Consider the following 57,671-nt stretch of genomic DNA (forward strand, 5'->3'; position numbering starts at 1 on the left):
TATTAATTCCTGTAAGCCAAGCTCGATTTTTTAAGTACTCATTTCAGCACTAAAACCTAATAATAATTAATAAAAAAGGTCGCTCTGCGACCTTTTTATACTTATGAATTATCTAAACAACACATCTTCACGGTTAAACCATTTCACACAAAATGCCAGTAGTGCCCCAGCGATGAGTGCTGTTGCTAGGAATATCAATCCAACCAGCGTGTAATCAACGGTGCCTTTAACAATTTCTTTAATCGCTAAGGCGACGTTAGTTACCGGAATAAACGCCGTTTTCGAGGTCAGTTCCATGTTAGGCATTATTGAAATAATAATCGGGAAAAACACGACCATACTTAATGGCGTCATGTAATTTTGCGCTTCTTTAAACGAGCGTGCATAGATTGATATTGCCAGAGCTAATGCAGAAAAGGTTGCAGCTATAGGCAATAATAAGACAAAAATCATCAGTAAGTCTGTGATAGCCAATGTACTAAAAGCGGCTTTGATAAATTCAAGATCAGCAAAAGCCAGCGCTAAGGCTATCCAACACCCCATACTAATAACGGTTATCGTGGTTGATGCAATTGACGTAGTGAGTAGAGTAATGAATTTACCCAATACTAGCTCGGTACGAGTAATAGGTGTAAGTAATAAAGTTTCTAAGGTACCTCGTTCTTTTTCACCGGCCCCTAAATCAATAGCTGGATACGTTGCGCCTACCAGTACTAACGGAATAAGTAGATAAGGTAAAAACCCACCCACTTTTTCACCTAGGTTTTCGCGCTTATCGGCAGTGTCTACTTTAACTACATTAACTGGCTTTAAAATAGATTCTTGTGCGCTTTTATCTATACCAAAGCTCAATAATTTACTTTCTTGTAAAGTATCGCTGTACTCTTTAGCAAGCTCTTTGACACGCTCAAATAAGAAGTTAATTGATTTTGAATCATTAAATACAACTTGCCATTCGCTTTGCTGTTGCTCATTTAATGTTTGCACTGCATCACTTGGCAGGTATATTCCCATATCGATATCGCCGGCGTTTACACCAGCTTTTAGCTCCTCAACACTGTTGAAGGTTTTATCACCTTTATATATTTCAAAGCTTTTGTGATAAAACACTTTATCAGTAAATTCTGGTGCATAGTCGCCATTGATAATCACATAGGTATTTACTTTTTGTTCAGCATCAAGCGCAGCTTGCGAGGATATAAACGCAACCACAGCAAATAACAACGGGAAAACCACAATAGGAAATACCACCACGAACAATAAAGTTTTTTTATCGCGTAGTAGCTCTGTTAATTCCTTTTTAAATACTTCAAACATCATGTTTCTCCGTTAATATGTTCATAAACGCTTGGTTTAATTCTTCGCTGTTACCCGCTTGTTTAAATTCAGCAAGCGTGCCATCAAAACAACTAACGCCTTCATTAATTACCGCAACGCGGTCACATAAAAGCGCAACTTCATCTAAATGATGCGTAGAAAAAATAACAGGAGTACCTTGTGCCTTTAAGCCTTTAATAAAGTTAATCACCGTTTGGGTGGTCATAATATCGAGGCCGGTAGTTGGCTCATCGAGAATAACAACGTCTGGGTGATGTACCACAGCACGCGCAATGTTGGCTTTTTGCTTCATGCCGGTTGATAGGTTCTCAGCGCGTTTATCAATAAATTTATGCATATCGAGTAAGGTAAATAATTCTTCACAGCGTGCCTTAATAGCCTGCTTGCTCATGCCATGTAGCTTTGCAAAATATTCGATATTTTCTTTTACCGTTAAACGGCCATATAAACCAGTAGAGCCGGATAAAAAACCAATACACTTGCGCCCAATGAGTGGCTTTTTAATTATGTCGTTTCCTGCAATAGTAATACTGCCATCATCAGGTTTTAAAGCGGTAGAGATCATTCTTAATGTCGTGGTTTTGCCCGCGCCATTCGGTCCTAATAGCCCTAGTACTTCGCCTTTTGCACAGCTAAAGCTGACATTTTTAACCGAGTGAAAATAATCTTTATCTTCACGGGGGTCTATATCATCTATTTTATTTTTTTTATGATCTTTAGTGAGCTTAAATTTCTTTTTAAGCGCGGTAACTTCTATCATTTTCGTGTCCTTCGTTTCGGTCTAAAATAGTCCGTGTTATCGTAAAATGATGGATTGTTATTCTCATCACACCAACCAGGAACACCTAATAAAGGTAAAGGTGAAAGCTGTTTGTTATCGGCTAAACAATCATCAGTTTTAATCATCTCATAAAGGCGCTGATCTAGGTACTGGTATTGAGTTACTAAATCTTTACAAAATATTTCATCCGGTACATTTACAAATAAGGCTTTGCCAGTCAGTCCAATATAAGGTTTGGTTAACATTTCATAATTAGCATGGCCAAACATGAAAGGCGCAATGGTTTTACCCCACTGTACTTTGTGCTCTACAAATGCAGTTTTCCATTGATGATCTCTTAACCACTCTTTCCACTGTGATTCGCTGACAGCTAGCACAACCCCACACTCGTCAAACAAGGTCAGTGCGTTACGGTGTTTACTTCGTTGTTTTAATCCATGCAACGCTATTTCATGAACATGACGCTGATTAATAAGGGCTTTTGTTTTTGGAAATAAGCACCAAATAAAACCACCAAACAGATCATGCCAGTTTTGTTGTCGGGTGGGCACGTCCCCTGTTTCAAAAATGACTTGTTCATAATAGCGCTCAGCAAAATCAACCTTGGCATCATCGACAAAACGAATTGGCAGATTATTAGCATTGATGGCGTTTAAATACGGGGTAAAGTACGCAGGCTCAGGCCAGTCTGTTTGCTGATCTATTTTAAACAGCTGACGAAGGTGCTCAAATGCACCTCCATTTATACTCGTTACTTGAAATTGTTCTGGGGGAGTAAAACGCTTCATTGTTACCTTTACTGTACATTTTTATCAGCAACAGTTTACCGCATAAACTGGTTCTAATTAACAGAAGTTCATATACTAATGCCACTTAGAACAAAAAAGAGCCAATATGAAACGTTATTTTTCTTTGACCCTAATAACAACGGCAATTTTAGCCGGCTGTGCAACAACAAGTATTACATCTGATGATGTCGCTAAAGGCTACAACAGCATTCAAGCGGATGAAATTGCTAAGCATGTAAAAGTGTTAGCTTCTGATGAATTTGGTGGACGTGCTCCTTCATCTGAAGGTGAAAAGCTTACGCTTGATTACTTAACAAAAGAATTTACTGCTTTAGGCTTTGAGCCGGGTAATGGCGACAGCTTTTTCCAAGAAGTGCCGCTTGTATCGTTAGAAGCAGACTCTGATATGGTGCTTAATATTGGCGGTAAAGACTACCAATACAAAAAAGACATGGTTATGGGTAGTAGCCGTATTAGTGCGCAAGAAGGAATTGAAAACTCGGAGCTTGTATTTGTGGGCTACGGTGTTAACGCACCTGAATATAACTGGAATGATTACGAAGGCCTAGATGTTAAAGGTAAAACCGTTGTTATGCTGGTAAACGATCCGGGTTTTGCAACTAAAGATCCTGCTTTATTCACCGGCGATGCAATGACCTATTACGGGCGTTGGACTTACAAATACGAAGAAGCAAGCCGTCAAGGTGCTGCAGGCGCTATTATTATTCATGAAACTGCTCCAGCGTCTTACCCTTGGTCTGTGGTTGAGAACTCATGGAGTGGCGAGCAATTTGGTTTCGTAAAAGAAAACAATAATATGGACCGTGTTGCTGTTGAAGGTTGGGTTACTGTTGATGTAGCAAAAGAACTTTTTTCTAAAGCAGGCCTTGATTTTGAAACCGCCAAAGCAAACGCTGCCAAAGGTGCTTACCATGTTGATATGGGCGATTTAACAGCCACTGTGAATGTAAAGAACACCATCAAAAAATCGGTATCTTATAACTTTATTGCCACTCTTCCTGGTAGTAAAACACCCGATGAGCATATTATTTACTCTGCGCATTGGGATCATTTAGGAACGGATAAAAGCCGTAAAGGCGATCAAATTTATAACGGCGCACACGATAACGCAACAGGTACAGCCGGTATGATAGAAGTTGCCGAAGCCTTTACCAAACTAGGTAAACGCCCTGACCGTTCAATGACCTTTTTAGCGGTAACCGCTGAAGAGCAAGGTTTATTAGGCTCGAAATATTATGCCGCGAATCCAGTTATTCCAGCTAATAAAACCGTTGCAAATATTAATATGGACAGCTTAAACCTATTAGGTAAAGTAAAAGATATTAGTGTGGTGGGTATTGGTAAATCACAAATGGATGAGCTATTAGCAACTGCGGCCAAAGAGCAAGGCAGAACAGTATCGGGCGACCCTAAACCATCTTCAGGTGGCTACTACCGCTCAGATCACTTTGCCTTTGCTAATATGGGTGTTCCTGCCATGTATGCCGGTGGCGGTACACAAGCGTTTGACGATGAAACTGCAAATTACCGTAAGCGTATGAGCTTAGTACTGCGTGGTTGTTACCATCAACCTTGTGATAGATACCGCGATGAGTGGGATTTATCAGGTGCGGTTCAAGATTTACAATTATTTTATAAAGTAGGTTTTGATATTTCACAACAAACTCAGTGGCCTACGTGGAATGAAAACTCAGAGTTTCAACGTAAAAAGTAACTACTGCGGCAACACTTAAATGATATTGGTTATCATTTAACAAAATAGTACAGTGCGATCTCATTCTTTAATTAGGTCGTACTGTATGTTTTTAACATCCCATTTAGGAGTTATTTCGCCAGCTGCAAAACGTGTTTTTCATCAAAATAAACGCCTAATTTTACCTCTGTTAATTTTAGTCTGTTTAGCCCTGCCCGATTTACGCACCATAACAATTACTGCACTCAGTGATGCTTTTTTTCAAGTGAGTGTGTTTGTTGCTGCGACCTTATTTATTTACTACTACGCGATTGATCATTTACCCCAACTAGAGCTTCGTTACCTAAATGCTAAGTCACCGGTATTAGAGGTCAGCTTTGCTGCTTTTTTAGGCATGTTACCAGGCTGTGGTGGCGCGATTATTGTGGTGACTCAATTTACAAAAGGCCAAGCTAGCTTTGGCGCAATTGTGGCTGTATTAACGGCGACTATGGGTGATGCCGCGTTTTTATTATTAGCGACTCGCCCTACCGAGGGTTTAACCATCATGGCAATAGGGTTTGTGGTTGGTTCTGTAACGGGTTTAATCGTCAACACACTTCATAAAACAGGCTACTTATGCCCAACTGATCAAAAGCACACACCACAGATTACCCTTTTACCGACGAAGATAATTACGCTCAGTAAGCCTATTTGGTACATCGCTATTATTCCGGGGTTACTCATTGCCTTTTTACTCGCTTTTAATATTGATTTGAGCCAATTTGGGCAGTACACCACATTCACTGTTACTCATTTTGGCGCATTAATGGCGTTGTTTGTCGTATTTATGTGGGCGTTATCTTCAAAAGGTGAAAGCTATAAAGAAGTAACCTCAGAAGATGATATATGCAGTCCACCTTCAAAACTCACAAAAGTACTGCAAGATACTCATTTTGTAACCGCGTGGGTGGTTGCCTCCTTTATATTATTTGAACTACTGGTAACAGTGTTTGGCCTTGACTTAAAAACATGGTTTTTAAATTATGCTTATATGGCCCCGCTCATAGCGGTATTAATTGGTTTTTTACCTGGCTGTGGCCCGCAAATAATTGTTACCACTTTATATATTCAAGGGGTTATTCCGTTTAGCGCATTAGCGGCCAATGCCATTTCCAACGATGGCGATGCGCTTTTCCCAGCCATTGCCATGACACCTAAAGCGGCTATTATTGCTACAATTTATACCGCCATACCGGCATTAATGGTTGGTTATGGCCTGTATTTTCTGAGCTAAATCAGTCTAGCTTTTATTTATTTAGTTATAAAAAAACCAGCTAGTTGCTGGTTTTTTAATTTATAAATGAATATAAAGACTTAGCGCATAGCCATCATCATTTTAGCTGGCTGCTCTAAGTATTCTTTCCATAAATTATTAAAGCGCGCGATAGTGCCGCCATCAATTACACGGTGATCCCCTGACCAACTTACTTGCATAATTGCACGCGATACCACTTGCCCTTGCTCGTCAAAGCGCGGAAGGTGCTGTAATTTACCTAAGGCAACAATCGCCACTTCTGGCTTATTAATAATTGGTGTAGCTATAGTGCCACCAATTGCACCAATATTAGAAATACTAATAGTACCGCCTTTTAAATCATCTGGTGCTACGCGGCCTTCTCGAGCTGAGTCAGTTAATTGCGTTAAATTATTAGCCACCTCTACAATACTCTTAGTTTGGCAGGCTTTAATATTTGGTACTAATAAGCCCACTTTAGAGTCCACTGCAACCCCAATATTGTGATCATCATAGTAGGTAATTTCACTGCAATCATCATTTACTTTTGAGTTAAGTACCGGGAATTCAGTCATTGCCAAAGATAATGCCTTAATAAAAAACGGCATCATCGTAAGTTTAACGCCCTGTGCTTTATATTGCTCTTTAAGATCAGTTCGAAGTGCAATTAAATCAGTTAGATCAATTTCGTCACTGTAAGTAAAGTGCGGAATCGTTGAAACTGAAGCCACCATTTGTTTTGCCATGGCCGCTTTAATGCCTTTAATTACTTCTGTTCGCGTTCCACCCGCGCTAGTTGCGTGTTCAGTACTACGAGTGTTTTTACTCTGAGTCGTTTGTGGCTTGTTAAGCTCAGAGGTATCCATGCCAGATGGCACTTCATTTTTTATAAACGCCTCAATATCTTGTTTATAAATACGGCCATTTTTACCACTACCTGGTACGCAGGTTAAATCAACGTCAAGCTCACGCGCTTTACGCCTAACCGCCGGTGATGCAACCGCTTTTTCGTTAACTATTGCAGTTTGCGTTTGCTTAGCAGGTGCGTCTGACGTTGCGTTACTTTGTGCTTTTACAACTGCTTGGTTAACATCAACGTCTTCTTTTGCGACTTGCCCTGCAACCGTCATTTGAAATAATGGGCTATGCACCTTTGCAATTTCACCTTTTTGATAATACAGCTTTTGCACTGTACCGGTGTATTTAGCCGGTATTTGTACTAATGCTTTATCGGTCATTACATCACAAACGGCTTGGTCTTCTTCTATTTCATCGCCCTCTGCCACTAACCATTCAACAATTTCACACTCAACAATACCTTCACCAATGTCGGGTAAAATAAAGTCTTCTAAGTGTTCACGAGTACTTGTTGGTGAAGAAGCTGTTTGAGTCTCTTCACTAGGCGCTTCACCGGCAACATCCATTGCAAATAACGGCGCATGTACTTTAGCAATATCGCCTTTTTTACAATGCAGCTTAGTGATCACCCCATCGTGTACCGCTGGAATTTGCACTAAGGCTTTATCTGTCATCACATCACAAATAGGCTGATCTTCTTTTACAGTGTCGCCTTCTTGTACCAGCCATTCGACTACTTCGCATTCAACTATGCCTTCACCAATGTCGGGTAATATAAAATCTTTAGCCATGGAAACCCCTAAAAGTTCACTGATTGTTTAATTGCGGCCATTACTTTTAATGCATCTGGAACATATTCTTTTTCGAGCGCCAGCGGGTATGGCGTATCTAAACCACACACACGTAAAATAGGCGACTCTAAATGCAGAAAACACTCTTGAGCGATGGTTGCGGCTATTTCTGCGCCAAAACCGTTAGTAATAGGTGCTTCATGACTAACAATAAGACGGCCTGTTTTAGTCACTGATTTAGCAATCGTTTCAACATCCCATGGTAAAATACTGCGAAGGTCAATCACTTCACAGCTAATGCCCTGTTCACTGGCTTGCTTTGCCGCTGCTTCTATAATTTCCATTTGTGCACCCCACGCTAATAAAGTAACGTCAGTACCCTCTTGAACCACTTCAGCTTTACCAAGTTCAATGCTGTAATCTTCTTCAGGCACTTCACCAGTTGAAGCGCGGTATAAACGTTTGGGCTCAAAAAATAGCACTGGGTTGTCGTCTTTAATACACCCACGCAGTAAGCCTTTAGCTTGGTACGGGTTACGCGGCACGACAATTTTTAACCCTGGCGTGTGAGCAAAGTACGCTTCTGGCGATTGCGAGTGATACAAACCACCAGCAATACCGCCACCGTAAGGTGTACGAATCGTTAGATTACCCACATTAAACTCATTACCACTACGATAACGAAACTTAGCCGATTCATTCACTATTTGGTCAAACGCAGGAAAGATGTAATCAGCAAATTGAATCTCTGCCAATGCAGGTGCACCAAAGGCTGCCAAACCATTTGCAAAGCCTAAAATACCTTGCTCTGTGAGCGGGGTATTGAATACGCGATGCTTACCGTACTTTTCTTGTAACCCTGATGTCGCTCTAAAAACACCGCCAAAATAACCCACGTCTTCACCAAAAATACACGCTTGAGGATGTTCATTCATGGTGATATCTAAAGCAGAATTAATTGCATGTAGCATGTTCATTTTAGCCATTACTTAATTCTCCCTGCTGTTGTTGGGTAAGCGTCTGGATGTGCTTTTATATGCGTTTTAAGTTCATCATATTGACGTTGTAAAGATGGAATTGGCGTATCGTAAACATCTGAAATTAGCTCTTCTAACGCCGGCTTATCAATTACTTCAGCGCGTTTTAGTGCCGCTAAAATATCATCACGAATTGTTTCTTTCGCTTTGATATCTTCTGCGTCATCTAACCAATTTTGTTTTACTAACCACTTTCTAAAGCGCTCAATTGGGCATGTTTTATAGTTTGCTTCTTCATCTTTTGAACGGTAACCGCTTGGATCATCTGATGTTGAATGCGCACCTAAACGATACGCTATCGATTCAATTAATACCGGTTCACCTTGTGTTGCAGCAATTTCGCGGGCTTTTTTAGTAGCCGCGTAGACGGCGAGCGCATCACTGCCATCAACACGAATGGTTTTAATACCATAACCCACACCACGCGATGCAATCCCATCGCCTTTAAATTGCTCATCGGCTGGGGTTGAAATAGCATAACCATTGTTACGTGCAAAAAAGATAACCGGTGCTTTATGTACTGCAGCCATATTTAAGCCTGCATGAAAGTCACCTTCTGAGGCAGCCCCTTCACCAAAATAACAAATAGTAACGTTATCAATAGTACTTGCTAGTTCACCTGTTTTAGCATCAATGTGTTTTACTTTTTGACCATATGCGTAACCCGTAGCCTGTGGAATTTGTGTTCCCAAAGGTGATGAAATGGTCATGTAGTTAAGTGCTTTAGAGCCATAATGGATCGGCATTTGACGGCCTTTACCTAAATCTAATTCATTAGAAAACATTTGGTTCATAAATTGATCAAGGGTAAAACCACGATAGTGTAAGGCTGCTTGTTCACGATATTGCGCCATGATCATGTCATCTTGATCAAGGGCTGCAGCAGAGGCTGTTACCGCCGCTTCTTCCCCTAAACACTGCATGTAAAAGCTAACACGCCCTTGGCGTTGAGCACCCTGCATACGTTCATCCAATAAACGAATAAAACGCATGGTTTCGTATAATTTAATAGCGGTGTGTTTAGAAATATCAGGTGCAGGAGCACTAGGATGAATGTCGCCGTCCTCAGTTAAAATACTCAGGGTTGGAATATTAAGTGCGTGGCCGTCAATAAACTCAAGCTCATGATTAATATTCAGCGATACGTTATTGGGATTACTCATAACCTACCTTCTTTTGTTGTCGGTATCACAGCGCCCCTTTGGATTATTATTATGGGTGATAGTTGCTGAATAAACTTTGCAACATCTGCACTGTATTTAATTAAAGCTGCCAACACTTTACGTTAACGTAAAGTGTTATTCAACAAAACTGTGACCAAAGAAAAGTAAATAATGAGCAAAAAACTGGCAAGTTAACTATACATAAAATTAACCACTTATTAATCAGTTGGTTAAACTTTCATAACAAGTGGTCTGATGTGTTGATTTAGCTAAAGCGGCTATCCACTTGCATAGGGACTACCGTGAGTAATGCACGTTGCCCAATGGCAACCTGTGCGTTAGGAAAAATAATTGCTTCCCCTTCTACGTCGGCATATATGGCATTATCGCCATCGGTGGCTAAAAGCTCACCCTTTGCAAACCCTGTAAAATTCTCGGCATCGTCAGAAAACGGAAAACTAAAGTTTTGCTCTGTGCGGTTAATAGTACGATGAACAGAAAACAACTCAAAGTCGCTTGCATTAAATTCTGGGTATTTTACTTCTTTTTGGCTAATTAATGCAGTTAGAGTTTGTTTTGTTTTTGCAAAGCGTGACATGTCGTTTTCACCAAAGGGTTTCACTTGCCCAAGCTCTACAGTAAATGAGTCAGCCCCATGCACAAACGACGAATAGTAGCTAAACGTGGTAGCAGGCGACTTCATCATCAATACTGTATTTACACCACAGCTTAATAAGAACTGCAGTTGCGACTTTTTCCAAGGCTTGCCATGTAAGAATGGGTAAACAGCAAATTTTTCGTTTTTAGAACCGCGAATAGCGGTATGTAAATCATAATGACAGCGATACGTACCCTGCTCTGAACGCGCATAAAAATCGCTAACATATTGCTCAAGTTTATCAGCACGAACACGTTCGTCGTTCATCGCTATGCCATCAACAGTGTGGTGGCCGTTAAACAAGCGGTTTAAGTTCTCTTCTACAAATCGTTTACCAATATTAATTGACTGAGGATTACCAAAAATAAATAAAACACGTTGTTGTAATTCAAGTTGCTCACTAATAATGTGTTTAATGAGTTCATCGCAAATTTCAATGGGGGCTGTCTCATTGCCATGAATGGCACTGGATAGCACCACATTTTTTGACGTTATACAATCAGGTTCAAACTCAATCACTCCGGTATCGTGTATGGTAACCTGAGTATTGTTATTAAGCGTAAATTGACCTGCCTCTAAATGCCATTCATGGTTTCGCGAAAGCGTTAAAAAATCACCATCTTGTTTTAATTGATTAATATATTCTGCAGTGGCTGACATAACGATAAAAGCCCTTTTATTTTAAATTATAGATACAAAAACGGCTGATAAAATCAGCCGTTTTTAGTTGTAATTGCATATTAGCTAATCACTGAATCAACCAGTTTTTTAGCTTCTTTTTCTAATAAGGCTAAGTGCTCTTCGCCTTTAAATGATTCTAAGTAAATTTTATAAATATCTTCCGTACCTGACGGACGCGCCGCAAACCAGCCGCTTTCAGTTACCACTTTTAGCCCACCAATAGCTGCATTATTACCTGGCGCATGAGTTAGCTTTTGTAAAATAGGCTCACCCGCTAAGGTATCTGCTTTTACGTCATCAGCACTGAGTGCTTTTAATCGCGACTTTTGCTCAGGCGTTGCTGGCGCATCTAGGCGTTTATAAAGTGGCGCACCAAATTCTTGCTCTAGTTCTTTATACAGCGCAGACGGTGTTTTACCTGTAACTGCAAGAATTTCAGCGGCGAGTAAGCCCATGATAAAGCCATCTTTATCTGTACACCAAACCGTGCCATCAAAACGTAAGAAAGCCGCACCAGCGCTTTCTTCACCACCAAAGGCCAATTTGCCTTTGTTTAAACCCTCAACAAACCATTTAAAGCCAACGGGTACTTCTTTTACTTTACGCTTGTTGCGCTCAGTTACCTTGTCAATCATTGAGCTAGAAACAAGGGTTTTACCGATTTCAACACTGGCATCCCAATCACGATGCGTTAGTAAATAGTCAATCGCTACGGCTAAAAAGTGATTAGGATTCATTAACCCATCTGGTGTTACTATACCGTGACGGTCATAATCAGGGTCATTACCAATCGATAAATCAAAATCATCTTTAAGGGCAATTAAATTAGCCATTGAATAAGGTGATGAGCAATCCATACGAATTTTGCCATCTTTATCAAGCGGCATAAATGCAAAACGTGGATCAACACTGTCATTAACGACCGTTAAATCTAAATTATATTTTTGCGCAATCACTGGCCAAAAGTTAATGCCTGAGCCACCTAATGGATCAATACCAATCTTGATGCCTGCATCGCTAATCGCTTTTAAATTAATAATGTTTTTTAAATCATCAATATAAGGCGTCATTAAATCTTCGTAGCGAATAAAACCAGAACGTGAAGCTTTAGCAAAAGGAAACAGTTCTACTTCAACTAAGTCTTCTAATAATAATTGATTGGCTCTGTCTTCAATCCATTTTGTAACGTCTGTATCTGCAGGACCGCCATTGGGCGGGTTATATTTAAAACCGCCATCTTCTGGTGGATTATGAGATGGAGTCACTACAATGCCATCGGCAAGCTCGTTAGGATGATTTTTATTATAACTAACAATAGCATGGCTAATAACTGGCGTTGGAGTAAAGTCACCATTTTCTTGGGTGATCACTTGCACTTCATTAGCAACCAACACTTCTATTGCTGAGTTAAAGGCCGCCTCGCTCAGTGCGTGGGTATCTTTACCTAAAAATAACGGACCAAATATATCGTTCTGTTTTCTGTAATCACAAATAGCTTGGGTAATTGATAATATGTGCGATTCGTTAAATTTTACATCGTAGGCACAGCCTCGATGCCCTGAGGTGCCAAATGCAACACAATGCTCGGGGTTTTGCTCTAAGTCAGGCTCATTTAAATAATACGCAGACACTAACTTTGGTACATTCACTAAAGCCGATTGTGGTGCAGTTTTACCTGCGCCGGAATGAATTGCCATGGTCTTTCCTTAAAGATAATCACGAATTTTTTCAGCTTGCTCATTGCTATAGCCTAAGCTAAGTGCAACTTCATGCAGCATCATTTTTTTACGAGTAGTATTTGAATTTGTCATCACCCAATATTCACTGTCGGTGATGTTTTTAGGGTTCATACTACTGCCGCTATTCACTAAGTCTTCTTTACTGGTCGCGAAGTAAACACGATCTCGACCTTTAATATCTAGCACCGCAGAGAAGTCTGTTTTGTGCGTTCGGTAAAATGCACTTAATATAAATAAGAAACGACCAACAACACCTTTTTGCATTGCCAGCTCTTCTTTATTTAAAATGTTAAATACGTTCGCATTCTTTTTATTTACCGGCGGTTTTGCCACTTGGGTTGGCTGTTCAACGTCTGCTATAGGTTGTTCTAGTGATGAATTAGACACACTAACGGTTTCATTTTTATGATCAGTGTCTAATTTAGTGGTGTTAATTTTTTCGCCGTTGAGATTTAATAAACGACGTAAAATAGTGGATGCACTCTCACCAATACTCTGTGTATTGCTTGCAATGTACTGATATAACTCGTCGTCTATGTCGATTTGTTTCATGTTCTTCCTGTCATTACGGGTCACATTTTTCTTTCGATATGATTATACCCAAATCACCTCAAGATGCGAGTTTCAGTTGGAATTAAAAGCGATTTAGGCAAGGCATTGATTGCAAACAATAGTCGTTCTATTGCTAAAACCAATAACGCAGTATAAATCGCTTTTAAACCAACCCTCTGGGCGTTTCACAGGAACTTACTCTCATCGTTGTTAATTTTTAAAAGGGATCACCATTGTTGCAAACTAACGCCTTGATATTAAGCCCCGGTGAAACGCTGAATTCTGTATCTTGTGATGGTTTGGGTATATACCCAATCCAGTTAGAAATGCGAGTTACAACCCACGCGCCCCTAAACATAATAGTAATTAATAATGACCAAATAATCAGGAAGCTAGGTATTTTTGAGTCCAACATACAAATAATATCTGTATTTTTTGCTTTTTAGGGTAATGCTCGGCAAACTATGCGCAAAATTGAAGGAGACGTCTATGCAATTAAATTACAAACAAATTGGTCAAGGTCCAAATGTTATTTTGATCCATGGACTGTTTGGCTCTTTAGAAAACCTTAATGTGATTGCAAAGCCATTAAGCGAGCATTTTTGTGTAACCAACGTTGATTTACGTAATCATGGCCTTTCGCCCCACAGCGATGAAATGGATTATACTGCAATGGCTAATGACGTTGTTGAATTAATGACGGCATTAAACATACAAAAAGCGCATCTGGTTGGGCACTCTATGGGCGGCAAAGTGGCGATGCAAATAGCACTGAGCCATACTGATTTAGTCGATAAACTAGTGGTTCTTGATATTGCGCCTGTGAGCTACCCTGCGCGCCATACCCAAATACTTGAGGCTTTAAATGCAGTAAAAAATGCAGATATTAGTGATAGAAAGCAAGCTGATTTAGTAATGCAACCGTATATAGAGGAGATAGGTGTACGTCAGTTTTTATTAAAAAGCTTATATAAAAATGATGATGGGCACTTTGTTTGGCGCTTTAATTTACCTGTGCTCGATGATAAATATTCAACTATTACAGCAAACATTAATGCAAATAATTCTTGTTTGTGCGAAACTCTGTTTATTAAAGGTAATGACTCTGACTACATTTTAACCGAGCATCGCGAAGCGATTAATGCGCTGTTTACAAACGTCAGTGCAAAAATCATTCATGGTGCGGGTCATTGGTTACATGCCCAAAAACCACAGGCTGTAAACAAAGCAATCAATGATTTTTTAACTGCAGTTTAATGTTATTTTTATGGCGTGTTTTTGATTTATCACACTAAATAATTAAAGATTTATGTGCTATAGTACGCGCCGTTTAATTTAAAGGTTATACGTCGATGGTCAGTCAGTTTATTAACGAATTTGATACCTTAGGGTTGTATTTTGGCTTAGCAGGTATTTTTATTTTTATCGGCTTGGCAATTAAAGACGTACTGAAAAGCGGCAATGTGCCTAAATTTGGTCGTTATATTGTGTGGCTGGTACTCTTTTTAGGTTGCTCTGGCTTTATTGCCAAAGGACTTATTCAGGTATTTTGGCAAGGTGCGGGTGTAGGTTAAGCATGGCCAAGTCAGAAACAGATAGAACAACGCTTGATTTATTTGAATACGAGAAACGTCCAGGTAGACCTAAAACTAATCCCCTTCCTCGGGATATGCAGTTAAAGGTTAATAAACGTAATCAAATAAAAAGAGATAAGGCACGTGGTTTAAAGCGTGTTGAATTTAAAGTTTCGTCACAGCTGTATCAGGCACTGAGTGATATGGCAGATGCACAAAATATTAGCCGCAGTGCGTTGATCGAAACAATTTTACAAGAAAGATTGGCTATTGATAGATAAAAGGTTTAAATCCATGGCAAGTGTAGGCATTTTTTTCGGAAGTGACACAGGTAACACAGAACACGTAGCAAAAATGATCCAAAAAGAATTGGGTAAAAAGCTCGTTGCTGTGCATGACATTGCAAAAAGCTCTAAAGAAGAGATTGCTGAGTTTGATCTGATCTTATTCGGTATTCCAACTTGGTATTATGGTGAAGCACAATGTGATTGGGATGATTTCTTTCCTGAGCTTGAAGAAGTAAGCTTTGAAGGTAAACTAGTGGCTATTTTTGGCTGTGGCGACCAAGAAGACTATGCAGAATACTTCTTAGATGCTATGGGCATGATCAACGATATCGTAACAGAACGTGGCGCTATTGTTGTTGGCCATTGGCCAACAGACAGTTATGATTTTGAAGCATCAAAAGGCATGGCTGATGACAAACATTTTGTTGGTTTAGGTATTGATGAAGACCGTCAGCCAGAATTGACTGAGCAGCGTGTTAAGCAGTGGTGTGCTCAGGTATATGATGAAATGTGCTTAAGTGAGTTAGCAGATTAATCCCCCCCTTTTAAATGCTAACTGTTTAAAATATTATCAAACAGTTAGCATTTTTCGCGTTAATATTGATATAGATCAATTGTTCTTTGCACTTCCTGCTAAGGCACGTTATCCTAACTGTTATTGTGACGAGTACATCTTGCAAGATGTCTAGTATAACTAAATAAAATTGAGACAGATTTAATGACTGATCATAACTTGGAACTTAAAAAAGCCGGGCTAAAGGTAACTTTACCGCGTATTAAAATTTTAGAGATTCTTCAATCTCCAGATAACCAACACATAAGCGCTGAAGATGTTTACAAGGTTTTATTAGATCTAGGCGAAGAAATTGGTCTTGCGACTGTTTACCGTGTTTTAAACCAATTTGATGATGCAGGAATTGTAAGCCGTCACCACTTTGAAGGCGGTAAGTCAGTATTTGAACTTTCTGGCAGCACTCACCATGACCACTTAGTGTGTTTAAAATGTGGCAAGGTTGTTGAGTTTGAAGATGATTTAATTGAACGTCGTCAACTTGAAATAGCTGAAGAAAACGGTATTAAGCTGACCAATCACTCTCTTTACCTATATGGCGAATGTGAAGATAAAGACGCGTGTAAAGCGTTTGCGCAAAGCAATAGTTAAAAGCCTATTTAGTTTAATAAAAAAAAACCTGCGATTAAGCAGGTTTTTTTATAACTAAAAAATAGAGCAGTATTATTTGTGCTCTATTTTAGCCCACGAATCACGTAAGCCTACCGTTTGGTTAAATACCACGTTTTCTGATTTAGTATCACGTGAGAAATAACCGGTACGCTCAAACTGAAAACCTTGTGCAGGTACAGAATTAGCCAATGAAGGTTCAAGTTTAGCATTAGAAATAACCACTAATGAGTCTGGGTTTAACGTGCTTTCAAAGTCCTCTGCGGCTGCAGGGTTAGGCACACTGAATAAACGGTCATATAAACGTACTTCAGCTGTCACTGACTCAGGCGCAGATACCCAATGAATAACCCCTTTTACTTTACGACCATCGCTTGGATTTTTACCCAATGTTTCAGGATCGTAAGTACAGTAAATAGTTGTAATTTCACCATTGTCGTCTTTTTCAACACGCTCTGCCTTAATCACATAAGCACCACGTAAGCGTACTTCTTTATCAAGCACTAAACGTTTAAACTTATTGTTCGCTTCTTCACGGAAATCTTCGCGTTCGATAAAAATTTCACGCGTGAAAGGCACTTCACGGCGACCCATTTCTTCTTTATTTGGGTGATTAGCCACAGAAAGCGTTTCTACTTTATCGGCATCATAATTCTCAATCACAATTTTCACTGGATCAAGAACAGCCATAGCACGCGGAGCATTTTCGTTTAAGTCATCACGGATACACGCTTCAAGCATACCCATTTCAACCATATTTTCTTGCTTGGTAATACCGATACGCTGACAAAATTCACGAACAGATGCTGGTGTATAACCACGACGACGCAGACCCGCAATGGTTGGCATACGCGGATCATCCCACCCTTCTACGTGCTTATTAACCACTAAGTCATTAAGCTTACGCTTTGACATAATTGTGTATTCAAGGTTTAAACGTGAAAACTCAATTTGTTGCGGGTGACATTCAAGGCTGATGTTATCCAATACCCAGTCATATAAACGACGGTTATCTTGGAACTCTAGCGTACATAATGAATGAGTAATGCCTTCAAGTGCATCAGAAATACAATGCGTGAAGTCGTACATTGGGTAAATGCACCACTTATCCGCTGTTTGATGATGATTAGCAAAACGTATACGGTATATAATTGGATCGCGCAGCACCATAAATGAGCTGGCCATATCTATTTTAGCGCGAAGGACACATTCACCTTCTTTAAATTCACCGTTACGCATTTTTTCAAATAATGCGAGGTTTTCTTCAGGTGATGTTTCGCGGTATGGGCTGTTATTACCAGGCTCTTTTAATGTACCACGGTATTCGCGAGCTTGATCTGCAGTTAAGAAACAAACATACGCTAAGCCTTTATTAATAAGCTCTACCGCATAACCATAAAGTAGATCAAAATAGTTTGACGAATACTTAATCTCACCATCCCAATTAAACCCTAACCACTGTACGTCTTCTTTAATTGAATTAACGTAGTTAATATCTTCTTTTTCTGGGTTTGTATCGTCAAAACGAAGGTTACATAAACCGTTATAGTCTTTGGCGATACCAAAATTTAGGCAAATTGATTTTGCATGGCCAATATGTAAAAAGCCATTAGGTTCAGGTGGAAAACGGGTATGCGTTGTGGCATGTTTTCCACTTGCTAAATCTTCATCAATTCGGGTTCTAATAAAGTTATTTGGGCGATTCTCGATTTCCGCCATAGGATTATAAACCTCTGTATATTGCGTGATAACAAAACTACTGCATTATTACAAAAACCAACCTTAACATACAGTAATAGATGCGGGTTTATGCAGTTATTACCAAAGTTTGTTAGATAAGGGATAGTTTATGAGCAAAATTTGTTTTAGCGCAATATTAAAGTCATTAAAGCGATTTATAGTAAACGAATAACCCCAACTTAAAGGAACGAAGATGGCCTCATTAAATCAACACCGCATATATATTCCAAGTAATGCACGTGCAAATCATTACTTATTAGCCGAAATTACACCTAATGAAGATTTTTATAAAAACTTCAGTAATATTAATGCTTGCTATGAACGAATTGCGCGTCAGTTATTTGCATCATGTGATGAATATGAACTGCATAATGTCCATTTACTCGCAAATGATAAACTCCCCGTGGTGAGATTTCATGATGAGTCTTACCAACTTGAAACCGATAAGCAAATGTTGTTTTTTTATAACCCTCGTTACCATGAAGCGCATAAACTTCATCACACAGAAAATCAGCAAAGTAAAAAAATACGCCTATTGTTTTTAGCTACTGGTGAAGATATACGTGCCCACTCTGCGCAATTTCATACCAATGTACAAAAAGTATTGAGTCATTTACAAGATCAGTTATTCTTAGACCAGCCAAGCTTTAAGCTGCGCGATCATCAACATTTAACCTATGATTTATTCGCTAAAGAAAAAGGTAATAAAGAAAGCTATGGATATAAACTAAGAAGTTTATACCCTCGTTATCAATCCAGACAATGCGCAATACCTAGTAGCCATGCTGAAATGACTTACGTCACCTTCTCTATTCCCGTGTCACGTAATATTAAAACGCAATTTCAAACACAAATTAATAGCCATACTTATAAACCGTTTTATAACCACTTTTTGCAGTTATTTACTCAACTTTGTGAAGATAACAAACTCACCCATGCAGCGATGGTTGCCAATGGGGCAATGCCAATAATTCGTAATAGTGAAGTAGATAGAAATGAGGGAAATGGTGAGTTACAAAAAATTAGTTTTGATATAGAAGATTCAGCGCCACAAATGAAAGTATTTTTTGATGAAAATAAACTCGTAGAGACGCTGCATTTTGTGATTGTTGCCGCCGCGCATAATAAACATGAGATTGGCTATGGTCGCTTTATGAATCAAGTAGAGAAAACCGTTCATGCATTCTGTGATGAATTAGCTATTAATAAGCAGCGCCAAGATTTATCTCTGCGATTTTTTCAACATATTAGTTACCCGTTTTAAGATTAAGGGCAATACGCTCTAGCCATACATAAAAAAGGCTCGCAATTGCGAGCCTTTTTTAAAGAATAACCGCTGATTACCAGCCTGTTTTTTCTTTAAGTGCTTTACCGATATCAGCCAGTGAACGTACAGTTTTTACGCCCGCAGCTTCTAATGCAGCAAATTTCTCATCAGCAGTACCTTTACCGCCTGCGATGATTGCGCCAGCGTGACCCATACGCTTACCTTCTGGTGCAGTAACACCAGCAATGTAAGAAACAACAGGTTTAGTTACGTTAGCTTTGATGTACTCTGCAGCTTCTTCTTCTGCAGTACCACCAATTTCACCAATCATTACGATTGCTTCAGTTTGGTCGTCTTTTTCGAACATTTCTAAAACGTCGATAAAGTTAGTACCTGGGATTGGGTCGCCACCAATACCAACACACGTAGACTGACCAAAACCAGCATCTGTAGTTTGTTTAACTGCTTCGTACGTTAAAGTACCAGAGCGTGAAACAATACCTACTTTACCAGGCTTGTGGATGTGACCAGGCATGATACCAATCTTAGTCTCACCAGGAGTGATAACACCTGGACAGTTAGGACCGATCATACGTGTACCTGTTTGATCTAGTTTAACTTTAACGTCAACCATATCAAGTGTAGGAATACCTTCAGTAATACAAACAATTAGCTCGATGCCCGCATCGATTGCTTCTAAGATTGCATCTTTACAAAAAGGTGCTGGTACGTAGATAACTGATGCAGTTGCGCCAGTTGCTTCTACAGCATCACGTACAGTGTTAAATACTGGAAGACCAAGGTGCGTTTGACCGCCTTTACCTGGGCTTACACCACCAACCATTTGTGTACCGTACTCAAGCGCTTGCTCTGAGTGGAAAGTACCTTGACCACCAGTGAAACCTTGACAGATAACTTTTGTATCTTTATTGATTAATACAGACATTATTTGCCCTCCGCAGCAGCAACAACTTTTTCAGCCGCGTCTGTTAATGATTCAGCAGCGATGATGTTTAGATCAGACTTAGCAAGTACTTCACGACCTAGTTCAGCATTAGTACCTTCTAAACGTACAACTACTGGTACGTTTACGCCAACTTCTTTAACTGCACCAATGATGCCTTCTGCAATCATGTCACAACGAACGATACCGCCGAAGATGTTAACTAAAACAGCTTTAACGTTGTCATCTGAAAGGATAATTTTGAATGCTTCAGATACACGCTCTTTAGTCGCGCCGCCACCAACATCTAGGAAGTTAGCTGGCTTGCCACCGTGTAGGTTTACGATGTCCATAGTACCCATTGCTAGGCCTGCACCGTTAACCATACAACCTACGTTACCATCAAGGGCTACGTAGTTAAGCTCGAAGCTTGCTGCGTGAGCTTCACGCGCATCTTCTTGAGATGGATCGTGCATTTCACGGATTTTAGGTTGACGGTAAAGTGCATTACCATCGATACCGATTTTACCATCTAGACAGTGAAGGTTACCTTCATCTGTGATTACTAGCGGGTTGATTTCAAGTAATGCGAAATCGAAATCGTTGAACATATTACCAAGACCCATGAAGATCTTAACAAACTGTTTCATTTGCGTTGGGTTAAGACCCAATTTAAAACCAAGCTCACGTGCTTGGTAAGCTTGAGGACCTACTAATGGATCGATCTCAGCTTTGTGGATAAGTTCTGGTGTTTCTTCAGCAACAGTTTCAATTTCAACGCCGCCTTCAGTAGACGCCATGAACACAACTTTACGAGAAGCACGGTCAACAACAGCACCTAGGTACAGTTCGTTAGCGATGTCAGTACAGCTTTCTACTAAAATTTTAGCAACTGGCTGGCCTTTCTCGTCTGTTTGGTAAGTAACTAGGTTTTTACCTAACCAGTTAGCTGCAAACGCTTTAACTTCGTCGATAGTTTTAACTAGCTTTACACCGCCAGCTTTACCACGTCCACCTGCGTGAACCTGAGTTTTAACAACCCACATATCGCCGCCAATCTTTTCAGCAGCTGCTGCAGCTTCTTCAGGTGTATCGCAAGCGAAACCTTGAGAAACTGGTAAACCATATTCGGCAAAAAGTTGTTTTGCCTGATACTCATGCAAATTCATGATGCTTTATCCAATTTTTTATATTAAAAGAGTTGAATATTTATGCAAATAAACAACTATCCCAAATTGCGTGCCTAGTATAGATCTCATGGCGCTACATGAAAACCCCAGTATGACCATAGGCACAAAAAAAAAGCTGTGATTTTAACTCACAGCTTATATTTCATACTACTTAATTAAACATCCAGCAGTAAACGTGTTGGATCTTCAAGTAACTCTTTAATTGTTACTAAGAAACCAACTGATTCTTTACCATCGATTTGGCGGTGATCGTAAGATAACGCTAGGTACATCATAGGTAAGATTTCAACTTTACCATTTACAGCCATTGGACGATCTTGGATTTTGTGCATACCCAAAATTGAAGACTGCGGTAAGTTAATAATTGGAGTAGATAGTAACGAACCGAATACACCACCGTTGGTGATAGTGAAGTTACCGCCGGTCATATCGTCAAGCGTTAGCTTACCATCACGACCTTTAAGCGCTAGCTCACGAATACCCTTTTCGATTTCTGCAACAGATAGCTTGTCACAGTCTTTAAGTACAGGTGTTACTAAGCCACGAGGTGTAGAAACAGCAATGCTGATGTCGAAATAGTTGTGGTAAACAATATCATCGCCGTCAATTGATGCATTTACATCTGGGAAACGCTTTAACGCTTCAGTCACTGCTTTCACGTAGAAAGACATGAAACCTAAACGGATACCGTGGCGCTTTTCAAATACTTCTTGGTACTGCTTACGAAGATCCATGATAGGCTTCATGTTAACTTCGTTAAATGTAGTTAACATTGCAGTAGAGTTTTTCGCTTCAAGAAGACGATTCGCAATTGTTTTACGTAAACGTGTCATAGGCACACGTTTTTGCGTGCGGTCACCCATAGGTGATGCTGGCGCTGCTTCAGCTTTTGCTGCTGGCGCAGGTGATTTCAAGAATTGATCAACATCTTCTTTAGTCACACGACCATTTTTACCTGAACCTTTGATTTTTGATGCATCAAGGCCTTTCTCAGCAATTAAACGACGAACTGATGGCGTTAACACATCTGAACCCTCGCTTGAGCTTTCTTCTTTGGCTGCTGGTGCATCCGCTTTTGCGTCAGATTTAGCGGGTGCAGCGCCTGCTTTTACTTTACCAATTACTTGCTCACCAAGAACAGTATCGCCTTCGTTATGAATGATTTCACCCATAACGCCGTCTTCTTGGGCAACCACTTCAAGTACAACTTTATCTGTTTCAATATCAACCAAGTTTTGGTCGCGTGTTACCGCGTCACCTGGTTGAACATGCCAAGTAGCAATTGTTGCATCTGCAACTGATTCTGGAAGTACAGGTACTTTAATATCCACTTCTTTACCTTCTGATGCTGGTGCTGATTGCGCCGCCGGCGCGTCTTCTGATTTTTCTGATGCTGAGCTATCTTCTTTTGGCTCTTTACTTGGTGATGCTTCTTGCGCATCACCAATTAAACCGATCACTTGGTCACCAAGTACCGTAGCACCTTCTTCTTGTGAAATTTCAGTGATTACACCGTCATTTTGTGCAACCACTTCTAAAACCACTTTGTCTGTTTCAATATCTACTAAGTTTTGGTCACGGCTTACTCTGTCGCCAACACTTACATGCCATGTAGCAACGGAAGCATCTGCAACCGACTCAGGAAGAACAGGAACTTTAATTTCTGTGCTCATTGCTTATCCTTTCTTTTCTATAGTAAGCGCGTCGGCAACGAGCGCTTGTTGTTCTTTAGTATGTACTGACATATATCCACATGCAGGAGATGCTGATGCCTTACGGCCTGCATATTTCAATTTTGCACCTTGTGGAATTGCATCAACAAAGTGATGTTGTGAACAGTACCAAGCGCCTTGGTTTTGCGGCTCTTCCTGACACCACACAAAATCAGTAACGTGTTGGTAACGTTCAATAATTGCTTTCATTTCGTCATGTGGGAACGGGTAAAGCTGCTCAACACGAACAATTGCAATATTGTCTTGCTCAAGTTTACGACGTTCTTGTAATAATTCGTAGTAAACTTTGCCGCTACAAAATACAACACGTTCTACTTTCTTAGCATCAATCTCATCAATTTCATCAATGATATTGTGGAACACACCTTCAGATAACTCTTCAAGTGTCGATGTTGCTAATGGATGACGTAATAACGATTTCGGTGTCATTACAATCAATGGACGACGCAGTGGTCTAACTGATTGACGACGTAACATTGCGTACACTTGCGCCGGTGTTGATGGCACACATACTTGCATGTTGTGATCAGCACAAAGCTGTAAAAAGCGTTCTAGACGAGCTGAGCTGTGCTCTGGACCCTGACCTTCATAGCCATGAGGTAACAAACACGTTAAGCCACATAAGCGACCCCACTTTTGCTCACCTGAACTTAAGAACTGGTCAAATACCACCTGTGCACCATTAGCGAAATCACCAAATTGTGCTTCCCACAATACTAATGAGGTCGGCTCTGCAGTTGCATAACCATATTCAAATGCTAATACCGCTTCTTCAGACAGTACTGAGTCGAACACTTCAAACGTACCTTGATCTTCACTAAGGTTCTGTAATGGTAAATACGTTGCACCATCTTTTTGACTATGAACAACCGCATGACGGTGGAAGAAGGTACCACGACCTGAATCTTGTCCAGTTAGACGAATATCAGTGCCTTCAGCTGCAATAGTTGCATACGCTAAAGTTTCTGCCATACCCCAATCAAGTGGTTTTTCGCCAGCAGCCATTGCTTTACGATCATCGTATATTTTTTTAACACGAGATTGTGCTTTGTACTCTTCTGGGTAACTTGCAACTATGTTACCAAGTTCTTTAAGCTTTTCTACCGAAACGCTAGCATCGTAATCAACACTCCATTCATGGCCTACATACTTAGCCCAATCTGAAGAGTGTGATGTTTCTGGCTGTATTTCTTCAACAACACAGTTGCCATCGTCTAAACCATTACGGTAATCATCAGCAAGCGCTTTCACTTCATCTTCTGTGAAAGAACCTTCAGAAATCAGCTGATCCGCGTAGATTAAACGAGGTACTGGGTGTTTTTTAATTTTTTGGTACATAATTGGCTGTGTAGCGTTAGGCTCATCAGCTTCGTTATGACCATGGCGACGGTAACAAACAAGGTCAATCACAACGTCACGTTTAAACTGATTTCTAAAATCAAGCGCGAGTTGCGTTACAAAAGCAACCGCTTCAGGATCGTCAGAGTTTACGTGGAAAATTGGCGATTGAACCATTTTTGCGATATCAGTACAGTAATCAGTTGAGCGTACATCGTCTTTTTTACTTGTTGTAAAACCAACTTGGTTATTAACAACAATACGGATACTACCGCCACAACTAAATGCATTAGTTTGCGATAAGTTAAACGTTTCTTGAACAACACCCTGACCTGCAATTGCTGAGTCGCCGTGGATAGTGATTGGAAGTGCTTTGCTGCCTGTTTTGTCATTAAGACGATCAAGACGTGCACGCACAGAGCCCATAACCACCGGATTTACGATTTCTAAATGCGACGGGTTAAACGCAAGTGCCATGTGCACGTTGCCACCTTTAGTCGCGAAATCTGATGAATAACCCATGTGGTATTTAACATCACCTGAGCTTAACGTTTCTTTGTGCTTGCCAGCAAACTCATCAAAAAGTTCTGATGGATTTTTGCCTAGCACATTAACGAGAACATTTAAGCGACCACGGTGGGCCATACCAATAACGGCTTCTTTTTGGCCACTTTCACCGGCACGGTGAATAAGCTCTTTTAACATAGGCACTAACGCATCGCCACCTTCAAGTGAGAAACGCTTAGCACCCGGGAACTTAGCCCCTAAATATTTTTCAAGACCATCAGCCGCTGTTAATCCCTTGAGGATTCGTAGCTTTTCATTTTTATCAAATTTTGGCCTAGACTGAACAGACTCTAAACGCTGTTGTAACCAACGCTTTTCTTCTGTTGATGTGATGTGCATATACTCGGCGCCAATAGAACCACAGTAAGTGGTTTTTAGTGCTTGGTATAACTCACCTAAAGGCATAGTATCGCGGCCAACGGCAAACGATCCTACGTTAAATTCGCGGTCAAAGTCAGCATCCGATAAGTCGTGGTACTCTAGCTCTAAATCTCGTACACGTTCTCGTTGCCAAATACCTAGTGGATCTAGGTTTGCATTTTGGTGTCCACGAAAACGGAAAGCATTAATAAGTTGCAGTACTTTAACCTGTTTAAGGTCGCCACCACTGCCCTCTGCTACCACTACTTCTCTATGCTTGTTTTTAGCAAGCGCCGCAAATTGTGAACGAACTTCTGAATGTTTTACTTCAACATCCACACCATCTACTTTTGGTAACTGTTCGAACACTTCTCGCCATTCTTCTGGCACCGAAGTCGCATCGTCTAAATACGCTTCATAAAGCTCTTCAACATAAGCAACGTTACCGCCGTTTAAATGTGAAGATTCTAGCCATGCCTTCATCACACCTTCGTGCATTTATAAGCCCTTTTTTTTAGCGCAGAAATTAATAGTTATATAACAAGATGGCTAATAAATTATTAGCCATCTTTCGTCTACTAGAAATTAAACCGAGCGGTTTAATAACATAGATTTTATTTGTCCAATTGCTTTGGTCGGATTAAGACCCTTAGGACAAACGCTAACACAGTTCATGATACTGTGGCAACGGAACACACTGAATGCATCGTCTAAGTCAGCTAAACGCTCTTCTGTTGCTGTGTCTCGGCTATCAGCTAAGAAACGGTAAGCATGAAGAAGGCCTGCTGGACCTATAAACTTATCTGGATTCCACCAGAAAGAAGGACACGATGTAGAACAACATGCACATAAAATACACTCGTAAAGCCCATCTAATTTATCACGTTCTTCGATAGATTGAAGACGTTCACCTGCAGCAGGCTCATCATTAATTAGATACGGTTTTACTTTTTCGTATTGAGTGTAGAACTGACTCATGTCAATAACAAGGTCTCGAACAACAGGAAGTCCAGGTAATGGACGTACTACGATTTTACCTTTGCCATTTTTTTGCAGCGTAGATAAAGGAGTAATACATGCTAAACCGTTCTTACCATTCATGTTTACGCCGTCTGAACCACACACGCCTTCACGGCATGAACGACGAAACGATAGTGTAGGATCTTGCTCTTTTAATAGTAAAAGTGCATCCAATACCATCATGTCTTGGCCTTCCTCAGTTTGCAAAGTGTAATCTTGCATACGAGGTGCGTTATCAACATCCGGATTGTAACGATAAACTGAAAATTGTACTTGTGCCATCGTCTCGCTCCTAGTAGGTACGTGCTTTAGGTGGGAAAGCTTCACGTGTTTTAGGCTCGTAGTTTACTTTACGCTTGCTCATTTCATCCGTTACCGGATTAAATACTGAGTGACATAACCAGTTTTCGTCATCACGATCTGGGAAGTCAAAGCGAGAGTGTGCGCCACGGCTTTCAGTACGGAAGTTTGCAGCTACTGCAGTTGAGTAAGCTGTTTCCATTAAGTTGTCTAGTTCTAAACATTCAATACGCATGGTGTTAAAGTCTGATGATTTGTCATCAAGACGCGCGTGCTGTAAACGTTCACGGATTTCTTTAAGTTCAGTAAGACCTGTAGCCATTGAGTCACCTTCACGGAATACCGAGAAGTTAAGCTGCATACATTGTTGTAGGTCTTTCTTGATTTGAACTGGGTCTTCGCCTTGACCAGCTGTTGAGTTTTCCCAACGGTTAAAGCGCGCAAGAGACGCTTCTAAGTCAGACTCTGAAGCCGCTTTAGAAATTTCAACGTCATTTAGGTATTTACCTAAGAAGTTACCTGCTGCACGGCCAAATACAACTAAATCAAGTAATGAGTTACCACCTAAGCGGTTAGCACCATGTACAGATACACAGGCAATCTCACCAACAGCAAATAAACCTTGTACTACTTTTTCGTTGCCAGCAGCATCGATATTAAGTACTTGACCATTTACGTTTGTTGGCACACCACCCATCATGTAGTGACATGTTGGGATAACTGGAATCGGTTCTTTTGCAGGGTCAACGTGAGCAAATGTTTTAGCAAGATCACATACACCTGGAAGACGTAAGTTAAGCGTTTCTTCGCCTAAGTGGTCAAGTTTCAACTTAAGGTGAGGACCCCAAGGACCATCACAACCACGACCTTCACGAATTTCTGTCATCATTGAACGAGCAACAACGTCACGAGACGCTAAATCTTTAGCATTTGGTGCGTAACGTTCCATGAAGCGTTCGCCATCTTTATTTAAAAGATAACCACCTTCACCACGACAACCTTCAGTTACTAGCGTACCAGCGCCAGCTATACCTGTCGGGTGGAACTGCCACATTTCCATGTCTTGCATAGAAATACCAGCACGTGCAGCCATACCAACACCGTCACCGGTATTAATGTGAGCATTGGTTGTTGATGCGAAAATACGACCTGCACCACCTGTCGCTAACACAACTGCTTTTGATTTGAAGAAGGTGATTTCACCTGTTTCAATTTCAATCGCTGTACAGCCTACTACATCGCCATTATCGTTTTTAACTAAATCAAGTGCATACCATTCTGAGAATACATTGGTTTTGTTTTTAACGTTTTGTTGATAAAGAAGGTGTAATAATGCATGACCCGTACGGTCAGCTGCTGCTGCAGTACGCGCAGCCTGTTCACCACCAAAGTTTTTCGATTGACCACCGAAAGGACGTTGGTAAACACGGCCATTTTCAAAACGCGAAAATGGTAAGCCCATGTTTTCTAATTCAGTAATAGCTTCTGGGCCAGTTTGACACATGTATTCGATAGCGTCTTGGTCACCGATAAAATCGGAACCTTTCACGGTATCATACATATGCCATTCCCAGTTATCTTCATGCGAGTTACCTAACGCGACTGTAATACCGCCTTGAGCAGATACAGTGTGTGAGCGTGTCGGGAAAACTTTAGAGATTAGCGCACATGTTTTGCCAGATTCAGTAATAGCAAGGGCAGCGCGCATACCTGCACCACCGGCACCAATTACTACGGCGTCAAATTCACGAACAGAATATTTCACTTAAACACCCCATAAAACGATTAAACCCACAGCTACGTAAGCAACAGCCATTAGGTTTAGTACAAAGCCTAAAAAAGCACGCAATTTAGCGTTCTTTACATAGTCGGTAAGAACCTGCCAAAGGCCGATACGGGTATGAACCATAATGCAAACTAGGGTGATTAACGTTGCCCCTTTCATTGCTAGGTTTGAGAATAGGCCTGTCCAGGCTTCATATGTGACTTCTGGCATTGCTAAAAAATAGCCAATAATAAAGATTGCATACGCGCTGATTATTAATGCCGTTGTGCGTAAAGATACAAAATCTTGTACGCCATCACGTTTAAGAGTTGCTTGATTTAAGACCATATCCACACCCCTGCCAATACAGCAAACACAACGCCAAGTGCCATCGCAATTTTAGCGCTAGTATTGCCTGATTCAAGTTCTTCCCAATGCCCCATATCCATAATAATGTGACGGATACCACCGATAAGGTGATAACCCAATACAGAAAGGGTGCCCCAAGCTATAAATTTGGCAATGAATCCGTTAAACAGACTCTTGACGAATTCAAAACCTTCAGCTGAAGAAAGAGACTCTGACCAAGCCCAAATGACAAACGTTAAAGCAAAAAATAATGCAACACCGGTGACGCGGTGAAAAATTGAAGCTTTAGCCGTTGCCGGCATAGATATAGTTGTTAGATCTAGATTTACAGGTCTTTGCTTTTTCACAGTTACTTGCCCATCTTGCCCGCAGTGGGGCTCATCTACTTGTTTTTCTAAAACCCACCAAATGTTTCTGGTGGAACTATCAAAATAAACGTATTGATACTAATAAAGTTCACTTTTTATGAAAATTATTATGTAAAAAAAAGTTTACCCAAATACAAATTGGTTAAAAACCTCCGTCAGTATATATAGCCGGAGACTCTTTTACAATTCTTGTTTACTTTGAGTCGTTTGCGAATTAGCCAATGGTATAATATTCAATCTATACCGAATATTTATTATACATATGTGCATAATACTTATAAAAATTGACTTTATACCCCTCTTTCACGTTAAAATGTAAAGATGTGCTTAGAATAGATTTTAGAATATAAAAATCAGAATAGTTATCTTAATAGGAGATACATAGATGGCAGATAAGAAAGCCACGGTCCATATTGATGGGCTAGATCCAATCGAACTTCCAATTTATCAAGGTACTGCTGGCCAAGATGTAATTGACGTACGTACACTCGGCTCACATGGTCACTTTACTTATGACCCAGGTTTCATGTCGACTGGTTCTTGTGAATCTACCATCACTTACATCGATGGTGGCAAGGGTGTTTTATTACACCGTGGTTACCCAATCGAACAGTTAGCAGAAAGCTCTAACTACGTTGAGTTATGCTACTTACTATTAAATGGTGAGTTACCAACTAAAGAGCAATACGATGATTTCGCTACAAAAATCACTCGTAGCACTATGCTAGATGAAAAAATCGCAAACTTCTTCCAAGGTTTCCGTTTTGACGCTCACCCTATGGCGATGCTATGTGGTGTGGTTGGTGCTTTATCTTCTTTCTACCATGAAGATCTGGATATCACTGATGCAGTTCAACGTAAAACAAGCGCTATTAAATTAGTTGCTAAGTTACCAACAATTGCAGCAATGGCGTACAAAACAAACATCGGTCAACCATTTGTATACCCACGCAATGACTTAAGCTATGCAGAAAACTTCTTACACATGATGTTCTCTGTACCTGCTGAAGAATACAAAGTAAACCCTGTCACAGCTAAAGCAATGGATAAAATCTTCATGCTTCATGCTGACCATGAGCAAAACGCATCAACCTCTACAGTACGTTTAGCAGGTTCTTCTGGTGCTAACCCTTATGCATGTATTGCTGCGGGTATTGCATCACTTTGGGGCCCTGCTCACGGCGGTGCTAACGAAGCATGTTTAAACATGTTAGAAGAAATTGGCTCAGTTGATCGCATTGACGAATACGTAGCAAAAGCAAAAGATAAAGCGGACCCGTTCCGTCTTATGGGCTTTGGACACCGTGTTTACAAAAACTTCGATCCTCGTGCAACAGTAATGCGTCAAACATGTCATGAAGTGTTAGCAGAGCTAAACATTCAAGATCCATTACTTGATATCGCAATGAAACTAGAGCAAATTGCACTTGAAGACCCGTACTTTGTTGAGAAGAAACTTTACCCTAATGTAGATTTCTACTCAGGTATTATCTTAAAAGCAATCGGCATCCCTACCAGCATGTTCACTGTAATCTTTGCAATGGCACGTACTGTAGGTTGGATCTCACACTGGGACGAGATGCTTTCTCAACCTGGTCATAAGATCAGCCGTCCACGTCAGCTTTACACAGGTGAAACACACCGTGATTATAAAGCAACTGACAAGCGCTAAGCATTAAGTTAGTTTAAAAGGCCGCCTCTGCGGCCTTTTTTATTACCTGCTACTTGAGAATTATCTTAAACAGATTACAATTCCTGCCCACTTGATTAACTTTATGAGCCTATGTCTGTGTCCTCGTTTGATCCTAAAAAAATCCGTAATGACTTTCCTACTCTAAATCAGACAATCAATGGCTACCCTTTGGTTTATTTAGACTCAGCAGCAACAACACAAAAACCACAATGCGTGATTGACGCTACCACAGAGTTTTACACCTTACAGAATGCAAATGTTCACCGCGGACGTCATACGCTGAGTGAACAAGCTACAGCGGCTTATGAGCAAGTACGTCAACGCGTTGCCGATTATTTTCAAGTAACCAGTAGCGAAATTGTCTGGACCAAAGGTGCCACTGAAGCGATTAACTTAGTTGCTCATGGCTTAAGAAATACATTAACAGCTGCTGACACTATTTTAATTAGCCCAATCGAACACCACGCTAATATCGTGCCGTGGCAAGAACTGGCAGCGCAAACCGGGGCAACATTAAAAACTTTACCACTTAACGCAGATGCTACGTTTGATATAGCACAGTGTTGTGAAGTGATTAAGCGCACCAACCCTGCACTACTGGCTATTACTCACGCTTCTAATGCGCTAGGCAATATTACTGATTTAGTCCCCTTAATAGCCTCAGCTAAGGCGGTAGGCGCGCTAACCTTAGTCGATGGCGCACAAGGGGCGCTGCATTTAAGACCGAATTTAAAAAAGCTCGATTGTGATTTTTACGTGTTTTCTGCTCATAAAATGGTGGGGCCAACAGGGCTAGGCGGTTTATATGGCCGTTATACAGCCCTTAATGCACTATCGCCTTATCAAACAGGCGGTGAAATGATTGAAAAAGTAACCTTAACGCACAGTACTTATCGTAATGCACCGGCTAAATTTGAAGCAGGAACGCCAAATATAGCCGGTGTTTTAGGTTTTGGCGCTGCACTTGAGTATTTAATGGCGCTTGATCTGCAAACATTACAGCATTATGAACAGCAGTTGTTTATTTATGCAGCGAACGCATTGAGCAAAATAGACGGTATTATTATCTACAGCGACCTCAAATCGAATATTGGCACACTTTGCTTTAATTATAAAAATGAACATCCTTATGATCTGTCAACTTTACTTGACGGCTATGGTATTGCTGTACGAAGTGGTCATCATTGTACCCAACCTTTAATGAGTCATTTAAACCTAAATGGTTCACTGAGAGCGAGTTTTGCTTTTTATAATACGACTAAAGATGTAGACCAATTTATTGCCGCACTCAAAGAATGCATTGCTTTATTAGACTAATTTGGATAAATAATGACACACACATATCAACTCGTAACTAAAAGTATTCAAAGCAGTAGTAGCTGGCAACAAAAGTACCGTGAAATTATGTTACTCGGTAAAACGCTGCCACCTTTAGCCGATATATTAAAAACAGATGATGCGTTAGTGCCAGGCTGTGAGAGTAAAGTATGGATGTTTGTCGAGTTTGACTTAACCGAGAATGCACTGGTTGTAATTGGTGACTCTGATACTCGCATAGTAAAAGGCTTATTGGCGTTAATTTTAGCCCTGTATAACGGTTTAACACCCGAAGAAGTGTTAGCAGTAAATGCTTATGATGAATTTGAAAAGCTTGGCTTAATCAGTCATTTGAGTGCGTCTAGGGGTAATGGAGTAAAAGCCATGGTTGAAACAATACAAACCATGGCCAAACAAAAAGCGCTTTAAGCGCTTTTTAAATACTATTAAACCAAAACACTTTATCTAAGTATTTAGACGCGCACGCTTGTCTAAGTATTTTCGAACCGCTTTAGCGGCAACAAAAAAACCAAAACTACCGGTGATCATCGTCACTGAGCCAAAGCCATTATTACAATCCATGTTCATACTGCCATCAGCATTTTGCTTCGCATGACACACACTGCCGTCACTACCTGGGTAAACAAGCTGTTCAGTGGAATATACACAGTCAATATTAAATTTACGTTTTGGGTTTGAACTGAAATTATATTGTTTACGCAAAATGTAACGCACTTTTGCAAGTAATGGATCTTGAGTGGTTTTTGCCACATCGCCAAAGGTAATTTGACTCGGATCGGTTTGACCACCTGCACCGCCAGTTGTAATTATAGGCATTTTATTACGTTTACAGTGAGCTATTAACGCCGCTTTTTCTTTAACCGCATCAATACAATCTATTACATAATCAAAACCTTGAATATGTTCTTGAATATTATCAAGGCTAATAAAGTCATCAATCACATTCACCACACACTCAGGGTTGATAAGCTTGCAGCGAGTTTTCATCGAATCAACTTTAGCTTCCCCTATTGTGCCTGTTAAGGCATGAATTTGACGATTTACATTAGTTGCACAAATATCATCTAAATCAATTAAGGTGATTTTACCTACGCCGGTACGCGCTAGTGCTTCAGCAGTCCAACTGCCTACACCACCAATACCCACAACACAAAAATGTGCTTGCTGTAACCACTCAAATTGCTGTTGACCATACAGTCGTTTAATACCACCAAAGCGTATATCAGTTACTTGTTCACTCATTTACCAATCCAGTTTCCACGGCGTTTGCCAAGAATTAAAATCTTGATGTTTTATCAATTGCGCATACTCTTCACCAGATTCTGGCAACAGGGTATGTTGTATTTTTTGCCCTTTCCATAAAAAATCCAGCGCAAATGCATGTAAATAGGTACGCTCTGCAGGGCTGCCTGCATAACTCGCATCACCCATTATGGGGGCACCCAAACTCTTTAAAGCAACTCTGAGCTGATGGGTTTTACCCGAATAGGGTTTTAATAGGTAAGCTCTAAAACCACTTTTAAAACTAAATGAATAAAACCGCGTAATTGCGGGATTTATTTGCGAGTTTAATAGTTTAAAAGTACCCCGACGTGACTTCGCCATGTCTCCTTTAACCCAACCTTGCTTTTTTTTAGGCTTAGAATCACTTACAGCTAAATAAAATTTATTAATAGTATGCTCAGTAAACATCTGGGTAAACTTTGCCGCAGCGTCTTTATGCCGCGCTAATATGATCAGCCCTGAAGTCACTTTGTCTAGACGGTGAACCGCAAACAATTTTTCGTTTAGTTGTTGCTCAGCAAGAAACACAAAACCAGGGCTTTCTTCTGAATGAAAATTAAGCCCTGCAGGTTTAGTTATAATATAAAAATCATCGTGCGTGTATTGCACTTTTAACACAGGCGTATCTGCTTTATTCACGCGCTTTACTTTGAATATGCGCAACGACTTTAGCTAAATCCTCTGGTGTATCAACCCCAGCATGAGGGGTAACCACCGCTTGCTCTATTTTAATCGCATAGCCATGGTAAAGCACCCTTAGCTGCTCTAGTGATTCTAAAACTTCTAATGGTGATACCGATAATTGAATATATTGCTTTATAAAGCCAGCGCGATACGCGTAAATACCCACATGGCGTTGAAAAGGCGCTAAATTAAGTGGTTGCTGCTCTGCCATCATGGCACTTCTATCAAATGGAATGCTGGCTCTTGAAAAATATAAGGCATTTTTATTAATATCGCTGACCACTTTAACCGCATTAGGGTTAAAGACCTCATCACGCTCTTCAATGGCAACACTGAGGGTTGCCATTGGCGCGGTTGATTGCGCTAATAATGTAGCCACTTGTGACACGTTATCAGGGGATAATAATGGTTCATCGCCCTGCACATTAACCACGATAGTATCTTCTGATAAATTTAGTAAATCAACGACTTCTGCTAACCGTTCAGTCCCTGATTGATGATCTTCTCGAGTCATCAATACATCATTGGTAAAGTGTTTAGCCGCATCAAATACTTTTTGATGATCGGTGGCAATAACCACTTTACTCGCTCCCGACAAACACGCTTTTTCATAGACATGTTGGATCATTGGCTTGCCACAAATATCAGCAAGTGGTTTACCTGGCAAACGAGTAGAAGCGTAACGCGCAGGAATAACAACTACGAATTCCACTTTTCTACCTCTTCAAGAGACAATTCTCGGGCTTCATTTTCAAGTAATACCGGAATATCATCGCGTACCGGGTAAGCAAGCTTTGCAGCTGTACTGATCAGCTCTTGGTTTTCTTTATCAAAGCGCAACTTACCTTTACACACGGGGCAAGCAATAATTTCGAGTAACTTCGTATCAAAGGCCATGATGGATCCCTTTTTCTTTTAATAGTAAATTTAATGTGTTTATTACCGCCGCTGTTGGTTGAGCATCAACAGGCAGGTAATACCAATTAGGTTTTGCAAAATCACGGCATTTAACCGCATCTTTTTCTGTCATTAATACACAGTCATCGCCAAATTGAGCGAAATCATCAGCGCTATAAGCATAATGATCGCGAAAATGATGTGTAGACAGTAATTTAATACCTTGTGCTTGCAGTGAAGCCTCAAAACGACCTGGGTTACCAATAGCACTCACCGCATGCGCAGCCTTTAAAGGCGTCGCTATATCCGTGTTATCGGCAACGCGTTTAATAACCGATGGCTGCAAGCGATAACTAAACTCATCCTCAGAGCCATTTTCAATTACTACGTCTACGCTCTTTAATCGAGAGACGGTTTCGCGCAGTGGCCCTGCGGGCATTAGCAAACCATTACCAAATTTTCTTTCGCTATCAACAATACAACATTCTATGCTGCGTGCCATTTTGTAATGCTGCATGCCATCATCAGAAATGATCACATCAAGCTTAAAGTTTGCGTTGAGCTTTTCTATATTGTGTTGCCTATTAGGGCCAACCACTAATGGGCACTGTAAACGATTAAATAAAAGTACCGGCTCATCCCCAGCCTCTAAAGTAGTCGTTTGTGCAGTAACCAATAACGGGTAATGAGTTGCTTGCCCGCCGTAACCTCGACTAATTAAACCAACAGATAAACCTTTAGCAGTTAAATAATCATAAAGCCACAATACAAACGGCGTTTTACCATTACCGCCAACGCTTATATTACCAACCACAATAACCGGTGTTTTGCTGATAAACGATTTAAAAATGCCGAACTTATAGCAATATCTACGTAGCAAAGAAATACAGCCAAAAATAGCGGACAGTGGTAATAGCAATAACGTAATTAAGCTAAAAGGTTTATACCAGCTTTGCTCTATTTTACTCACCCTTGCTCACCAAACTGCATTTTGCATAACGCAGAATAAGTGCCATCGTTAGCAAGTAAGTCTGTATGGGTACCACTTTCAATAACTTGACCACTGTCTATTACATAAATGCGGTCACTATTTTCAATAGTCGATAACCTATGCGCAATTACAATAGACGTTTTGTCTTTCATTAATGTATCGAGGGCATGTTGAATGAGTTTTTCTGATTCAGTATCCAGCGCCGAGGTCGCTTCATCTAAAATTAAAATTGGTGCATCTTTTAATATTGCGCGAGCAATCGCGATACGTTGACGCTGACCACCTGAAAGCATCACCCCATTCTCACCAACCATAGTGTTAAGTTGTTCCGGTAAATCTTCAACAAACTCCCAGACATGAGCTTGTTTAGCCACAGCATGAAGCTCTTCCATCGATACATCGCGTTGGAGGCCATAACAAATATTATTTGCAATCGTGTCATTAAAAAGTACCACTTGCTGCGATACTAAAGCAAATTGACGACGTAAATCGGTGAGCTTATATTCATTTAAAGCAATACCATCCAGTAATATTTCACTGGGCGCTTCTAAATCATAATAGCGAGGTAGTAAGTTTGATATGGTGGATTTACCCGAGCCTGAGCGACCAACAAGCGCAATGCTCTCGCCCGCTTTAATAGTCATAGACAAATTATTTAATACCGGCTCGTCTTTGGTTGGGTATTTAAAGGTGACATTTTTTACCTCAATATGACCTTTAACTTTATCAACCGATAAGGTGCCCGTGTCTTTTTCTATTTCTTCATCTAGCACTAAAAATACACTCTGCGCAGCTGAAATACCGCGTTGTAAATCGCTGTTCACATTGGCAAGCTGTTTTAACGGGCGTAGTAACATCATCATCGAAGAAATGAGCACTACAAAATCCCCAGAGCTAATACTGTCTATCATTGAGGGCATAGACACCACCCATAAAATAACGGCCATTGCACTGGCGGCTAAAATTTGAATGATAGAGACACTTAACGCCTTAGTCGCATCCATTTTGATACGTTGCTGGCGATTATGATTATTAATTTTAGAAAATTGATCGATTTCTTGAGTTTGACCACCAAAGCCGTGGATCACTTTGTGACCACTGAGCATTTGCTCTGAGCTGCGGGTAACTTGCCCCATCGCAGACTGAATATTTTTAGATATATGACGAAAACGTTTAGATACCACCGCCACTATAATAGCCACTAATGGAATAATAACTAAAAAGATTAACGATAATTGCCAGCTGGTATAAAACATAACTGCAAGTAAAAACACCACAAAAGCGCCTTCACGAACTACAATAAGCAATGCTTTGGTAATCGCTTGCTGTACTTGCTCTGTATCAAAGGTAATTTTTGAAATAAGGTCGCCAGTCGAGTTTTTATCATGAAACGATACTGGCAAATGTAATATATGCTCAAATAGTTCTTGGCGAAGCGCACGCACTACCTGCGAACCAACATAGCTTAAACAGTACGATGACATAAAATTAAATACGCCACGCCCGATCACCAACGCAATAACCACAAATGGCGCATAAGTAAGTACCTGACTATTACGCTCATTTAAACCTTCATCGATAAACGGCTTCATCAGTTGGATGAATAATGCATCCATACCTGAATAACCTATCATTCCAATAATTGCGACGATGGCAACCGACTTATAGGCACCAACGTAAGAAACAAGCCGTTTATAAATTTGTGTAGTACTTTGATCCATAACACTCTCTAAAACCACTGACAGCCTCTATTGTATCCTTAGCAACAGCAAAACAAAACGTCAATCTTTGATAAACCAATAACTTTCCTGCGCCCTCGCTGTAGTAAGCTCAAGGTGCTTAGCATAAAAATCAACCCTAACTTGTCCTACATCACCGGTGCTATATTGTTTGGCGTTTATTTTATTGTAACGCTCAACTACCGCTTTACTTGGAAATTGCCACTGACCTTGATAGGCACTTGAATGAATCACAATCGTTGGGTTTACTGCCTTAATAAACTCGTTACTCGAGGAGCTGTCACTGCCGTGGTGTGGGCTTATCAAAACGGTACTTTGTAAATCATCTTCCTTTATAATTAATTGCGACTCTCGCGTCTTTGATATGTCACCGGTAAGTAGCACACTATAGTTTGCAGCTGAGATTTTAACGATACAGGAATTATCATTACTATTATTAAATTCCTCTTTAGCAAAGGTTTGAATACTCAACCCATTAAAATCGAGTGTTGTTGCTATACAGTCGTTATATACACCATTTGGATGAAAATAATCAAAACTCCATGCATAACCGGCCGCTTTAAAATGCGCAACACCTCCGGCATGATCGTTATCTTGATGACTGACAATCGCGGTACTTACCGTTAGATTATGGGCGTCAATATAGGGTAGTAATACACTAGGCACACGACTAAAGCGATTAAAGTAACTCGGGCCAAAATCATAAATAAACGCATGTTTGTCTTTTTTTATCAATACCATTAGGCCATGGCCTACATCAAATACGTTCAACTGCCAAAGACTAGATTGCGTAAAATAATAATTAGACAGTAAAGTCAAAAGCGGAATACACGCCAGTACGCGAAGCTCAATAAAATAAAGTAAAGGAACGACACTATAAAGCAGCACCACAGTGGTTATACTTACCTGACCAACATTAAGCCAACGTATGTGCTGCGGTATTGCCAGCAACATTTGATAAATATAGGTCAGTGGAAAATCATACAACACAATAAACGCATGCCAGTCGGTTAATAACCCCAGCAACACACTTAAAAATAAAGCAGGCATTAATACAAAAGATAAAATGGGAATAGCGACAAGATTTAAAAGTAAACCTGCTAAACTCACGCCATTAAAAAAGTATAATGACAGCGGTAATAAGCCAATAAATAACCCCAGTTGAATAACAAAAAGAGTGCGAATATTGGCTAACAATGAATGACCTCGCAGCGGAAACTGTTTTAAAACCATAAAAATAATACATACCGCTAAAAAGGAAAAATACAGGCCAGGATTAAGCAAACTAAATGGATTAACTGCTAGAATAATAACCAACGCATATAAAATACTTCGCCATCTAAGCGCTTGCTTCGCTAAGTAATAAAGTAACAAATAACAACCCAACATAATTAAGGCGCGGGTTGCCGAAATAATAAAATCACTCAAGTAAACATAAATAAAAGCGGCAACAAAGCCAGCAGCGCTATAAAACATAGCAATATTTAATGATTGATTTAGTTCAGGCTTAATCAACTTAAGAAAACAGCGCACTGCAAAATAACAAAAGCCGAAAACCAAAGAGATATGCAATCCAGAAATAGCCAGTAAATGACTTAACCCAAGACTTTGCATTAATTGTTTATGCTCAAAGGTCATTAACGACTTGTCTCCGGTTAAGAGCACATAATATAGCCAATTAAGTTCAGCACTACTTACGAGCTTTTTGACATAAGTCCTATAAGCCGCGATATGATTATTGTGTGGGCGGTTGTAAATCGCTAACTGCTTATTTAATACTGTGCCTTTAAACGCTATTTTTTGTGTAAAGGCATAGAGTTGACTGTCGAACACAGTAAAATTTTTAATCCCCCTAAAATTTTTTAACCTAACTTGAGCAGTAAAAGCATCACCTGGCTGAATAGGTTGTGTTGAATTAATACTTAATAAGGCATTAGGTGCTCTAAACTGACTATATTCGCTATCTTCCAAACGGGTTATTTTCACTTTTACGTATTGTGGAGGGGTTGAAGAAATGACCTCTTCGACAACAACATTGACAGAATATGCGTATTTTTCGTGCTGATTAGGTAATTCAAATGAATAAAACAAGATAAAATGTGCTGCTACACAGCAAATACCGAAAATAAAGCCTAACAATACAGTTAAAAACGGCTTAAAATACGTGCTCACAATGAGGATTGAAATTGTGATAACTGTAAATTCAAGGGTTTGGTAATAAAATACGGTAACAACAACTCCGATAACAAACCCAAGACTCATCCACACAGAAGTAAATGGTTGCTTTAAATGGCTAAAAAAACGATCCAACGGTTTTTACCCGATCCAAATAAAATTAGACATCACAAATCGCTAAGAATATTTGGCCGTCTTTTACATGATGCTAACCTTTGGCATTTAAATAGACGTTCGGCACGAGGTGCTTTTGCTGTTGGGCTCTTTTTTGCTTTCATCCCTGTTCCTTTTCAAATGGTGCTCGCGGCTGCCGCAGCGATAATTTTGAGAGTTAATTTACCCATTTCTGTTGCGCTAGTATGGATCACTAATCCACTGACTATGCCGCCAATTTTTTACGGCTCCTACCTTGTTGGTACATTAGTACTTAATCAACCAGAACAACACTTTGCGTTCGAAGCCAGTTGGGCATGGTTTATAGAAAGCTTAACGACAATTGGCCCTGCATTCTTAGTCGGTTCTTTGGTATGCGCCTCTATCGCCAGTGTTATTGGCTACTTTGGAATAGATCTAATTTGGCGCCGCTCTGTAAGGCGGGCATGGGGAATGAGAAATAATTAGCCTCTCTTCCTTTAAATGCTTACATTACTATAGACAAAAAAAACCCAACTTAACAAGTTGGGTTTTTTAGTCGTTCTGTTTAACGATTTAAGCTCATTTAAAATCTAAATACACGTCTTAAACCAACAAGTGGTAGTAATAATAAACCAAACCAAGAAAAACTCGCTGAACTGCGTTCGTAAAATTCAGCATCTGGGGCTTTACAATTCTCGACTTCACCATTAGGGATAGGCGAAAGTTTTACCGCAACGGCTACACTTTCATACTCAATATTACCATTTACATCGGTAACAACTCCGCCCAATGAATTTCGTTTTTCAACTGTTTTAGTCGCAACACCAAATACTTCGTTGTTTTCATTAATCGATTTAGCTTCTACCATTTTATAGCTGAAACTGGTTTCACCATCACTGTCATAACAAGGCAGCAATTTATTTAGGTTAGTGATCTTGTCATCGCCAATTTTATAAATGAAGGCTTCTGAACGGCGGGTGTTCTCAGATTCACCAATTTCACCTTCACCAACAATGTAACCTTGATTATTAATGTCATTTGCATATGAGCTTGAGCTTATAAAGTAATCTTCAGGAAACACGGTCGTGTTTGTATTTATATCATGGTAAAAAAGTTTGTTTCTTAGCGTGCCTTCTATTCGCTTGGTCGCATAACCTACAACAATATCGTTATCGTTGATAGCAAATGCTTTACCACTTTGCCAGTCATCTCTTTGTTCAATAAAATCAACCACTTCACCATCTTTAAAGTAAACTGGCATCGTTAAAATTGTGGAATCTCTATCAAAGTAACGGGTATTAGAAAAACCGGCCGCAACGCCATTTTTATTAACCGCTAATGCATTACTAATAAATGGGTTACTGTCTTCATCTTCTTTTGGTGTCAGCGCTAAACCTAACAATTCTGTTGAGGTTACATTATAGGCACTGTCTAGTGTCCACTTAACCGCTGTTTTATTAAATAAACCACGTGTGTTACGACTATTAATTGATTCAATACACGTCATTACAGGTTCATCAAGACCATCACAATTATCAGCAATTAAGGTTTGTCTCTCTGTAGGGATACTCACTGATACATTACCAACAACAACGTAACCCGTGTCAGTTGCAACAATATCAGACGCTTTACTCGTCCCACCATGTTCAGTAAATTCTGGAACAAGCGGCACTTCTACACCGCCTTCAGAAATTAAAATACCACGTTCTATAAACTCTCGGGTAAACCAAGTTTCTTCTTCAGTTTCACCATCTGGTGTAAAAGTGATTTTATCAAACGGTGCACTGCCCCAACCTACGGTCGTACCGTCCTGTGCAACAGCATTATAAAAGTTGCTAGTCGAGCGCGTTAATCCATCATAATCAACCGAAGCCACATCAAACAAAGATTGCTCTGTAATTACACCACTGTTGTAATTTGTAGCAACAATTGAGCTAATTTTTTGATATTCAAAGTTAGCAGATAAGTTTGACAAAAAACGAACCATAAAAGTATGCGCATCAGCATTGGTATAAATAGCGTCGTTATTTTCGATGTCATCAAGTGTAAACGTAATTTCTTTGTCACTTAGTTCAAATGAATTTACTTCATTAGTATAAGCGTTCTTAATTAAACTATCGGTAAAATCAATATAACTAATATCAATTGGGATATTGTATAAGCCATTAGCAAGCCCAATGACATGTCCGTTTTCACTCACATCGGTAACATAAGTATGTTTTGCGTTTTCAAAGTTACCTAACTCCGTTAACGCATAGGTAGCACTTAATGCCGATGTACTCAGTGTTGCTAAAACACTGGCCGCGAGTAATTTATATTTCATTTTATTCCTTACTACTGATTCTTTAATTCTTCAAGTTCTTCCCAACGCTCAAAAGCGGCTTCAAGGTCAGACTCGAGTTGGGCTAAATGGTTCAATTCCTTAGCTGTTACATCACTGTCTTGCTTGAAAAAGTCTTCGTGACTTACTCGTTCTTGTTGTTTTTCAAGCTCAGCTTCAAGTTGTTCCATTTTATTAGGTAGTTGCTCTAGTTCAAGTTTTAATTTGTAAGAGAGTTTATTTGCTTTGTTATTACTTTTAACGGGTGCCGGCTCAGATTTTTCAACCTTTTTCACTGGCTGCTGTTGCTGCTGCTTTTCTTGCTCTGCTAAATAGTTGGTATAGGCTTCATAATCGCTGTAACCGCCAACTATATCTGTTACCTTGCCGTTACCCTCAAAGGCCCATACACTCGAACACGTATTATCAATAAACTCTCGGTCATGGCTAACTATCAGCACAGTACCTTGGTATTGATTGATGATATCTTCTAGTAACTCTAACGTTTCTATGTCTAAGTCGTTGGTAGGCTCATCAAGAACCAATATATTTGATGGCTTTAAGAATAACTTAGCCAGAAGTAATCTATTTTTTTCACCACCTGAGAGCGCTTTTACGGGGGTACGAGCACGTGCTGGCGGGAACAAAAAGTCTTGTAAATAACCTAATACATGACGAGAACGCCCGCCCATCATGACCTCTTGCTTACCCTCAGCTACGTTGTCCTGAACGGTCGCTTCTTCATCAAGCTTTTCACGGTACTGATCAAAATAAGCAAACTCTAAATTAACACCTTGCTTTATTTCGCCACTGTCTGCTTTTAAATCACCAAATAGAAGCTTTAATAAGGTCGTTTTACCAATGCCATTAGGGCCGACTAATCCAATACGATCACCACGCATAACCAAAGTAGAGAAGTCATCAGCAATGATTTTATCTTTAAATGCATGGTTTAAGTGTTTCGCTTCAAACACTAATTTACCTGAACGATCAGCCGTTTCAATATTGAAATCGGTTTTGCCTACTTGATCAACGCGTTTTTTACGCTCATTACGTAATTGTTTAAGCTCACGAACTCGCCCTTCATTACGCGTACGACGCGCTTTAACACCTTGGCGGATCCACGCTTCTTCTTCCGCTAAACGCTTATCGAACAATGCATTTTGCGTTTCTTCCACTTTTAAATCATGCGCTTTTTGTTCTAAGTAAGTGGCATAATCACCTGGATAAGAAATTAGTTTACCGCGATCTAAATCTAAAATACGTGTTGCAACGGCGCGAATAAAAGCACGGTCATGCGATATAAATACAATCCCGCCTTTAAACTCTTTTAAAAATTGCTCTAACCACATTACACTTGTCATATCTAAGTGGTTGGTAGGCTCATCGAGTAATAATAAATCAGGCTCGCTCACTAGCGCACGCGCAAGTGCAACTTTACGTAACCAACCACCAGAAAGTGATTCTAGTTTTGCATCGGGGGTTAATTCTAGTTGGGTTAAAACCAGTTGAATACGGCTATCAAAACGCCAGCCATCAGCTGCTTCTAACTTATTTGATAAGCGCTCTAATTTATTGAGTAACTGATCAGTACAATCTGTTTGCAATTGTGCACTTACATGATGAAAATCAATCAGTAAGTTAGCAATTTCCGGCATACCTTGGGCAACATAATCAAATACAGTGCCGCTTGCGCCTTTAGGCGGATCTTGTTCTAAACGCGATATTTTTAAACTACCGACTTGGTTTATTTCGCCGTCATCGAGTATTACTTGGCCATCTAATACTTTTAGAAGCGTTGATTTTCCTGCACCGTTACGCCCTACAATACACACACGTTCGCCGCTTTCTATGACCGCATCGGCATTATCTAATAATGGGTGCGTACCGTAGGCTAATTGTGCTTTTGAAATTCTAATTAAATCCATAGTTAATCTTTACTCTTATTCTGCTTGCGCTAAAAACTGCTGCGCCTGAGGTGCAGTAAACGGCCAAAACAATTGCTGGCCTTGTTGATTTTTTAAAACCGGAATACTGATTTGATACTCTAAAATTAAGGAGTCATCACTCATAATATCAATAAGTTGTAATTCATCAGCTGATGAAAGTAACGGTTTTAACAGTTGCTCAGCTTGCTCACACAAGTGGCAACCGTCTGTGTGATATAAAACCCACTTAGCCATGTTTAATTAACCAGCTATTATGAATTTTTTTATTACGTTTAAAATCGGGAGATAAGGTTTTTTCTGAAATATTTTCTGCTTTTAAGCCTAAGCCCATTAGCCCTACTTCGTCCATCACAAAGCCGCGTTTATTGTTAGAAAATATAAGCGTACCCGATGGGCTCAATATTTTTTTAACCCAAGTTAACAGCTTAATGTGATCATTTTGTACATCAAACGCATCTTTCATTCGCTTAGAGTTAGAGAATGTTGGAGGGTCTAAAAAGATCAAGTCGTATTGGCCTTGTGCATGCTCTAGCCATTTTAAACAGTCGGCTTGCTCAAACCGATAACGCGTATTGCTAATATCGTTAAGTGCAAAGTTATCTTGCCCCCATTTTAGGTAGGTTTTAGATAAATCAACGGTAGTAATCGCTTTTGCACCACCTAATGCAGCATGAACCGACGCTGTTCCCGTGTAGGCAAACAGATTTAAAAAGCGCTTATCTTTTGCATTTTCTTGAATGTAACGACGTGCAAGACGGTGATCTAAAAATAGTCCGGTGTCTAAGTAATCAAATAAGTTAACTTTAAACTTAGCACCAAACTCCTCTACCACCATGGTTCTGTTTTGCTTAGCCATGGGGGTATATTGTTCTTCACCTTTTTGCTTTTTACGTACTTTTACCGCAATGTTTTCAGGTGCAATATCCAATTGTTGCGCTGTTAAGCTAATAACATCTTGCAAGCGTTTTTCTGAGGTTTTTTCATCAATTTCTTTTGGTGCTGCGTATTCAAAAATAACCGCTGAATCACCATAAATATCAACCGCAACGTTATATTCAGGAATATCTGCATCATACACGCGATAGGCATGTACTTGATTTTGCTTAAGCCAATTTTTTAAGCCTTGCTTATTCTTTTTCAAGCGATTAGCAAAGGCCATTGAGCCTTCAAAGTTTAAAGCCGGTTTATCATCAGTGGTAAGACTCACTTGCTTGTCATCAAGTTGATACAAGTTTAATTCAACATCAAGTGGGCCATTTTTAAATTTATAACGTTTTTGCTTCACCAATTTAAGCAGTTTAAACAAGCTTTCATCCATGCCTAATAAAGCTAGTTTCCAGTGGTTGAAGTGTTTTTTAAAGCCAACACCTAAACTGCGATGTAAGTTAACCAGCTCAGCCATAGAGCCAATTCGCTCACCGTAAGGTAAATTAGAAATAACAACACCCGGCAATTTAGCAACTGCAGTCAATTTAGTTGCATCGCTTTGTTTAAACTTAATTACCGTATCAAGTTCTGCGCGCTGCGCATTGGCAATGGCTTTATCAAGGACATTTGCGTCGTAATCATGGCCAATCAACCACAATTTAGGGTCGGTAATATTTGCTAAAAGCTGCTCTTTTAGTTCTTTAAACTTTGCTACTCTAAAGCTAGGTAAACGCTCAAACGCAAAGCCTTCACGAAATAGACCTGGCGCTTCATTACGCGCCATTCCAGCGGCTTCAATTAAAATAGTACCAGCACCACAACAGGGATCAAATAAAGGCTGATTAACATTTTCAAGCCAGCCACTGCGCTTAATAATTGCTGCAGCTAAATGTTCTTTAATTGGTGCTTTACCTTGACCTTGACGGTAACCACGCTCTGATAAACGCGGGCCAGAGTAATCAATATAAAGTGAAACACCATGGCGATTTAAACGTGCAACCACTCGTACATTGGCATCTTGCTTATCAACATTTGGGCGCTGTTCATACAGATCATTAAAATAATCAACAATCGCATCTTTAATCACTAACCCTGAAAACTGGGTATTTTTAAGCGAGTCGTTTGTGCCATTAAAGTCAACAGCAAAGGTTTGCGTAGGCCCAAACCACTCTTGCCAAGGTTGTAAGCGTGCAAATTTATACAAGCTGTCTTTATCATTTACGCCTTCTTTTTCTTCAATAAGCATAAGTACACGCGTAGCAAAGCGTGTTGATAAACACACCTTTTGCGCTAGCAATGAGTCAGCCTCAAAGCGAACAGAACCCACAGTTTGTTTTGACACCGTAGCGCCAAGCTCTGTAAGTTCATCAACCAATAAATTTTCGATTCCGATAGAAGTAAGTGCGATAAATTGCAAAGTAAAAACCCTTAATAGCTAATTGCGCGGGATTATAACATAGGTTTGCGTACAAATACGCCATAAACACGGTGGGAAAACTAAATTAGATTAAGCGGTTTGACTATCGTACTGTGAGATAATAAGCGGGTGAACACGGTTGTTTAATACGCGGATCACTTCAAACTGTGAGAGTGATAAATTATCGTCAAGCGCAAAGGTTTCGCTTAAATTAATACACACAGAAGCATCAGGGCAATGCTCCACAATTAAAAACTCGCCAGTTTGAGATTCAGAGCTCAAGTTGATAACGGCTTCAGTACTAGGTGTTGTACCCGTGTAAGTTTTAAAAAACCAACTTTTAGCTAAAACGGGCTTTAATTGAAACTTAACCGCGGTGGCATTGAGCGCTATTTGACATAATTGCGCAGGATTCCATAAGTTAAACTGCTCGAGGTAATAATATACCTGCTCATAAAAAGCGGCGTCTTCTAAACTAAAGTAAGGGTTTTTAAAGGTGCAATCCGTTAATTGCCTTAGTTTATAAGGTGTGCATAGTTGCATATCGTCATTTAAATCTAGCAATAAGCGGTTTTTTTTAGCACACGCTATCCACTGCCATTGCTTTGACGCTTGTAACATATGCTCCTCCCTTCCTAGTACTTAATATGTAAATAAGACAATAAGCTTAGAGTATAGCTGCTTTTGACCATTTTTAAAACGTCTTTTTAGAACATTTATCGAACGATCAAAAGCTTAGATAAAAGATCCTTATAAGCCGTTAATGATCGACTTGACCAATTGTGGTCCTTTATAAATAAATCCAGTGTAAACTTGAATCAAATCAGCCCCTGCGTTCATCTTCTCTTTAGCCGATTGAACGTCATCAATACCGCCTACACCAATGATAGGTAATTGATTATTAGTTAAACGTTTTAGTTCAGAAACAATATGAGTTGAACGCTCTCTAACCGGAGCACCCGATAACCCCCCTGCTTCATCAGCATACTGCTGACCTTGCACTAGGCTACGCTCAAGGGTGGTATTTGTGGCAATCACACCATCAATTTTATTCGTTAATAATGATTCGCTCACTTGTTCAATTTGAATAGGATCTAAGTCTGGCGCAATTTTAACCAGCATAGGTACATTTTTATTATGCTTGGCAATTAAATCTAACTGCTCATTTTTTAAACTTTGCAATAGGTCATCTAATGCTGCGCCATATTGTAAGTCACGCAATCCTGGTGTATTCGGCGATGAAATATTGACGGTTATATAAGATGCATACTCAAACACTTTTCGCATACAGTGAATGTAATCATCTTTGCCTTGTTCATTCGGCGTATCTTTATTTTTACCAATATTAATACCTAAAATGCCATCATACTTTGCTGCTTTTACGTTATTTACTAAATTATCAACGCCTTTATTATTAAAGCCCATGCGATTAATAATTGCATTCGACTGTGGCAATCTAAACATACGAGGCTTATCGTTACCTGCTTGTGGACGCGGTGTTACTGTGCCTACTTCGACAAAACCAAACCCCATTTGGGCAAATGCATCAATACACTCGGCATTTTTATCAAGACCAGCGGCAAGCCCTACGGGATTTTTAAATTCGAGGCCTAAAAAGTTCCCAGGCTTATTTGCCACACTTTGTGACCACGCGGCACTTAACGGTGTATTAGCAAAGCGACGTAAGTTATTAAGAGCAAAATCATGGGCCCACTCCGCATCACGGGTAAACATAAAACGGCGAGCTAAATCGTAAAACATGAATATAATCCTCTTAAAGTTGTAGACAAAAAAATACCTCAGACAAGGCTGAGGTATTATATAACAAAAAACTGTTTAACGATTAATTTTAATCAGTTGCAGTTTATTACTTTGCAGAGGTATCACAGTTGTGGCCTAGTAACATAAGCTCTCTAAGTGCAACTGAGAATTTTGCAAAGTCATGACTTTGCGATGTTTTAAATTCAGTGAGCATTTGTTTCCAGCGCTGTAACAATAGATCTTGGCTATCCATCCACTGTTCAATTTGGCCATCAACATCACTACTATCACCTTCAAAGCTGTTTAACACTACTTCAGATAATGTACGTTGTTGCCAATCTAACTCTTCACGATATGAAGCACGAGCAAGTGCTTGCCAATGGTTTGAAACAGGTTGATTAGTAATTTGGTCTAAGAACCAATGTAGCCCCATTTGCGCACCAAGTTTGAAGTAAGTGTGCGATACCATATCGATTTTACGATTAGAGTTTTGCGCAATTTGTGTCAAGTCCATTACAGAGAACAAGCTTGATAACGATACAATACGCTGAGCAATCTCAACCGGAACACCGCTTTGCGTTAGTTCTTCACGTGCACTTTCTATACGATCGCTTTCTGCTTTAACAATGTATTTATTTAAGTTTTCACTTAAATCGGCAAATGTTGGTGCAAATGCTTCAATTGATTGCTCAATTGTTTGTGCTTTCGTACGGTGACGTAAGAACCAACGAGTTGCACGACGAACAGTACGACGTAACTGGTACAACATTTCTGTTTGTACGTTAGACGGTATCTTGTTATCTAAGTCACTAATTGATAACCAAGTGTCACGCATTTGGAATATTTCACTTGCGATTGAATAACATAATGCAATCTCAGCTTCGTTTGCACCTGTTTCTTCATTCATACGCACCATAAAGTTTAAGCCCATATCGTTAACAATATTATTTGCTAACTTAGTGGCAATGATCTCTTTGCGTAGTGGGTGATTATTCATAGCATCGTTAAACTTCTCACGTAATGGACGTGGGAATGATTTAACCAATAACTGACGATAGTAAGGGTTTTCGGTAATTTCGTCGGTTACTAATGACTCTTTAAGAACCATTTTCGCATAAGAGACCAACACTGAAAGCTCAGGACGTGTTAAATCTCTGCCTGCGGCAGCACGCTCTGCTAACTCCTCATCCGTCGGAATAAACTCAATCGCACGGTCTAACTTGCCCTCTTTTTCAAGCGCATGAATAAAACGAATTTTTTCTTTAAGCGTTGATGTTCCTTTCGATTGGGTAATCGATAAAGTGTGTGTTTGACGATAACAGTCTTTAAGCACTAATTCAGACACTTCGTCGGTCATTGAGTAAAGTAACTCATCACGTTGCTTACGTGTTAAATCACCTTCGGCAACTAAACCATTAAGTAAGATTTTAATGTTTACTTCGTTATCTGAACACGCAACACCGCCCACGTTATCGATAAAGTCAGTATTAACACGGCCACCTTTAGCAGCAAATTCAATACGACCTAACTGGGTTGCCCCTAAGTTACCGCCTTCGCCAAAGACTTTAGCGCCAAGGTCTTTACCATTAATGCGCAGTGCATCGTTTGCACGGTCCCCTACATCCGCATCTGTTTCTTTAGAGTGCTTAATGTATGTACCAATACCGCCATTCCACAATAAATCGAACTCCATCATAAGTGAGGCTTTGATCAATTCATTAGGCGTCATGCTGGCTTTTTTAGTGCCCAACATTTTTTTCATTTCTGGGCTTAGCGTAATCGACTTGGCTGCACGGGAGAACACACCACCGCCGCTTGAAATTAACTCTTTGTTGTAATCTTCCCATGATGAACGTGGCAAATTAAATAAACGCTCGCGCTCTGGGTAAGAAGCAGCTGCATCGGGGTTTGGATCCACAAAAATATGTAAGTGGTTAAACGCCACTTGCAAACGAATGTGCTTTGATAACAACATACCATTACCAAATACATCACCGGCCATGTCACCAATGGCAACGGCAGTAAAGTCTGTGGTTTGACAGTTAATATCCATTTCACGGAAATGACGCTTAACAGACTCCCATGCACCACGCGCAGTAATACCCATTTTCTTATGGTCGTAACCTACTGAACCACCTGATGCAAACGCATCACCCAGCCAGAAGTTATATTCGATTGCGATACCGTTCGCGATATCAGAGAAAGTCGCAGTTCCTTTGTCCGCTGCAACCACTAGGTACGCATCGTCTTCATCATGACGAGTAACATCAACAGCAGGTACAACTTCGCCGCGCTCAATATTATCTGTGATATCTAATAAGCCACGAATGAAGATTTTGTAACATTCTTGGCCTTCTTTGATAAACGCTTCGCGCTCACTAGGTAGTTGTTTACATACAAAGCCACCTTTTGAACCAACCGGTACAATTACGGTATTTTTAACCTGCTGCGCTTTTACCAAGCCCAAAACTTCAGTACGGAAGTCTTCACGACGGTCTGACCAACGAAGGCCGCCTCGCGCAACTTTACCAAAGCGTAGATGCACACCTTCAACACGCGGCGAGTAAACGAAAATCTCAAACGCAGGAACAGGCAGTGGTACTTCTGGAATTAAACTTGGTTGAATTTTAAGTGAAATGTATGACTTAAACTTACCTTCAGCATCTTTTTGGAAGTAGTTTGTACGCAGCGTTGCAACAATCATATCAACGTATAAACGGATAATACGGTCATCATCAAGATTCGCTACGTTTTCTAACTCTGCATAAATTTCTAAGCCTAGTTTTTCAAGTGTTTTAGCACTTGCAGGACTTTTAACTGAGAATTTTTTAGCAAATAAATTAACGATTTTAGCCGCGATGTGTGGGTAATTAGCAAAGGTGCTTTCGATGTACGTTTGCGAAAAAGTAACCCCAATTTGGCGCATGTATTTAGCGTACGCACGTAAAATTGATGCTTCGCGACCGGTTAACCCACCCATTAACACTAAACGGTTAAAACCATCGTTTTCTAAACGATTTGCCCACACACTGGTTAGTGCGGCACGAAAACGTGCGGAAATTTTATCAAAATCGGCCATCCCTTTGCTATCAATCAGCATTGAGAAGTCCATGATCCAATTAATGCCACCATCACTGGTTTTAACTGAGTAAGGTGTTTCACCTACAACACGTAAACCAAAGTTTTCCAGCATTGGCATCACATCTGATAAGTGAATTGGCTCATCTTTGTGAAATAAGCTTAAACGAACAATATTGCTGCTCGCCTCTTCTTGTGGACGATAAAACAACATCTCAAGTTTGTTGTCATCGTTTAGCATTTCTAGCTTTTCAATATCAACAACAGCGGCACTTGGAAGTACCTCTTCTTTGTATGAACGTGCAAAAGCGTTGCAGTATTTACGGTTTAATTCGTTACCACGTGCTTCACCAGCAGATTCTAGTAAGGCTGATTGGAGTTTATCTTCCCAGGTACGAGCGGCTTCAATTAGATTATTTTCTATGTCTTTCACGTTATATTCAATATTGTTATCGGTCACACGAACGGTGTAATGAGTACGCGCCAGTGTTGACTCTGAGAAATAGGTAGTAAATTCGACTTTAACATCAGAATTAAATGCATTCGCTAAAATAGCCTGCGTTTCGCGGCGCAGCGCCGTGTTATAACGTTCACGTGGTACATACACCATACAAGATAGGAAGCGACCGTATGCATCTTTGCGAACAAATAAACGACACATATCGCGTTCTTGAATTTGTAACACGCCCATAGCAACTTCAAGTAGCTCATGTTCGCGAGCTTGCACTAATTCGTCACGTGGGTAGGTTTCTAAGATGTTTAATACCGCTTTGTATGCATGTGTACCCTTAGCAAAATCACACATATCCATAATGCGATTAATCTTGCTTTTAAGAACCGGGACATCAGCAGCGCTGTTGTTATAAAAGTTAGATGAGAATAAACCTATAAAACGGTCTTCACCAATCACATTACCTTTGTCATCAAAACGCTTAACACCCACATAATCAATATAGGCTGGGCGATGAACTCGAGATAATGAATTGGTTTTTGTTAAAATTAATAAGTTACTACTACGTGCTTCTTGACGAGCCACTTCAGGTAACTCAGAAAGCAAACGTGTATGCTCAGCATCTGAGTTTTTCATTAACCCTAAGCTGGTATCCATTTTACCTTTTAATTGATAATCACCTTGGACTGGCGAAAGCTCATATTGGCGGTAACCCATTAATGTAAAGTTGTCTTTTACTAGCCAATCTAAGAACTCAACGGTTTCATTTATTTCGTTATCATTTTTATCTTTGTGGCTTTTAGGTAAGCTTTTGCTAACTGCGATTAGTTTTTCGCGAATAGGCTGCCAATCTTCAACCGCAACCGATACATCAACGAGTACAGATTCAAGTTCTTTTTTGAAAGACTCAATAACAGTAGCATCTGTTTGACGGTCAATTTCTATGAAGAATACTGTTTTTGTTGATGTTGATTCTTGCTCTGCTTTTAAGCTTGATAACCCTGATATTTTATCGTTTTTATCACGTTGAATTTTCAGTGGGCTATGTAGAAGTAAGTGAGAGGCAATGTTTTCTCGTGTCATGGCCATACGCACAGAGTCAACTAAAAATGGCATATCTTTAGCAATGATCTCTACAATGGTATGCGATGACTGCCAGCCATCTTTTGCCACTTCAGGGTTGAAAACGCGAATAACTGCGTCATCTGATGTATTTTTTTCTAGCGAATTCCAAAGGCTAAGTGCAGCACCATATAAGTCACTGTCGTTGCGATTTGCCAAATCCTCTTTAGACATATTGCTGTACAAGGCTTTGGCGAATTTCTCAACGAGTAACACATTATCAGCGCGAACTTTTTTCTGGATAAGCTTACAGACGTTATCTAAAATAACCGAGGCTTGGCCTTCATTTCGTGTCATTGTATGTTCCTTAATCTATCACTGCTAGTTTAGCAGAGTATTTGTACAGCCATTTATTAGCGTGGAGTCAGTTAAATTCTAACCCTTTTGAAACTAATAAACAGCCTTTTCGATGAAAACATTTTAAGCATTTCAGCTATTTGGTCATCTATTCACAAAATATAGATATAAATGGCCATTACTGGCCATTTTGGAGCAAATTTATTCACCTTATTTTTTCTGGTCAGTCCAGAGCAAGCTGCCAATTGCAGGTAAAAGTAACACTGCGCCCAACATATTTACTAAAAACATGAAGGTAAGCAGAATTCCCATATCAACTTGGAACTTCAAATCAGAAAAAATCCACGTACTTACACCAATCGCTAATGTAATACCGGTAAATAACACCGCACTACCACGTTCAACTAATGCATTACGATAAGCAATACTCAATGGTACGTTTTGTTTTAACTGCCCCATCATCGATGACAAAATATAAATACCGTAATCAACACCAATACCTACACCCAGAGCAATCACTGGTAACGTTGAAACAGTCAGACCAATCTCAAGCTGTACCATCAGTGCTTGTGCCAATGTTGATACTATGTACAAGGGTAATACCACCGCAATTGTTGCTTTTACACTCTTAAAACTAAGTAAGCATAAAATAATAACCGCACCGTAAACATACAACATCATAGGTATTTGCGCTGCTGAAACAGACTCATTCGTTGCAGCCATAACACCAACTGGCCCTGACGCTAATTTAAAGGCAAGTTTATCTGTGCCCTCTTCATCGGCAAATTGTTTTACTTTTGCAATCACGTTATCAATTGTTTGTGCTTTGTGATCGTCTAAAAATATAATCACCGGCATTACCGAGCAATCACCGTTTAATAACCCTGTACTGGTTTCTACACGTGACGTTGATTGCACTAAACTGGCAGAATTGCGCGGCAAACTTTGCCACTTTAAATTGCCCTCGTTGTAACCGGCATTGACTGATTGTGCCACTGAACTTAAGCTCACCGCTGACTGCACACCTGCTAAGTTTTCAACTTTATATTGAAAACGCGATATACGTTCCATTACATCATGCTCTGTACAGGCCGCAGGGTATGCTTCCACAATCACTTTTAAAATATCAGACGAAATGGTGTATTTGTCCGATATTAAAAAGGTATCTTGGTTGTAACGTGCATCTTGGTGCAACGATGGCGCACCCGCGTGTAAATCACCGATTCGCATTTTATCTGCTTGCCAATAACCTAATGCAAATAAAACCAAGGTGAAACCTATGATCATTTTTGCTGTTTTAGGGTCGGTTGCTTTAACTAATAAATCGCGCATTGTATCGAGTATATTCGGTTTGTTGGCATCACCCGATTGAATATGGATGCTGTTTTCAAAACGCATATACGATGCCCATACAGGCAATAAAATAAGGTTAGTAAATATAATAACAGCCACCCCTAAACTTGCTGTAATAGCCAGTTCACGAATGATGCCGATATCTATGGTTAAAAGTGTTAAAAAGCCAACCGTATCTGATAACAACGCAATCCCACCTGGTACCAGCAAAGCTCTAAAGCTAGATTGACAACACACGGCGGTCGCTTTGCCCTCAGTGACTTTTTTACCAATGGCGTTGATCATCTGCACACCGTGGCTTACACCAATTGCAAAGACTAAAAAGGGAACTAAAATTGACATAGGATCAAGGCCAAAGCCTAAACTAGACAATAAGCCTAACTGCCAAATAACGGCAATAATAGAACACACAATTGGTAAAATAGTGAGTTTCAAGCTGCCACAAAATAGCCATACCATGACGAATGTAAACGCAATCGCGATGGCAAAAAATAAAACAACCCCTTTTGCACCTTCAGCGATATCGCCAGCCATTTTTGCAAAACCGATAATATGAATACTGATATTATCAGTACTTAAAGGTTCACGAATCTCGGTTTCTAATTTTTTTGCAAACGCGAGGGTGTCTAATTTTTCTTGTGTTTGCGGATCAGTCTCTAACAGTTGGGCGGTGACCATGGCACACGAATAATCGCTTGCTATCATACGACCAACTACTTTTGCCTTTTCAATGTTTTCTTTTACGACGCCTAACCCTTGCTTGTCTGCTTTAAAGTTAGCTGGAATGATAGGGCCCCCAGCAAAGCCGTCTTCAACAACTTCAACAAAACGGGCACTGGGTGAAAAGATAGAATTTACTAAAGGACGATTTACCCCAGGAATAAAATAAAGCTGATCGTGCACTGCTTTTAATTGGGTAAAAAATTCAGGATTGAAAATATCTCCGCTGTCGTCACATACGGAAATTAAAATACTATTTGCACCACCAAACTGTTTCTCATGTTTAGTGTATACCTTCATGTATTCATGATTGAGCGGGATATTTTTATTAAATGACGCATCAAGTTGAATCTGTGTTGCTTTAAAAACCAACAAACAGGTAATTAGCACAAAACTTATGAGTACTACTGTGCGGTGCCTAAAAATCGCTTTTTCTAAGAAATCTAAAATTGCTTGCATTAAGGGGTCAACTCCTTCACTTTAATGCCATTTTCTGTCGCCATAATAAGTCTATCTTTAACAATTACACCATCAAGTATTGCTTTACCATCGGCCAATTGCTCGTATGACAGCTCATCATCTTTTAGATGAAAAATAACACCGCTATTAGCCAGTAATAGCCATTGTTTATTGTTGTAGTTGATAATGCTATTAATAGTGGCGGTTTTGTCATTTTCTAAATGCTGCCATTGTCCACTGTCGGTTTTATTTACGAAAATATTACCGCGTAGCCCCGCGACGATTTGTTGCGATGAATCAGAAGCAAAACCAAAAAACGAGCCAGGGTAAATTTCATCTATCCGTTGCCAAGTTTGGCCATCGTCATCACTTTTTGCCATTAAGCCCATCTCTCCCACTAGCATTAAACCCGTGCTAGTCGGTTCTATGCGGTTAAAATGTGGCAAAATAGACGAAGTTTCTATTTCATACCCTTCGGGATCGGTTTCTTTTAAATCGTTTAAGTACGCTCTATCTTCACTAAATAACAGTGAATCTAAAAACCGTTTTTGCCAATGTTCGCCGCCATCACTGGTTTGATAAAACATACCGTAGGCGCCCACGGCATAACCATGTAAATCGTCTTTAAAATAAATATCTAAACAGGGTTTATCAAGTGAGGGCTTTGCTTGTTGTAACTGCCAGTTTTCACCACCGTCGGTGGTATTTATAATTGTGGCGTCATGTCCACATGCCCAGCCGTGAGAATCATTAGTAAATTCAACCGCCGTTAGTAATACTTGCGTAGGCACTGATTGTGCTTGTTGCCAATTGTTACCATCAACACTTTTAATTACCGTACCGTGTTTACCCACAGCAATGAGCCCTGCTGAGGTTTGTGTGATATCGGTAAGGAGTGTTTTATCTGCATTAATCGCGCTAATCGCACTTAAAGGTGCGTCTTGTGCAAAACTCGCACCGCTTAGGATCAGGCTGGCATAAACCAAATACTTCATAAATTAAATTCGCCTTGAACTGAGGATTTGTTTGTCTGTTATAAAGAGGAAAACCTGTGCGTTAATAGACAAACGCGATGTGAAAGAAAAAAGGCACCTAGGAAACTAGGTGCCTGCTTTTATACTATCTGCCAGCGCGACGTAAAGCGCTCGATGTGAACTCATTATCATTAAATGACTGAGAAAAATCATACATCTTTTCTTGGTTATCCAAACCAATGGCTAAGTAGCGACGTGAGTTAAGGTCGTGGTAAACCTCAAGCGTACTCCACTGAGTCGGTACTTCGTAGTAGTTAAGGCCATAAGCCATTGCTACACGATACAGTTGGTCGCGATTATCGTAAATATCGGTAACATGTACTTGCCAGCTGTCTTCATCAATGTAGAACACACGTTTTTTATAAATATGGCGTGTGTCATCTTTTAAGTTTGCTTCAACAACCCACACACGGTGCTTTTCATAACGTGTATGCTCTGGGTTGATGTGGCCCGGCTTTAAAATATCATCA

47 protein-coding genes (1 of these 47 running past the window's edge) are annotated in these 57,671 nt (G+C 40.0%); 12 read left to right on the forward strand and 35 right to left on the reverse strand.

Going from position 1 to position 57,671, the window contains the following annotated elements:
• Positions 1 to 108: 108 nt before the first annotated feature.
• The 3 genes from A9479_RS01095 to A9479_RS01105 are packed head-to-tail and all read right to left on the reverse strand — an operon-like array spanning position 109 to position 2,907.
• Positions 109 to 1,317 (reverse strand): ABC transporter permease, encoded by a 1,209-nt coding sequence (locus tag A9479_RS01095; protein ID WP_064662488.1) that lies wholly within the window; start codon positions 1,315 to 1,317, stop codon positions 109 to 111.
• Positions 1,310 to 2,098 (reverse strand): ABC transporter ATP-binding protein, encoded by a 789-nt coding sequence (locus tag A9479_RS01100; protein WP_033103409.1) that lies wholly within the window; start codon positions 2,096 to 2,098, stop codon positions 1,310 to 1,312. Before A9479_RS01100 ends, A9479_RS01095 begins: the two co-directional genes overlap by 8 nt.
• Positions 2,095 to 2,907 (reverse strand): DUF3025 domain-containing protein, encoded by an 813-nt coding sequence (locus A9479_RS01105; protein WP_064662489.1) that lies wholly within the window; start codon positions 2,905 to 2,907, stop codon positions 2,095 to 2,097. Before A9479_RS01105 ends, A9479_RS01100 begins: the two co-directional genes overlap by 4 nt.
• Before the next feature lie 106 nt (positions 2,908 to 3,013).
• Here A9479_RS01105 and A9479_RS01110 point away from each other — a divergent pair, with 106 nt between their 5' ends.
• Positions 3,014 to 4,642, forward strand: coding sequence for a M28 family metallopeptidase (locus A9479_RS01110; protein WP_064662490.1), 1,629 nt, complete (start codon positions 3,014 to 3,016; stop codon positions 4,640 to 4,642).
• Between the two features lie 85 nt (positions 4,643 to 4,727).
• Positions 4,728 to 5,897, forward strand: coding sequence for a putative manganese transporter (locus A9479_RS01115; protein WP_013464997.1), 1,170 nt, complete (start codon positions 4,728 to 4,730; stop codon positions 5,895 to 5,897).
• 80 nt (positions 5,898 to 5,977) lie between these two features.
• On the opposite strand, the gene A9479_RS01120 is transcribed toward A9479_RS01115, so the two are convergent.
• The 6 genes from A9479_RS01120 to seqA form a co-directional block, all read right to left on the reverse strand.
• Positions 5,978 to 7,546, reverse strand: coding sequence for a dihydrolipoyllysine-residue acetyltransferase (locus tag A9479_RS01120; protein ID WP_058154663.1), 1,569 nt, complete (start codon positions 7,544 to 7,546; stop codon positions 5,978 to 5,980).
• Between the two features lie 8 nt (positions 7,547 to 7,554).
• Entirely contained in the window at positions 7,555 to 8,532 is a 978-nt protein-coding gene (locus A9479_RS01125; protein ID WP_064662491.1) for an alpha-ketoacid dehydrogenase subunit beta, read from the reverse strand.
• Complete coding sequence (locus A9479_RS01130) at positions 8,532 to 9,746, reverse strand: thiamine pyrophosphate-dependent dehydrogenase E1 component subunit alpha (protein ID WP_064662492.1); 1,215 nt, start codon at positions 9,744 to 9,746, stop codon at positions 8,532 to 8,534. The genes A9479_RS01125 and A9479_RS01130 overlap by 1 nt, the downstream gene beginning before the upstream one ends.
• A gap of 265 nt (positions 9,747 to 10,011) precedes the next feature.
• Positions 10,012 to 11,064, reverse strand: a complete 1,053-nt coding sequence (gene astE, locus A9479_RS01135) for a succinylglutamate desuccinylase (RefSeq protein ID WP_064662493.1) — start codon at positions 11,062 to 11,064, stop codon at positions 10,012 to 10,014.
• A gap of 80 nt (positions 11,065 to 11,144) precedes the next feature.
• Positions 11,145 to 12,782, reverse strand: coding sequence for a phosphoglucomutase (alpha-D-glucose-1,6-bisphosphate-dependent) (gene pgm, locus A9479_RS01140; RefSeq protein ID WP_013465002.1), 1,638 nt, complete (start codon positions 12,780 to 12,782; stop codon positions 11,145 to 11,147).
• A 9-nt stretch (positions 12,783 to 12,791) separates the two neighbouring features.
• Positions 12,792 to 13,376 (reverse strand): replication initiation negative regulator SeqA, encoded by a 585-nt coding sequence (gene seqA / locus A9479_RS01145; protein WP_008113782.1) that lies wholly within the window; start codon positions 13,374 to 13,376, stop codon positions 12,792 to 12,794.
• 489 nt (positions 13,377 to 13,865) lie between these two features.
• Between seqA and A9479_RS01150 the strand changes: the two genes are divergently transcribed.
• The 5 genes from A9479_RS01150 to fur all read left to right on the forward strand — a co-directional run bounded on the left by A9479_RS01150 (position 13,866) and on the right by fur (position 16,399).
• On the forward strand, positions 13,866 to 14,633 hold the full coding sequence (locus A9479_RS01150; RefSeq protein WP_064662494.1) for an alpha/beta fold hydrolase: 768 nt from the start codon (positions 13,866 to 13,868) through the stop codon (positions 14,631 to 14,633).
• A gap of 95 nt (positions 14,634 to 14,728) precedes the next feature.
• Positions 14,729 to 14,950, forward strand: a complete 222-nt coding sequence (locus A9479_RS01155) for a DUF2788 domain-containing protein (protein ID WP_008113777.1) — start codon at positions 14,729 to 14,731, stop codon at positions 14,948 to 14,950.
• 2 nt (positions 14,951 to 14,952) lie between these two features.
• On the forward strand, positions 14,953 to 15,231 hold the full coding sequence (gene ybfE / locus A9479_RS01160; protein WP_008113775.1) for a LexA regulated protein: 279 nt from the start codon (positions 14,953 to 14,955) through the stop codon (positions 15,229 to 15,231).
• Positions 15,232 to 15,244: 13 nt separating this feature from the next.
• The gene (fldA, locus tag A9479_RS01165; RefSeq protein WP_008113772.1) at positions 15,245 to 15,772 is read left to right on the forward strand and encodes a flavodoxin FldA; all 528 of its coding nucleotides are present in this window, start codon (positions 15,245 to 15,247) and stop codon (positions 15,770 to 15,772) included.
• A gap of 183 nt (positions 15,773 to 15,955) precedes the next feature.
• Positions 15,956 to 16,399: a ferric iron uptake transcriptional regulator gene (fur, locus tag A9479_RS01170; protein ID WP_013465004.1), complete on the forward strand. Its 444-nt coding sequence runs from the start codon at positions 15,956 to 15,958 to the stop codon at positions 16,397 to 16,399.
• Positions 16,400 to 16,471: 72 nt separating this feature from the next.
• Here fur and glnS read toward each other — a convergent pair whose 3' ends face one another.
• The gene (gene glnS / locus A9479_RS01175; protein ID WP_064662495.1) at positions 16,472 to 18,136 is read right to left on the reverse strand and encodes a glutamine--tRNA ligase; all 1,665 of its coding nucleotides are present in this window, start codon (positions 18,134 to 18,136) and stop codon (positions 16,472 to 16,474) included.
• 214 nt (positions 18,137 to 18,350) lie between these two features.
• On the opposite strand from glnS, the gene A9479_RS01180 reads away from it, so the two are divergent.
• On the forward strand, positions 18,351 to 19,421 hold the full coding sequence (locus A9479_RS01180) for a DUF3083 family protein (RefSeq protein WP_028835190.1): 1,071 nt from the start codon (positions 18,351 to 18,353) through the stop codon (positions 19,419 to 19,421).
• Positions 19,422 to 19,497: 76 nt separating this feature from the next.
• Here A9479_RS01180 and sucD read toward each other — a convergent pair whose 3' ends face one another.
• From sucD to sdhC, 8 genes are all read right to left on the reverse strand, one after another.
• Positions 19,498 to 20,370, reverse strand: a complete 873-nt coding sequence (gene sucD / locus A9479_RS01185; protein WP_024603036.1) for a succinate--CoA ligase subunit alpha — start codon at positions 20,368 to 20,370, stop codon at positions 19,498 to 19,500.
• The gene (sucC, locus tag A9479_RS01190; RefSeq protein WP_013465008.1) at positions 20,370 to 21,536 is read right to left on the reverse strand and encodes an ADP-forming succinate--CoA ligase subunit beta; all 1,167 of its coding nucleotides are present in this window, start codon (positions 21,534 to 21,536) and stop codon (positions 20,370 to 20,372) included. Before sucC ends, sucD begins: the two co-directional genes overlap by 1 nt.
• 176 nt (positions 21,537 to 21,712) lie before the next feature.
• Positions 21,713 to 23,230 (reverse strand): 2-oxoglutarate dehydrogenase complex dihydrolipoyllysine-residue succinyltransferase, encoded by a 1,518-nt coding sequence (gene odhB, locus A9479_RS01195; RefSeq protein WP_064662496.1) that lies wholly within the window; start codon positions 23,228 to 23,230, stop codon positions 21,713 to 21,715.
• Positions 23,231 to 23,233: 3 nt separating this feature from the next.
• Positions 23,234 to 26,053, reverse strand: a complete 2,820-nt coding sequence (gene sucA / locus A9479_RS01200) for a 2-oxoglutarate dehydrogenase E1 component (RefSeq protein WP_064662497.1) — start codon at positions 26,051 to 26,053, stop codon at positions 23,234 to 23,236.
• An 87-nt stretch (positions 26,054 to 26,140) separates the two neighbouring features.
• Positions 26,141 to 26,857, reverse strand: a complete 717-nt coding sequence (locus A9479_RS01205) for a succinate dehydrogenase iron-sulfur subunit (RefSeq protein WP_008112091.1) — start codon at positions 26,855 to 26,857, stop codon at positions 26,141 to 26,143.
• 10 nt (positions 26,858 to 26,867) lie between these two features.
• Positions 26,868 to 28,640 carry a succinate dehydrogenase flavoprotein subunit gene (gene sdhA / locus A9479_RS01210; protein WP_013465011.1) on the reverse strand — a complete coding sequence of 591 codons (1,773 nt, stop codon included), beginning with the start codon at positions 28,638 to 28,640 and terminating at the stop codon, positions 26,868 to 26,870.
• Complete coding sequence (gene sdhD, locus A9479_RS01215; protein WP_013465012.1) at positions 28,641 to 28,988, reverse strand: succinate dehydrogenase, hydrophobic membrane anchor protein; 348 nt, start codon at positions 28,986 to 28,988, stop codon at positions 28,641 to 28,643.
• Positions 28,979 to 29,356 (reverse strand): succinate dehydrogenase, cytochrome b556 subunit, encoded by a 378-nt coding sequence (sdhC, locus tag A9479_RS01220; RefSeq protein ID WP_076916082.1) that lies wholly within the window; start codon positions 29,354 to 29,356, stop codon positions 28,979 to 28,981. Before sdhC ends, sdhD begins: the two co-directional genes overlap by 10 nt.
• Positions 29,357 to 29,762: 406 nt before the next feature.
• On the opposite strand from sdhC, the gene A9479_RS01225 reads away from it, so the two are divergent.
• From A9479_RS01225 to A9479_RS01235, 3 genes are all read left to right on the forward strand, one after another.
• Positions 29,763 to 31,049, forward strand: coding sequence for a citrate synthase (locus A9479_RS01225; protein ID WP_013465014.1), 1,287 nt, complete (start codon positions 29,763 to 29,765; stop codon positions 31,047 to 31,049).
• Positions 31,050 to 31,160: 111 nt separating this feature from the next.
• Entirely contained in the window at positions 31,161 to 32,387 is a 1,227-nt protein-coding gene (locus tag A9479_RS01230; protein WP_024603039.1) for an aminotransferase class V-fold PLP-dependent enzyme, read from the forward strand.
• Between the two features lie 12 nt (positions 32,388 to 32,399).
• Positions 32,400 to 32,816 carry a SufE family protein gene (locus A9479_RS01235; RefSeq protein ID WP_024603040.1) on the forward strand — a complete coding sequence of 139 codons (417 nt, stop codon included), beginning with the start codon at positions 32,400 to 32,402 and terminating at the stop codon, positions 32,814 to 32,816.
• A gap of 36 nt (positions 32,817 to 32,852) precedes the next feature.
• On the opposite strand, the gene tcdA is transcribed toward A9479_RS01235, so the two are convergent.
• From tcdA to A9479_RS01270, 7 genes are read right to left on the reverse strand one after another with little or no spacing between them, the layout of a single operon-like run.
• Positions 32,853 to 33,650 (reverse strand): tRNA cyclic N6-threonylcarbamoyladenosine(37) synthase TcdA, encoded by a 798-nt coding sequence (tcdA, locus tag A9479_RS01240; protein WP_058154675.1) that lies wholly within the window; start codon positions 33,648 to 33,650, stop codon positions 32,853 to 32,855.
• Positions 33,651 to 34,331, reverse strand: coding sequence for a TIGR01621 family pseudouridine synthase (locus A9479_RS01245; RefSeq protein WP_058154677.1), 681 nt, complete (start codon positions 34,329 to 34,331; stop codon positions 33,651 to 33,653).
• Positions 34,324 to 35,088, reverse strand: coding sequence for a 3-deoxy-manno-octulosonate cytidylyltransferase (gene kdsB, locus A9479_RS01250; protein WP_058154678.1), 765 nt, complete (start codon positions 35,086 to 35,088; stop codon positions 34,324 to 34,326). The genes A9479_RS01245 and kdsB overlap by 8 nt, the downstream gene beginning before the upstream one ends.
• Positions 35,076 to 35,273, reverse strand: coding sequence for a Trm112 family protein (locus A9479_RS01255; RefSeq protein WP_008112074.1), 198 nt, complete (start codon positions 35,271 to 35,273; stop codon positions 35,076 to 35,078). Before A9479_RS01255 ends, kdsB begins: the two co-directional genes overlap by 13 nt.
• Positions 35,263 to 36,243, reverse strand: a complete 981-nt coding sequence (lpxK, locus tag A9479_RS01260) for a tetraacyldisaccharide 4'-kinase (protein WP_064662498.1) — start codon at positions 36,241 to 36,243, stop codon at positions 35,263 to 35,265. Before lpxK ends, A9479_RS01255 begins: the two co-directional genes overlap by 11 nt.
• Positions 36,240 to 37,985 (reverse strand): lipid A export permease/ATP-binding protein MsbA, encoded by a 1,746-nt coding sequence (gene msbA, locus A9479_RS01265; RefSeq protein ID WP_058154681.1) that lies wholly within the window; start codon positions 37,983 to 37,985, stop codon positions 36,240 to 36,242. The genes lpxK and msbA overlap by 4 nt, the downstream gene beginning before the upstream one ends.
• Before the next feature lie 60 nt (positions 37,986 to 38,045).
• Positions 38,046 to 40,313: a DNA internalization-related competence protein ComEC/Rec2 gene (locus tag A9479_RS01270; RefSeq protein ID WP_064662499.1), complete on the reverse strand. Its 2,268-nt coding sequence runs from the start codon at positions 40,311 to 40,313 to the stop codon at positions 38,046 to 38,048.
• Between A9479_RS01270 and A9479_RS01275 the strand changes: the two genes are divergently transcribed.
• On the forward strand, positions 40,293 to 40,799 hold the full coding sequence (locus A9479_RS01275) for a DUF2062 domain-containing protein (RefSeq protein WP_013465022.1): 507 nt from the start codon (positions 40,293 to 40,295) through the stop codon (positions 40,797 to 40,799). The two genes, A9479_RS01270 and A9479_RS01275, sit on opposite strands and share 21 nt — an antisense overlap.
• Positions 40,800 to 40,896: 97 nt before the next feature.
• On the opposite strand, the gene A9479_RS01280 is transcribed toward A9479_RS01275, so the two are convergent.
• The 10 genes from A9479_RS01280 to A9479_RS01325 form a co-directional block, all read right to left on the reverse strand.
• Entirely contained in the window at positions 40,897 to 42,636 is a 1,740-nt protein-coding gene (locus tag A9479_RS01280; RefSeq protein ID WP_033103393.1) for a DUF3466 family protein, read from the reverse strand.
• A gap of 11 nt (positions 42,637 to 42,647) precedes the next feature.
• Positions 42,648 to 44,561, reverse strand: coding sequence for an ABC transporter ATP-binding protein (locus tag A9479_RS01285; protein WP_064662500.1), 1,914 nt, complete (start codon positions 44,559 to 44,561; stop codon positions 42,648 to 42,650).
• A gap of 15 nt (positions 44,562 to 44,576) precedes the next feature.
• The gene (locus A9479_RS01290) at positions 44,577 to 44,816 is read right to left on the reverse strand and encodes a glutaredoxin family protein (RefSeq protein ID WP_016900376.1); all 240 of its coding nucleotides are present in this window, start codon (positions 44,814 to 44,816) and stop codon (positions 44,577 to 44,579) included.
• The gene (gene rlmKL / locus A9479_RS01295; protein WP_024603050.1) at positions 44,809 to 46,926 is read right to left on the reverse strand and encodes a bifunctional 23S rRNA (guanine(2069)-N(7))-methyltransferase RlmK/23S rRNA (guanine(2445)-N(2))-methyltransferase RlmL; all 2,118 of its coding nucleotides are present in this window, start codon (positions 46,924 to 46,926) and stop codon (positions 44,809 to 44,811) included. Before rlmKL ends, A9479_RS01290 begins: the two co-directional genes overlap by 8 nt.
• A gap of 90 nt (positions 46,927 to 47,016) precedes the next feature.
• On the reverse strand, positions 47,017 to 47,547 hold the full coding sequence (locus A9479_RS01300) for a cell division protein ZapC (protein WP_064662501.1): 531 nt from the start codon (positions 47,545 to 47,547) through the stop codon (positions 47,017 to 47,019).
• A 129-nt stretch (positions 47,548 to 47,676) separates the two neighbouring features.
• Complete coding sequence (gene pyrD / locus A9479_RS01305) at positions 47,677 to 48,687, reverse strand: quinone-dependent dihydroorotate dehydrogenase (protein WP_064662502.1); 1,011 nt, start codon at positions 48,685 to 48,687, stop codon at positions 47,677 to 47,679.
• A 106-nt stretch (positions 48,688 to 48,793) separates the two neighbouring features.
• Positions 48,794 to 53,635: an NAD-glutamate dehydrogenase gene (locus tag A9479_RS01310; RefSeq protein ID WP_036954632.1), complete on the reverse strand. Its 4,842-nt coding sequence runs from the start codon at positions 53,633 to 53,635 to the stop codon at positions 48,794 to 48,796.
• A 210-nt stretch (positions 53,636 to 53,845) separates the two neighbouring features.
• Positions 53,846 to 56,167 (reverse strand): RND family transporter, encoded by a 2,322-nt coding sequence (locus tag A9479_RS01315; RefSeq protein ID WP_064662503.1) that lies wholly within the window; start codon positions 56,165 to 56,167, stop codon positions 53,846 to 53,848.
• Complete coding sequence (locus tag A9479_RS01320) at positions 56,167 to 57,162, reverse strand: YCF48-related protein (protein WP_028835178.1); 996 nt, start codon at positions 57,160 to 57,162, stop codon at positions 56,167 to 56,169. Before A9479_RS01320 ends, A9479_RS01315 begins: the two co-directional genes overlap by 1 nt.
• 124 nt (positions 57,163 to 57,286) lie before the next feature.
• On the reverse strand, positions 57,287 to 57,671 hold the final stretch of the coding sequence (locus A9479_RS01325) for a DUF1329 domain-containing protein (protein ID WP_008112052.1). Its footprint extends 980 nt past the window's final position; the window shows 385 of its 1,365 coding nt (coding positions 981-1,365); its start codon lies off the right edge, out of view; the stop codon is at positions 57,287 to 57,289.

Source organism: Pseudoalteromonas sp. MQS005, from assembly GCF_001661605.1.
Taxonomy (GTDB): Bacteria; Pseudomonadota; Gammaproteobacteria; order Enterobacterales; family Alteromonadaceae; genus Pseudoalteromonas; species Pseudoalteromonas tetraodonis.

Excerpts from the sequence above, each read along its gene's own strand:
- A9479_RS01095 (WP_064662488.1), bottom strand. The coding sequence starts at position 1,317 with ATGTTTGAAGTATTTAAAAAGGAATTAACAGAGCTACTACGCGATAAA.
- A9479_RS01100 (WP_033103409.1), bottom strand. The coding sequence starts at position 2,098 with ATGATAGAAGTTACCGCGCTTAAAAAGAAATTTAAGCTCACTAAAGAT.
- A9479_RS01105 (WP_064662489.1), bottom strand. The coding sequence starts at position 2,907 with ATGAAGCGTTTTACTCCCCCAGAACAATTTCAAGTAACGAGTATAAAT.
- A9479_RS01110 (WP_064662490.1), top strand. The coding sequence starts at position 3,014 with ATGAAACGTTATTTTTCTTTGACCCTAATAACAACGGCAATTTTAGCC.
- A9479_RS01115 (WP_013464997.1), top strand. The coding sequence starts at position 4,728 with ATGTTTTTAACATCCCATTTAGGAGTTATTTCGCCAGCTGCAAAACGT.
- A9479_RS01120 (WP_058154663.1), bottom strand. The coding sequence starts at position 7,546 with ATGGCTAAAGATTTTATATTACCCGACATTGGTGAAGGCATAGTTGAA.
- A9479_RS01125 (WP_064662491.1), bottom strand. The coding sequence starts at position 8,532 with ATGGCTAAAATGAACATGCTACATGCAATTAATTCTGCTTTAGATATC.
- A9479_RS01130 (WP_064662492.1), bottom strand. The coding sequence starts at position 9,746 with ATGAGTAATCCCAATAACGTATCGCTGAATATTAATCATGAGCTTGAG.
- astE (WP_064662493.1), bottom strand. The coding sequence starts at position 11,064 with ATGTCAGCCACTGCAGAATATATTAATCAATTAAAACAAGATGGTGAT.
- pgm (WP_013465002.1), bottom strand. The coding sequence starts at position 12,782 with ATGGCAATTCATTCCGGCGCAGGTAAAACTGCACCACAATCGGCTTTA.
- seqA (WP_008113782.1), bottom strand. The coding sequence starts at position 13,376 with ATGAAACAAATCGACATAGACGACGAGTTATATCAGTACATTGCAAGC.
- A9479_RS01150 (WP_064662494.1), top strand. The coding sequence starts at position 13,866 with ATGCAATTAAATTACAAACAAATTGGTCAAGGTCCAAATGTTATTTTG.
- A9479_RS01155 (WP_008113777.1), top strand. The coding sequence starts at position 14,729 with ATGGTCAGTCAGTTTATTAACGAATTTGATACCTTAGGGTTGTATTTT.
- ybfE (WP_008113775.1), top strand. The coding sequence starts at position 14,953 with ATGGCCAAGTCAGAAACAGATAGAACAACGCTTGATTTATTTGAATAC.
- fldA (WP_008113772.1), top strand. The coding sequence starts at position 15,245 with ATGGCAAGTGTAGGCATTTTTTTCGGAAGTGACACAGGTAACACAGAA.
- fur (WP_013465004.1), top strand. The coding sequence starts at position 15,956 with ATGACTGATCATAACTTGGAACTTAAAAAAGCCGGGCTAAAGGTAACT.
- glnS (WP_064662495.1), bottom strand. The coding sequence starts at position 18,136 with ATGGCGGAAATCGAGAATCGCCCAAATAACTTTATTAGAACCCGAATT.
- A9479_RS01180 (WP_028835190.1), top strand. The coding sequence starts at position 18,351 with ATGGCCTCATTAAATCAACACCGCATATATATTCCAAGTAATGCACGT.
- sucD (WP_024603036.1), bottom strand. The coding sequence starts at position 20,370 with ATGTCTGTATTAATCAATAAAGATACAAAAGTTATCTGTCAAGGTTTC.
- sucC (WP_013465008.1), bottom strand. The coding sequence starts at position 21,536 with ATGAATTTGCATGAGTATCAGGCAAAACAACTTTTTGCCGAATATGGT.
- odhB (WP_064662496.1), bottom strand. The coding sequence starts at position 23,230 with ATGAGCACAGAAATTAAAGTTCCTGTTCTTCCTGAGTCGGTTGCAGAT.
- sucA (WP_064662497.1), bottom strand. The coding sequence starts at position 26,053 with ATGCACGAAGGTGTGATGAAGGCATGGCTAGAATCTTCACATTTAAAC.
- A9479_RS01205 (WP_008112091.1), bottom strand. The coding sequence starts at position 26,857 with ATGGCACAAGTACAATTTTCAGTTTATCGTTACAATCCGGATGTTGAT.
- sdhD (WP_013465012.1), bottom strand. The coding sequence starts at position 28,988 with ATGGTCTTAAATCAAGCAACTCTTAAACGTGATGGCGTACAAGATTTT.
- A9479_RS01225 (WP_013465014.1), top strand. The coding sequence starts at position 29,763 with ATGGCAGATAAGAAAGCCACGGTCCATATTGATGGGCTAGATCCAATC.
- A9479_RS01230 (WP_024603039.1), top strand. The coding sequence starts at position 31,161 with ATGTCTGTGTCCTCGTTTGATCCTAAAAAAATCCGTAATGACTTTCCT.
- A9479_RS01235 (WP_024603040.1), top strand. The coding sequence starts at position 32,400 with ATGACACACACATATCAACTCGTAACTAAAAGTATTCAAAGCAGTAGT.
- tcdA (WP_058154675.1), bottom strand. The coding sequence starts at position 33,650 with ATGAGTGAACAAGTAACTGATATACGCTTTGGTGGTATTAAACGACTG.
- A9479_RS01255 (WP_008112074.1), bottom strand. The coding sequence starts at position 35,273 with ATGGCCTTTGATACGAAGTTACTCGAAATTATTGCTTGCCCCGTGTGT.
- msbA (WP_058154681.1), bottom strand. The coding sequence starts at position 37,985 with ATGGATCAAAGTACTACACAAATTTATAAACGGCTTGTTTCTTACGTT.
- A9479_RS01275 (WP_013465022.1), top strand. The coding sequence starts at position 40,293 with ATGGCTAAAAAAACGATCCAACGGTTTTTACCCGATCCAAATAAAATT.
- A9479_RS01280 (WP_033103393.1), bottom strand. The coding sequence starts at position 42,636 with ATGAAATATAAATTACTCGCGGCCAGTGTTTTAGCAACACTGAGTACA.
- A9479_RS01285 (WP_064662500.1), bottom strand. The coding sequence starts at position 44,561 with ATGGATTTAATTAGAATTTCAAAAGCACAATTAGCCTACGGTACGCAC.
- A9479_RS01290 (WP_016900376.1), bottom strand. The coding sequence starts at position 44,816 with ATGGCTAAGTGGGTTTTATATCACACAGACGGTTGCCACTTGTGTGAG.
- A9479_RS01300 (WP_064662501.1), bottom strand. The coding sequence starts at position 47,547 with ATGTTACAAGCGTCAAAGCAATGGCAGTGGATAGCGTGTGCTAAAAAA.
- pyrD (WP_064662502.1), bottom strand. The coding sequence starts at position 48,687 with ATGTTTTACGATTTAGCTCGCCGTTTTATGTTTACCCGTGATGCGGAG.
- A9479_RS01310 (WP_036954632.1), bottom strand. The coding sequence starts at position 53,635 with ATGACACGAAATGAAGGCCAAGCCTCGGTTATTTTAGATAACGTCTGT.
- A9479_RS01315 (WP_064662503.1), bottom strand. The coding sequence starts at position 56,167 with ATGCAAGCAATTTTAGATTTCTTAGAAAAAGCGATTTTTAGGCACCGC.
- A9479_RS01320 (WP_028835178.1), bottom strand. The coding sequence starts at position 57,162 with ATGAAGTATTTGGTTTATGCCAGCCTGATCCTAAGCGGTGCGAGTTTT.